The sequence below is a fragment of the Sphingomonas sp. 22176 genome, from assembly GCF_052045505.1.
Lineage (GTDB): Bacteria > Pseudomonadota > Alphaproteobacteria > Sphingomonadales > Sphingomonadaceae > Sphingomonas.
Window position 1 is genome coordinate 112628 of record NZ_JBQEPL010000007.1, and the last position, 55543, is coordinate 168170.

General features: G+C 66.3%; 53 protein-coding genes and 1 pseudogene (2 of these 54 cut by a window edge). 29 read left to right on the forward strand and 25 right to left on the reverse strand.

The genetic code is table 11. The features are described from left to right. The 3 genes in view from ACTJKY_RS18475 to rpiA are tightly spaced (at most 58 nt apart) and all read right to left on the reverse strand, a layout consistent with a single transcriptional unit that may run on beyond the window. On the reverse strand, positions 1-200 hold the beginning of the coding sequence (locus ACTJKY_RS18475; RefSeq protein WP_440847563.1) for a bifunctional transaldolase/phosoglucose isomerase. 2605 nt of this gene lie to the left of the window's left edge; only the first 200 of its 2805 coding nucleotides appear in the window; it begins with the start codon at positions 198-200; its stop codon lies off the left edge, out of view. Next, the gene (gene tkt / locus ACTJKY_RS18480) at positions 197-2272 is read right to left on the reverse strand and encodes a transketolase (protein ID WP_440847564.1); all 2076 of its coding nucleotides are present in this window, start codon (positions 2270-2272) and stop codon (positions 197-199) included. Before tkt ends, ACTJKY_RS18475 begins: the two co-directional genes overlap by 4 nt. A 58-nt stretch (positions 2273-2330) precedes the next feature. Continuing rightward, the gene (rpiA, locus tag ACTJKY_RS18485; RefSeq protein WP_440847614.1) at positions 2331-3029 is read right to left on the reverse strand and encodes a ribose-5-phosphate isomerase RpiA; all 699 of its coding nucleotides are present in this window, start codon (positions 3027-3029) and stop codon (positions 2331-2333) included. A 175-nt stretch (positions 3030-3204) separates the two neighbouring features. Between rpiA and ACTJKY_RS18490 the strand changes: the two genes are divergently transcribed. Both ACTJKY_RS18490 and ACTJKY_RS18495 read left to right on the forward strand, forming a co-directional pair. Further along, positions 3205-4848: a family 43 glycosylhydrolase gene (locus tag ACTJKY_RS18490; RefSeq protein WP_440847565.1), complete on the forward strand. Its 1644-nt coding sequence runs from the start codon at positions 3205-3207 to the stop codon at positions 4846-4848. Further along, complete coding sequence (locus tag ACTJKY_RS18495; RefSeq protein WP_440847566.1) at positions 4848-6392, forward strand: glycoside hydrolase family 43 protein; 1545 nt, start codon at positions 4848-4850, stop codon at positions 6390-6392. The genes ACTJKY_RS18490 and ACTJKY_RS18495 overlap by 1 nt, the downstream gene beginning before the upstream one ends. A 4-nt stretch (positions 6393-6396) precedes the next feature. On the opposite strand, the gene ACTJKY_RS18500 is transcribed toward ACTJKY_RS18495, so the two are convergent. Together ACTJKY_RS18500 and ACTJKY_RS18505 are read right to left on the reverse strand one after the other, a co-directional pair. Further along, the gene (locus ACTJKY_RS18500) at positions 6397-9135 is read right to left on the reverse strand and encodes a DUF5695 domain-containing protein (protein WP_440847567.1); all 2739 of its coding nucleotides are present in this window, start codon (positions 9133-9135) and stop codon (positions 6397-6399) included. An 8-nt stretch (positions 9136-9143) separates the two neighbouring features. After that, positions 9144-11450 (reverse strand): DPP IV N-terminal domain-containing protein, encoded by a 2307-nt coding sequence (locus ACTJKY_RS18505; protein WP_440847568.1) that lies wholly within the window; start codon positions 11448-11450, stop codon positions 9144-9146. A 231-nt stretch (positions 11451-11681) separates the two neighbouring features. Here ACTJKY_RS18505 and ACTJKY_RS18510 point away from each other — a divergent pair, with 231 nt between their 5' ends. Genes ACTJKY_RS18510 through ACTJKY_RS18520 form a run of 3 tightly spaced genes read left to right on the forward strand, consistent with a single transcriptional unit; the run spans position 11682 to position 16764 of the window. Next, positions 11682-14000 (forward strand): beta-L-arabinofuranosidase domain-containing protein, encoded by a 2319-nt coding sequence (locus tag ACTJKY_RS18510; protein ID WP_440847615.1) that lies wholly within the window; start codon positions 11682-11684, stop codon positions 13998-14000. After that, a complete protein-coding gene (locus ACTJKY_RS18515) occupies positions 13997-15022 on the forward strand; it encodes an Ldh family oxidoreductase (RefSeq protein WP_440847569.1) in 1026 nt (341 codons plus the stop codon). The genes ACTJKY_RS18510 and ACTJKY_RS18515 overlap by 4 nt, the downstream gene beginning before the upstream one ends. Further along, positions 15019-16764 (forward strand): DUF885 domain-containing protein, encoded by a 1746-nt coding sequence (locus ACTJKY_RS18520; RefSeq protein WP_440847570.1) that lies wholly within the window; start codon positions 15019-15021, stop codon positions 16762-16764. The genes ACTJKY_RS18515 and ACTJKY_RS18520 overlap by 4 nt, the downstream gene beginning before the upstream one ends. 16 nt (positions 16765-16780) lie before the next feature. Here ACTJKY_RS18520 and ACTJKY_RS18525 read toward each other — a convergent pair whose 3' ends face one another. The 3 genes from ACTJKY_RS18525 to ACTJKY_RS18535 form a co-directional block, all read right to left on the reverse strand. Beyond that, entirely contained in the window at positions 16781-18151 is a 1371-nt protein-coding gene (locus tag ACTJKY_RS18525; protein ID WP_440847571.1) for a DUF1501 domain-containing protein, read from the reverse strand. Between the two features lie 11 nt (positions 18152-18162). Next, entirely contained in the window at positions 18163-19806 is a 1644-nt protein-coding gene (locus ACTJKY_RS18530; protein ID WP_440847616.1) for a DUF1800 family protein, read from the reverse strand. Positions 19807-19945: 139 nt separating this feature from the next. After that, on the reverse strand, positions 19946-20329 hold the full coding sequence (locus ACTJKY_RS18535) for a TlpA family protein disulfide reductase (protein ID WP_440847572.1): 384 nt from the start codon (positions 20327-20329) through the stop codon (positions 19946-19948). Positions 20330-20431: 102 nt separating this feature from the next. Here ACTJKY_RS18535 and ACTJKY_RS18540 point away from each other — a divergent pair, with 102 nt between their 5' ends. Continuing rightward, the gene (locus ACTJKY_RS18540) at positions 20432-22402 is read left to right on the forward strand and encodes an energy transducer TonB (RefSeq protein WP_440847573.1); all 1971 of its coding nucleotides are present in this window, start codon (positions 20432-20434) and stop codon (positions 22400-22402) included. Between the two features lie 19 nt (positions 22403-22421). Here the strand turns inward: ACTJKY_RS18540 and ACTJKY_RS18545 are convergent, their stop codons facing one another. Further along, entirely contained in the window at positions 22422-23402 is a 981-nt protein-coding gene (locus tag ACTJKY_RS18545; RefSeq protein ID WP_440847574.1) for an SDR family oxidoreductase, read from the reverse strand. A gap of 89 nt (positions 23403-23491) precedes the next feature. Here ACTJKY_RS18545 and ACTJKY_RS18550 point away from each other — a divergent pair, with 89 nt between their 5' ends. Beyond that, positions 23492-24586 (forward strand): lactonase family protein, encoded by a 1095-nt coding sequence (locus ACTJKY_RS18550; protein WP_440847575.1) that lies wholly within the window; start codon positions 23492-23494, stop codon positions 24584-24586. Here the strand turns inward: ACTJKY_RS18550 and ACTJKY_RS18555 are convergent. Next, positions 24557-26053, reverse strand: coding sequence for a DUF4403 family protein (locus ACTJKY_RS18555; RefSeq protein ID WP_440847576.1), 1497 nt, complete (start codon positions 26051-26053; stop codon positions 24557-24559). The genes ACTJKY_RS18550 and ACTJKY_RS18555 overlap by 30 nt on opposite strands. A gap of 207 nt (positions 26054-26260) precedes the next feature. Between ACTJKY_RS18555 and ACTJKY_RS18560 the strand changes: the two genes are divergently transcribed. Then, positions 26261-27466: an alginate export family protein gene (locus tag ACTJKY_RS18560; protein ID WP_440847577.1), complete on the forward strand. Its 1206-nt coding sequence runs from the start codon at positions 26261-26263 to the stop codon at positions 27464-27466. A gap of 104 nt (positions 27467-27570) precedes the next feature. Continuing rightward, complete coding sequence (locus ACTJKY_RS18565; RefSeq protein ID WP_440847578.1) at positions 27571-28389, forward strand: hydroxypyruvate isomerase family protein; 819 nt, start codon at positions 27571-27573, stop codon at positions 28387-28389. Between the two features lie 13 nt (positions 28390-28402). On the opposite strand, the gene ACTJKY_RS18570 is transcribed toward ACTJKY_RS18565, so the two are convergent. The 4 genes from ACTJKY_RS18570 to ACTJKY_RS18585 form a co-directional block, all read right to left on the reverse strand. Beyond that, positions 28403-29500: an alpha/beta hydrolase gene (locus ACTJKY_RS18570; RefSeq protein ID WP_440847579.1), complete on the reverse strand. Its 1098-nt coding sequence runs from the start codon at positions 29498-29500 to the stop codon at positions 28403-28405. 676 nt (positions 29501-30176) lie between these two features. After that, positions 30177-30677, reverse strand: a complete 501-nt coding sequence (locus ACTJKY_RS18575; RefSeq protein ID WP_440847580.1) for a response regulator — start codon at positions 30675-30677, stop codon at positions 30177-30179. Between the two features lie 218 nt (positions 30678-30895). Then, the gene (locus ACTJKY_RS18580; protein ID WP_440847581.1) at positions 30896-31399 is read right to left on the reverse strand and encodes a DUF2141 domain-containing protein; all 504 of its coding nucleotides are present in this window, start codon (positions 31397-31399) and stop codon (positions 30896-30898) included. 30 nt (positions 31400-31429) lie between these two features. Further along, positions 31430-32104: an outer membrane protein gene (locus ACTJKY_RS18585; protein WP_440847582.1), complete on the reverse strand. Its 675-nt coding sequence runs from the start codon at positions 32102-32104 to the stop codon at positions 31430-31432. Between the two features lie 162 nt (positions 32105-32266). Between ACTJKY_RS18585 and ACTJKY_RS18590 the strand changes: the two genes are divergently transcribed. Both ACTJKY_RS18590 and ACTJKY_RS18595 read left to right on the forward strand, forming a co-directional pair. Continuing rightward, complete coding sequence (locus ACTJKY_RS18590) at positions 32267-32956, forward strand: response regulator (RefSeq protein WP_440847583.1); 690 nt, start codon at positions 32267-32269, stop codon at positions 32954-32956. Next, positions 32941-34092 (forward strand): sensor histidine kinase, encoded by a 1152-nt coding sequence (locus tag ACTJKY_RS18595; RefSeq protein ID WP_440847584.1) that lies wholly within the window; start codon positions 32941-32943, stop codon positions 34090-34092. Before ACTJKY_RS18590 ends, ACTJKY_RS18595 begins: the two co-directional genes overlap by 16 nt. Positions 34093-34388: 296 nt before the next feature. Here ACTJKY_RS18595 and ACTJKY_RS18600 read toward each other — a convergent pair whose 3' ends face one another. Then, positions 34389-34790: a nuclear transport factor 2 family protein gene (locus tag ACTJKY_RS18600; RefSeq protein WP_440847585.1), complete on the reverse strand. Its 402-nt coding sequence runs from the start codon at positions 34788-34790 to the stop codon at positions 34389-34391. A gap of 18 nt (positions 34791-34808) precedes the next feature. Here ACTJKY_RS18600 and ACTJKY_RS18605 point away from each other — a divergent pair. Then, positions 34809-34853 (forward strand): annotated as a pseudogene (locus ACTJKY_RS18605) (hypothetical protein); the annotation flags it as partial. A 96-nt stretch (positions 34854-34949) separates the two neighbouring features. On the opposite strand, the gene ACTJKY_RS18610 reads toward ACTJKY_RS18605, so the two are convergent. After that, positions 34950-35501, reverse strand: coding sequence for a TetR/AcrR family transcriptional regulator (locus ACTJKY_RS18610; protein WP_440847586.1), 552 nt, complete (start codon positions 35499-35501; stop codon positions 34950-34952). A gap of 68 nt (positions 35502-35569) precedes the next feature. Here ACTJKY_RS18610 and ACTJKY_RS18615 point away from each other — a divergent pair, with 68 nt between their 5' ends. Further along, positions 35570-36259, forward strand: a complete 690-nt coding sequence (locus ACTJKY_RS18615; protein WP_440847587.1) for a DUF1349 domain-containing protein — start codon at positions 35570-35572, stop codon at positions 36257-36259. Positions 36260-36264: 5 nt separating this feature from the next. Next, on the forward strand, positions 36265-36813 hold the full coding sequence (locus ACTJKY_RS18620; protein ID WP_440847588.1) for a sugar O-acetyltransferase: 549 nt from the start codon (positions 36265-36267) through the stop codon (positions 36811-36813). Between the two features lie 325 nt (positions 36814-37138). Here the strand turns inward: ACTJKY_RS18620 and ACTJKY_RS18625 are convergent, their stop codons facing one another. Continuing rightward, the gene (locus ACTJKY_RS18625; RefSeq protein ID WP_440847589.1) at positions 37139-37864 is read right to left on the reverse strand and encodes an SDR family NAD(P)-dependent oxidoreductase; all 726 of its coding nucleotides are present in this window, start codon (positions 37862-37864) and stop codon (positions 37139-37141) included. Positions 37865-37929: 65 nt separating this feature from the next. Continuing rightward, positions 37930-38133, reverse strand: coding sequence for an NAD(P)H-dependent oxidoreductase (locus tag ACTJKY_RS18630; RefSeq protein ID WP_440847617.1), 204 nt, complete (start codon positions 38131-38133; stop codon positions 37930-37932). Between ACTJKY_RS18630 and ACTJKY_RS18635 the strand changes: the two genes are divergently transcribed. Further along, positions 38074-38937: a replication initiator protein A gene (locus ACTJKY_RS18635; protein WP_440847590.1), complete on the forward strand. Its 864-nt coding sequence runs from the start codon at positions 38074-38076 to the stop codon at positions 38935-38937. The two genes, ACTJKY_RS18630 and ACTJKY_RS18635, sit on opposite strands and share 60 nt — an antisense overlap. Before the next feature lie 25 nt (positions 38938-38962). On the opposite strand, the gene ACTJKY_RS18640 is transcribed toward ACTJKY_RS18635, so the two are convergent. Further along, entirely contained in the window at positions 38963-39391 is a 429-nt protein-coding gene (locus ACTJKY_RS18640) for a lytic transglycosylase domain-containing protein (RefSeq protein ID WP_440847591.1), read from the reverse strand. Positions 39392-39402: 11 nt separating this feature from the next. On the opposite strand from ACTJKY_RS18640, the gene ACTJKY_RS18645 reads away from it, so the two are divergent. Then, entirely contained in the window at positions 39403-40095 is a 693-nt protein-coding gene (locus ACTJKY_RS18645) for a hypothetical protein (RefSeq protein WP_440847592.1), read from the forward strand. A gap of 100 nt (positions 40096-40195) precedes the next feature. Next, complete coding sequence (locus tag ACTJKY_RS18650; RefSeq protein ID WP_440847618.1) at positions 40196-41167, forward strand: histidine kinase dimerization/phosphoacceptor domain -containing protein; 972 nt, start codon at positions 40196-40198, stop codon at positions 41165-41167. Between the two features lie 5 nt (positions 41168-41172). Here ACTJKY_RS18650 and ACTJKY_RS18655 read toward each other — a convergent pair whose 3' ends face one another. The 3 genes from ACTJKY_RS18655 to ACTJKY_RS18665 all read right to left on the reverse strand — a co-directional run bounded on the left by ACTJKY_RS18655 (position 41173) and on the right by ACTJKY_RS18665 (position 44090). Continuing rightward, positions 41173-41565 carry a response regulator transcription factor gene (locus ACTJKY_RS18655; protein WP_440847593.1) on the reverse strand — a complete coding sequence of 131 codons (393 nt, stop codon included), beginning with the start codon at positions 41563-41565 and terminating at the stop codon, positions 41173-41175. Positions 41566-41859: 294 nt separating this feature from the next. Continuing rightward, positions 41860-42081 (reverse strand): hypothetical protein, encoded by a 222-nt coding sequence (locus tag ACTJKY_RS18660; protein ID WP_440847594.1) that lies wholly within the window; start codon positions 42079-42081, stop codon positions 41860-41862. Positions 42082-42227: 146 nt separating this feature from the next. Further along, on the reverse strand, positions 42228-44090 hold the full coding sequence (locus ACTJKY_RS18665) for a methyl-accepting chemotaxis protein (RefSeq protein ID WP_440847595.1): 1863 nt from the start codon (positions 44088-44090) through the stop codon (positions 42228-42230). A gap of 228 nt (positions 44091-44318) precedes the next feature. Between ACTJKY_RS18665 and ACTJKY_RS18670 the strand changes: the two genes are divergently transcribed. From ACTJKY_RS18670 to ACTJKY_RS18685, 4 genes are all read left to right on the forward strand, one after another. After that, complete coding sequence (locus ACTJKY_RS18670; protein ID WP_440847596.1) at positions 44319-46631, forward strand: ParB N-terminal domain-containing protein; 2313 nt, start codon at positions 44319-44321, stop codon at positions 46629-46631. Positions 46632-46709: 78 nt separating this feature from the next. Then, positions 46710-47600, forward strand: coding sequence for an ArdC family protein (locus ACTJKY_RS18675; protein ID WP_440847597.1), 891 nt, complete (start codon positions 46710-46712; stop codon positions 47598-47600). Between the two features lie 14 nt (positions 47601-47614). Further along, complete coding sequence (locus ACTJKY_RS18680; protein WP_440847598.1) at positions 47615-48262, forward strand: DUF6927 domain-containing protein; 648 nt, start codon at positions 47615-47617, stop codon at positions 48260-48262. Continuing rightward, positions 48253-48801, forward strand: coding sequence for a thermonuclease family protein (locus ACTJKY_RS18685; RefSeq protein ID WP_440847599.1), 549 nt, complete (start codon positions 48253-48255; stop codon positions 48799-48801). Before ACTJKY_RS18680 ends, ACTJKY_RS18685 begins: the two co-directional genes overlap by 10 nt. Here ACTJKY_RS18685 and ACTJKY_RS18690 read toward each other — a convergent pair. Then, positions 48798-49133 carry an ArsR/SmtB family transcription factor gene (locus ACTJKY_RS18690; protein ID WP_440847600.1) on the reverse strand — a complete coding sequence of 112 codons (336 nt, stop codon included), beginning with the start codon at positions 49131-49133 and terminating at the stop codon, positions 48798-48800. The two genes, ACTJKY_RS18685 and ACTJKY_RS18690, sit on opposite strands and share 4 nt — an antisense overlap. Positions 49134-49307: 174 nt before the next feature. On the opposite strand from ACTJKY_RS18690, the gene ACTJKY_RS18695 reads away from it, so the two are divergent. Continuing rightward, positions 49308-49955 (forward strand): hypothetical protein, encoded by a 648-nt coding sequence (locus tag ACTJKY_RS18695; protein ID WP_440847601.1) that lies wholly within the window; start codon positions 49308-49310, stop codon positions 49953-49955. 16 nt (positions 49956-49971) lie between these two features. On the opposite strand, the gene ACTJKY_RS18700 is transcribed toward ACTJKY_RS18695, so the two are convergent. Beyond that, entirely contained in the window at positions 49972-50346 is a 375-nt protein-coding gene (locus tag ACTJKY_RS18700; protein WP_440847602.1) for a response regulator, read from the reverse strand. Between the two features lie 382 nt (positions 50347-50728). Here ACTJKY_RS18700 and ACTJKY_RS18705 point away from each other — a divergent pair, with 382 nt between their 5' ends. The 6 genes from ACTJKY_RS18705 to ACTJKY_RS18730 all read left to right on the forward strand — a co-directional run bounded on the left by ACTJKY_RS18705 (position 50729) and on the right by ACTJKY_RS18730 (position 54845). After that, positions 50729-52030, forward strand: coding sequence for a hypothetical protein (locus ACTJKY_RS18705; RefSeq protein WP_440847603.1), 1302 nt, complete (start codon positions 50729-50731; stop codon positions 52028-52030). After that, a complete protein-coding gene (locus ACTJKY_RS18710) occupies positions 52027-52263 on the forward strand; it encodes a hypothetical protein (protein ID WP_440847604.1) in 237 nt (78 codons plus the stop codon). Before ACTJKY_RS18705 ends, ACTJKY_RS18710 begins: the two co-directional genes overlap by 4 nt. Before the next feature lie 103 nt (positions 52264-52366). Next, positions 52367-53278 carry a hypothetical protein gene (locus tag ACTJKY_RS18715; RefSeq protein WP_440847605.1) on the forward strand — a complete coding sequence of 304 codons (912 nt, stop codon included), beginning with the start codon at positions 52367-52369 and terminating at the stop codon, positions 53276-53278. Positions 53279-53323: 45 nt separating this feature from the next. Beyond that, on the forward strand, positions 53324-53785 hold the full coding sequence (locus ACTJKY_RS18720) for a hypothetical protein (RefSeq protein ID WP_440847606.1): 462 nt from the start codon (positions 53324-53326) through the stop codon (positions 53783-53785). Between the two features lie 179 nt (positions 53786-53964). Next, positions 53965-54489, forward strand: a complete 525-nt coding sequence (locus ACTJKY_RS18725; RefSeq protein ID WP_440847607.1) for a hypothetical protein — start codon at positions 53965-53967, stop codon at positions 54487-54489. Beyond that, the gene (locus ACTJKY_RS18730) at positions 54486-54845 is read left to right on the forward strand and encodes a DUF3768 domain-containing protein (RefSeq protein ID WP_440847608.1); all 360 of its coding nucleotides are present in this window, start codon (positions 54486-54488) and stop codon (positions 54843-54845) included. The genes ACTJKY_RS18725 and ACTJKY_RS18730 overlap by 4 nt, the downstream gene beginning before the upstream one ends. Here ACTJKY_RS18730 and ACTJKY_RS18735 read toward each other — a convergent pair. Continuing rightward, positions 54823-55098: a DUF6894 family protein gene (locus tag ACTJKY_RS18735; protein WP_440847609.1), complete on the reverse strand. Its 276-nt coding sequence runs from the start codon at positions 55096-55098 to the stop codon at positions 54823-54825. The genes ACTJKY_RS18730 and ACTJKY_RS18735 overlap by 23 nt on opposite strands. A gap of 329 nt (positions 55099-55427) precedes the next feature. On the opposite strand from ACTJKY_RS18735, the gene ACTJKY_RS18740 reads away from it, so the two are divergent. Continuing rightward, a protein-coding gene (locus ACTJKY_RS18740; protein WP_440847610.1) for a response regulator crosses the window boundary here: on the forward strand, positions 55428-55543 show its 5' end (the start). 286 nt of this gene lie beyond the right edge of the window; only the first 116 of its 402 coding nucleotides appear in the window; the start codon lies at positions 55428-55430; its stop codon lies off the right edge, out of view.

Here is a 55543-nt window from a genome sequence, read left to right on the forward strand (position 1 = left end):
CGATGGAAGCCTTCGTCATAGGCTTCGCCGTGCCCCATCGCTTTTTCGAAGATCGACGGGTTGGAGGTGACGCCGGTCAGGCCGTCCTGCTCGATCAGCTTGCGCAGGCCCCCCTCGCGCAGGAAGCTACGGTCGACGAAATCGAGCCACGCGGCCTGGCCGGCTGCATGGAGCTGCTTCAGCTTGCTGTCCGCGCTCATTTGGCCTGCTCCAGTACGTCGCGCGCGACCTTCACCACATTGTCGACGGTGAAGCCGTATTTCTCTTGCAGCTTGGCGAGCGGGGCAGAGGCGCCGAAGGTCGACATGGTGACGGTGGCACCATTGCTGGTGACGTAGCGGTCCCAGCCCATCGAACCGGCCTGCTCGACTGCCACGCGCGCCATCACGTCGGGTGGCAGCACGGACTCGCGATAGGCGCGGTCCTGCTTCTCGAAGAGATACCAGCTGGGCAGCGAAACGACGCGCGAGCGCACGCCCTCGGCGGTCAGCCGCTCATGCGCCTCGACCACCATCGGTAGCTCGGAGCCGGTGCCGATCAGGATCACCTCCGGCGCGCCGCCCTCGGCATCGGCAAGCACATAGCCGCCGCGCGCGACACCGTCGGCCGAGGCATATTTGCTGCGGTCGAGCGTCGGGATCGCTTGGCGCGAGAGGATCAGGGCGGTGGGTTCGTGGCTGTGTTCGAGCGCGACCTTCCAGGCGACGGCAACTTCGTTCGCATCGCCCGGGCGGATCGTGTCTAGGCCGGGAATCGCGCGCAGCGTGGCGAGATGCTCGATCGGCTGGTGGGTCGGTCCGTCCTCGCCGACGCCGATGGAATCGTGGGTGAACACGAAGACCACCGGCAGTTCCATGATCGCCGCGAGGCGGATCGGCGCGCGCATGTAATCGGCGAAGACCAGGAAGGTCGCGGTGTAGGGGCGCAGATAGCTCAGCGCCATGCCGTTGGCGATCGAGCCCATCGCATGTTCGCGCACGCCGAAATGCAGGTTCTTGCCGCCATAATTATTGGCTTCGAACGAGTCCGCGCCCTTGATATCGGTCTTGGTCGAGGGCGAGAGGTCGGCGGCGCCGCCGAGCAGGGCAGGGAGGTGCGGGGCGACCGCGTTGATTACCTTGCCGCTGCTGTCGCGCGAGGCGAGGCCTTTGGCATCGGCATCGAAGCTGGGGAGCGCATCTTGCCAGCCGGTGTGGAGCTTGCCGCGGCGAAGCTCGTCGATCTCGGCGGCTTCCTGGGGGTAGGCTTCGCGGTAGCGGGCGAACAGCTGCTCCCATGCCTCGCGCGCCGGCTTGCCACGATCCGCGACCGCCGCGCCGAAGCGCTCGGCCACGCCATCGGGCACCAGGAACTGTGCTTCCTCGGGCCAGCCATAGGCCTTCTTGGTCGCGCGGACATTGTCCTCGCCCAGCGCCTCGCCATGCGCCTTCTCGCTGCCGGCACGGGGCGAGCCCCAGCCGATCACCGAATGAACGATGATGAAGGTCGGCGCATCGCTGGTGGCGCGGAAGGTGGCGATCGCCTCGGCGATTGCTGCAGTGTCATTGGCGTCGTCGACATGCAGCACGTTCCAGCCATAGGCTTGGAAGCGCTGGCCCACATCCTCGTCGAAGGCGAGATCGGTGCTGCCCTCGATCGAGATATGGTTGCTGTCGTAGATCCAGCAGAGGTTGGAGAGCTTGAGGTGCCCGGCGATCGAGGCGGCCTCACCCGAGACACCCTCCATCATGTCGCCGTCGCCGCACAGGACATAGACGTCATGGTCGAACAGGTCGAAGCCGTCACGGTTGTAGCGGGCGGCAAGCGCCCGCTCGGCGATCGCCATGCCGACCGAATTGCCGCAGCCCTGGCCGAGCGGACCGGTGGTGGTCTCTACGCCGGTGGTCATCCGATATTCGGGATGGCCGGGCGTCTTGGAGGAAAGCTGGCGGAACTGCTTGATATCGTCGAGGCTCACCGCGGGTTTGCCGGTCGGCTGGCCATCGGCATCGATCTCGCGCACGCCGGCGAGGTGCAGCACCGAATAGAGCAGCATCGAGGCATGGCCGACCGACAGGACGAAACGGTCGCGGTTCGGCCAGTCGGGCGCGGCGGGATCGTAGCGGAGGAACTGGCTCCACAGCGTGTGTACCACCGGCGCCAGCGCCATCGGCGTGCCGGGGTGGCCGCTATTGGCCTTCTGCACCGCGTCCATGCTGAGCGTGCGGATGGTGTCGATCGCGAGGCGATCGGGCGAGCCGTCTTCGTGGGTGTTCTGGTCGAGGTCGGACATGGATCAGGCAACTCCGTTCGTTGCGGTGCAACGGGTGGGTTCGCAAATGGCTGCAATCTTATTCATCTATCGGCCGCTCCTGGCGGCTCACTCCGTCGCTCGCGGCGACGTAGAGCGCGTCGATCTCGGTGAGGAACAGGCCGTGGCCGAGCGCGCCGGGGATCACCGAGAGAGCGCGGGCAAGCACCGCTGGATCGGCGAGATCGGGGAAGCGCGCGTCGAGGATATGGTGGCCCCAGTCGGTCACCCACGGGCCTCCGTCGCGGAGGCGCAGCTCTGCCGTGCCGCCGAGGCGCACTATCTCCGCGGCGACGAGCCCCCGCGCGGCCGGGAGAATCTCGACCGGCACCGCGCGGCCGCCCAGCCGTTCGACCCGCTTCGAGTCATCGGCAATGGCGATGTTGCGACGGGCGAGCGTGGCGACGATCTTCTCGAGCAGCATCGCCCCGCCGCCGCCCTTGATCGCGCGGAGCCGGGGGTCGATTTCGTCGACGCCGTCGATGCAGAGGTCGATCGCCGTCAGCTCGTCCGGCGCCACCAGGCGGATGCCGGCGGCCCGGGCTGCGGCTTCGGTGACGCGCGAGGTCGCGACGGCGGTGATGTCGAGGCCGGCCGCCACGCGTGGGGCCAGCAGTTGCACGACATGCGCCGCGGTGCTGCCGGTGCCGAGGCCGACGACCATGCCGTCCTGCACTTCTTCTACCGCAGCGGCGGCAGCGGCGCGCTTCAGGCGCTCGGCATCGGCGGGGGAGACCATGACAGCCGAACGGTACAGCGCCGCGGGCGTTCCGGCTGCTATACACGCGTCTAGGCATATCACGTGGAGGGTGGTCATCCGCGTCCGCCGCGATATGGTAGCGCTACCGAAGGTCGGCGCCGGCTGCCCATCGGCCGGAAAGTCGATGCCGCCGAAGCGGATACGAGGGGATGCTATGAAGATTTCGACGATGGCCGCGGCCGCGGTGCTGCTAGGCGCGAGCGCTGCGCCCGCGCTCGCCCAGGCGCCCGCCCGGTTCAGCGACTTCCGCTATGCGGGGCATGCGATGGAATCGGCCAAGCCCGGCCCCGGCGAATATCGCAACCCGATCCTCTCGGGCTATTACCCGGACCCCTCGGTCACGCGCGTCGGCGAGGACTATTATCTCGTCCTCTCGTCCTTCGCCCATTATCCGGGGCTGCCGATCTTCCATTCGAAGGACCTGGTCCACTGGACCCAGATCGCCAACGCGATCGACCGGCCGGGCCAGCTCGATTTCACCGGCATGCGCACCTCGCAGGCGGTGTTCGCGCCGGACATTTCGTACCACGCCGGCACCTATTACATCGTCAACACCTGTGTGAGCTGCAAAGGCAATTTGGTGATCACCGCCAAGGACCCGCGCGGGCCGTGGTCCGATCCGATCTGGCTGCCGTTCGAGGGCATCGATCCCTCGATCACCTGGGAAGGCGACAAGGCCTATATCGTCAACAACCGCGCCCCCGACGAAACGCCCCGCTACGAGGGTCACCGCGCGATCTGGATACAGGAATATGACTGGCGCGCGGGCAAGATGGTCGGCCCCAGCACCCAGCTGATCAACGGCGGCGTCGACATCACCAAGAAGCCGGTGTGGATCGAGGGGCCGCACGTGTTCAAGAAGGACGGCTGGTATTATCTCACCGCTGCCGAGGGCGGGACCAGCGTCAACCATTCGCAGGTGGTGTTCCGCTCGAAGGAGCTGCTCGGGCCCTATGTGCCGTTCGCGGGCAATCCGATCCTTACCCAGCGCGACCTCGATCCCAACCGCCCGAACCCGGTCACCTCCACCGGCCACGCCACGCTGGTGCAGACCCAGAAAGGCGACTGGTGGGCGACCTTCCTCGGCGTGCGCCCCTATGCCGACGATTTCTACAATACCGGCCGCGAGACCTTTCTGCTGCCGGTCACCTGGACTGACGGCTGGCCGATGATCCTGGCACACGGCAAGCCGGTGCCGATGGTAGTGAAGGCACCCAATCTGCCCGCTCAGCCCGCGCCTGCGCTGCCGACCAGCGGCGACTTCAGCTATGTCGACCGCTTCGCCGGCAACACGCTGTCGATGCAGTGGGTGGGCATCCGCACCCCCAAGGCGCCCTTCCACAAGGTCGAGCGCGGCGAACTGGTGATCACCAAGCCCGCGCCGCTCGGCGATCTCGACCAGGTGCCAGGCTTCGTCGGCCGCCGCCAGCAGCATGCCAACGCCACCGTCAGCGTGACGGTGCGCTATGCCCCCGCCAAGCCCGACGCGCGCGCCGGGCTCGCGGCGGTGCAGAGCGACCTCCACTACGCATTCTACGGCCTCACCAATATCGGCGGCACGCGGACGCTGGCGCTCTACACCCGCGCCAAGGGCGATGAGCAGCTGGTCGCTTCGACCCCGCTGCCGGGCACCGCGCCGGTGACGCTGACGCTGCGGATCACCGGCGGCACCATGGCGTTCGACTATGTCAGTGGGACGAGGAAGGGCACGCTCAAGCGGGATCTCGACGCGCGCTTCCTCAGCACCCACGAGGCCAGCGGGTTCGTCGGCACGATCATCGGGCCGATGGCACAGTGATGCGGCGCCTCCTCCTCGCGACCGTCGCCGCGGCACTGCTGCCGGCGACCGTATCCGCCCAGGTGTGGCGCTCGGACCAGGGCGACGGGACCTATCGCAACCCGCCGCTCAACGCCGACTATCCCGATCCGGACATCATCCGGGTGGGCAAGGACTTCTATTTTGCCAGCACCACCTTCGCCAATGTGCCCGGCCTCACCATCCTCCACTCGCGCGACCTGGTGAACTGGGACATTCTCAGCCATGTCATCCCGCGGCTCAACGGCGCGGCCGAGTTCGATCTGAAGGACGGCGGGTCCTATCGCGCCGGCGTCTATGCGCCGAGCCTGCGCTACCATGCCGGGATCTACTATCTAGCGGTCACGCCGATCCGCCAGAACACCCGCATCTACCGCGCGCGGGATCCGCGCGGCCCCTGGACCTATGCCACGCTCGATCGCGCGGCCTTCGATCCGGCGCTGTTCTTCGATGACGACGGACAGGTCTATCTCGCCACCTCGACCGGCACCAACGGCACGATCACGCTCCACACGCTCGACAAGGCCGCGTCGAAGATCACCGCCAGCCGGGTGATCTACTACAACAAGGGCGCGGAAGGGTCGAAGCTGCTGAAGCGCAACGGCTGGTATTATCTGTTCAATTCGATCCCCAACAAGCTGGCGCTCACCGTCTCGCGGGCGCGGAAGCTCGACGGGCCGTGGGAAACCAGGCCGCAGATCGACGACACCACGGGCGGCCACCAGGGCGCGCTGGTCGATCTGGCGGACGGCCGGGACGTCGGCTTCGTCATGCGCGATTCCGGCCCGATCGGCCGGGTGACCAATATCAGCCCGGTCTTCTGGCAGGACGGCTGGCCGGTCTGGGGCACGCCCGAGCAGTCCGGGCGGGTGCCCGATCGCGCGCGCAAGCCGATCCCGGGTGGCCGTTTCCTGGAGCCGCCGACGTCGGACGAGTTCACCGCCGCGACGCTCGGCCGCCAATGGCAGTGGAACCACAATCCGCTCGACCCCTATTGGTCGCTCACCGCCCGGCGCGGCTGGCTGCGGCTGCGCGCGGTGCAGGCGGACCAGCTCTGGTGGGCGCGCAACACGCTGGTCCAGAAGGGGCAAGCGCCGCGCTCACGCGGGGAGGTCGTGGTCGACCCCGCCGGCATCCGGTCCGGCGACGTTTGCGGCTTCGGCACCTTCGGCAAGTATAGCGCGGCGATCGCCGTGGTCGGCCAGCCCGACGGCGGTCGCGCGCTGTCGATGCGGGTGACCGAGTCGACCACCGCCGGGCCCAAGACCGAGATCCGCGTCGCCGCGATCCCGACCAAGGCACCGCGGCTGTGGCTGCGCACCGAGATGGACTTCACCGCGGCAACCGCATTGCTGTCATACAGCGAGGACGGCCGACGCTTCACCCCGCTCGGCGGCACCGTGCCTTTGGTCTATGACTGGCGGACGGGCACCTTCCAGGGCGTGCAGTTCGCGCTGTCCTGCTTCAACCCGGGTGCGGCAGGCGGAGCGCTCGACGTGGATCGGTTCACGCTCTCGCGCTTCTGATCTGTCACCGCGGTACCAGCCGGACCTCGGTCGGCCCGGCGCCGAGCGGTAGTGCGGTGGCGCCCCGCTCCGGCGTGCCGCCTTCGACGCGGTAGCCGCGGCCGGCAATGGTCTTCTCCAGCCGGACCAGTGCATCGGGCGTCATCGCGCGGCGCGGGTCGAGGGTGAGCGTCACCACGCCGGTCGCGGGCACGTAGCGCGCCTGGGCGATCTTGCCCGCCTCCAGCGTGATCCACAGGCCGGCGGGGGCGACGAACAGCCGGCTGCGCGCGCCGTCCTTGGGCGCGATCGTCACCGCATCGGCGGCGACGCGGACATTGCCGCCATAGCCGAGCCAGCCGAACACCGGGTCCTTCACCAGATAGGTGGCCGCACCATAGGCATGGGCGAAATAGCCCGAGCCATAGTCGCCGGTGTACGGGTCCCAGGCCATCCGGTCCGGCCAGCTGTGGAACGCCGCCGAGCCGAAGCCGTCGCGATCGATATTGGTGATGCCGCCCATCAGCCCGCCGTAAGCGACGCGCAGCAGATGCAGGTCGGCAGGGTTGGCGCGGAACGCCTCGAACAGCGGCAGCGCGTTGTTGGTCGAGCCATAATGGTGGATCTGGCGCTCGATCCGCGGGTATTTGCCGCCGTAGAGGAAGTCCCAATAGCGCCGCGCATTGCCGTTATAGCCCCAGTGCGGGATCAGCGGATCATAGCCGAGGATCACCTCCACCGTCTCGTCCGCCTGTTTCGGGTGGCCGAAATAGCGCATCCACGAGTACACCTCGGGCTGGCCGGTCGAATCCCAGGCCATCTCGCTGCCGAACGGATAGGCGAGGCTCGCCCAGTGATCGGCGCGGCTCTTCATCAGCGCCTCGATCTGCGCAGCGCCGTCGGCGATCCCCTCGCGCTTGAGATCCTCCAGAATGTCGACGAAGACCTCACCTTCCATCTGGCCGAACTGGGTATAGTAGGGCGCATCGCGCATCATCGCGACGATCGTCATCCGGGCATGGTCGAGATACCAGCGCCAGTCGTGATGGGTGACCAGCCCGGGATGGTTACGCGCCAGCCGATAGAGCGTCCAATAGCCGAGCGCGACGTGCGGGTAGTTGAACGAGCGGCCGAGATCGTCCGCGTCCTTCTTCGACCAGCTGGTCCAGGTCTTCCAGTTGTCGGCCGGGTCGTAATAGCCGGGGAAGGCGGCGGGGTCGTAGTAGAACAGGCTCTTCTTGACCGCGCCGATATGCTCGCCGTGCGCGACCTGCAGCTTGCCGAAGATCGTCTTGTCGACCAGCGTCTCCAGCTTCTCGACCTCGGCCGCGTCGGGATTGTCGAGCTGTTTCATGATCGCCGCGATCCAGCCGCCGGCACCGCCCTCGTCGCTCATCCCCGCGATCCACACGCGCGGTTCCTGGGTGAGGATCTTGCCGGCCTCGCGGTCATAGCTGAGGATCGCGGGCGCGCGGCCGAACGAATCCTTGGCATCGTCATACCATTGCTGCGTCGTCGCGAAGCGGCCGAGATCGGCCATGGTCTGTTCGAGCGGCTTGGTGACGAAATACTGGACCGTCTGCACGCTGCCATCGGCATAGGTGATGGTGACGCGCGCCCGGCCCCAGCCGGTGCCCCGCACCGCATAGCGCCGCCAGCCGTTGACCACGCCCGCCGCGGTCACCGTCATCGCCCCGGCGGGGGAGACCTCCAGCTTGGCGACCGGCTGGCCATATTTCAGGAAGAGCGATGCCTCGAGATCGTTCGGAACGACATAGCCGGGCACGCCCAGCGCCACCGGCCGACCCTGAGCGACGAGGGCGGACTGGATGCCGCGGATCGACGGCGCCTGCACCAGCCGCACGCCCACGTCGCGCGCGGCGCCGGGCGCGAGGATGAAGCTGGTTGGCGGGTTCCACTGCTCGCCGGCCGTGCGCCATTCCTGCTCGACAAACCCCTTGGAGGCGACCGTCCAGTCGTAAAAGCCTTCGGAGACTTGGCTGCGCGGGCTCTTGTCGGTGAAGATCGCGCCGGGCTCGCTCGGGTTCTTGAGCGGGGCGTAATTCTCCAGCGGGGTGCGGCCGTCGGGCAGCACCAGCAGCGCGGGGCCCTTGCCGTTCAGCCTGGTGACCTGGAGATAGCCGGCGTCGCGGCCGATATAGGGATCGACGAAGCTCGCCTGGGCGTGCGCGGTCTCCAGCGTCCGGTCGCGGATGATGTTGTCGAACACCATCGGCACGCCGAGCCCGCCGATCTCGACCGGCGCGCTGGACGTGTTGACGATGCGGAAGCGCAGCACCGGTACGCCCGCGGCATCCACCCAGCGCCGCTCGATGCGGAGCGGGATGCCGTCCCCCATGCTCGCGGTGATGTCCGCCGCGGCGAACACGCCGGGGGCGAGGGGGAGGGGTCGGATCGGCTTGCGGACGCGCGACGAGGCGAAGTCCTGCCATGCCCCGCCCGCCGTGCGCAGGCGCAGGTTGAGGTCGCCGATATGGTTGAAGCCGTCGCCCTGGCGTTCTGCCTCGCGGCCGCCGGGCACGAAGTCGAACGCGGGCTCCGCAGCCGGCGACAGCCGGGCCAGGGTGCCGGTGTCGCTGCGCAGTTCGAGCAGGAACGCGCCCACCCGAACCGGCGTGGTGCGGATCGGCGGATAGACCGGCTTCGTCGCCGCCTTTTCCTGCGCAAGCAGCGGGGGGGCGAAGGGCAGGCTGCTCACCCCGGCGAGCGCGGCGGCGGCGAAGAACAGGCGGGGGGCACGCATCGGGGACCTCATTTCTCGGGACGCAGCAGCGGCAGCTGTTCGCGCCAGGCAGGCGTGTCGAAGCCGATATCGGCGGGCGGCGCCTCGCCGAGCAGGTTGCGGACAAAATAGTCGCGGAACTTGCGCCAGAAGAAGGGCTGGTAGACCGCATGGGTGGTGTTGGGCAGCACCACCATGTCGACGTCGCGGCCCGCCCAGATCAGCGCGGTGGCGAGCTGGAAGCTCTCGGTCACCGGCACATTGTCGTCGATATCACCGTGGATCAGCAGCAGGTGGCTGCCGAGATTGGGGGCGGCGACCATGTTCGAGTTGCGCGCCCAGTCATTGGGGCTGGCCGCGCCCATGGTGGTCTCGGGCCACCAGGCCTTGTCGAGCCGCAGGTCGTGGTTGCCCGAGGAGGCGACGCCGACCTTGAAGAAGCCGGGGCGGCGGATGACGAAGCGCGCAGCGTCATAGCCCCCGGCTGACCCACCGAACACGCCGACGCGCGACAGGTCGAATTCGGGATAGCGCTCGGCCATCTGGCGGATCAGCGCGATATGATCGTCGAGCCCAACCTCGCCCAGATTCTGATAGGCATGCATGCGGAAGGCGCGCCCGCGCCGGGAGGTGCCGCGCCCGTCGATCATCACCACGATCGCGCCGAGCTGCGCGACGCTCGAGCCCGCCGCGCCCACGGTCGCCGTCCAGCTGACCGGCACCTGGCTGGTCGTCGGGCCGGTATAGACATTGTCGATCACCGGATAGCGGCGGTTCGGGTCGAAGCGCAGGGGGCGGTAGATCATCCCGTAGATCGGCGTCTTGCCGTCCGCCGCGACCCCCTGGAACGGCTCGGGCATGCGATAGCCGCTGGCGAGCAGCGCCGCGGGATCGGCATGGCCGAGCTCGGCGAGGATGCGGCCATCGGTCGCGCTGCGCAACACGGTGCGGCTCGGCTGGGTGGGCGTCGACAGCACGTCGAGGAAAGTCTTGCCGTCGGGGGCGACCTGCACGTCGTGCTGCACCGGCTCGGGGGTGAGCAGCAGCGGCTGTTCGCCGTGGGTGCCGACCCGGTAGAGCGCGGTGTAATAGGGATTGCGGTCGTGCTCGCGGCCGACTCCTTTCACCAGGATGGCGCCCGTCGCGGCATCGACATGGTCGACGCCGATCACTTCCCAGTCGCCGCGGGTGAGCGGGATGCCGCCCTCGGGCGCGTCGGGACGCACCAGATAGAGCTGCGCCCAGCCGCTGCGTTCGGAGACGACCAGTTCGCCGCCCAGCTCGGGCGCCGGCTGGAGCGAACTCGACACCACCGAGACGCTGGGCGTCAGCGCCTCGCGCGCCACCACCGTCGCCGCGCCGGTCTCCGGAGCGGCCTTGTAGACGACGAGCTGCTTGTAGCCGCGCTCGGTCCATTGCGCGCGGACCTGGCCGTTCACCCAGGCCATGTCCGGATCATAGGGATAGAGCAGCGACTCGCTCGGGATGGCGAGGGGCACCAGCCGCGCCTTGCGATGCCGCACCGCCTGCTCGACGTCGATCACCAGCCGGGTCGCCTGGGGCAGTTTCTCGGCGCCGGCGAGCGGATAGATGTAGCGGAAGGTACGCGGGTAGATCGTCCCCGGTGGCGTCGCCTGGACGATCCCAAGCCGGATCACGTCGCGCGTGTCCAGCCGCCAGGTGAGGATGCGCTTGCTGTCCGGCGACCAGCGGACCGAGACCGGCATGGTCGGATCCTCGGTGCCCTGGGCGAGGATGTCGGCGAGCACCGGGATGCCGCGGCCATAGGGCTGGTCGCGCGTGCCGTCTTCGGTCAGCGCGACTTCGCGGCCGCTCGCCACTTCCACGGCATAGAGGTTGAAGTTGCGCGAGACGATGCGGAAGCGGCCGTCGGGCGAGAGCGCCTCCTCGCCGTCGGCCGCGCCCTTCGCCGCAGGGGTGAGCGTGCCGGCGCCGGCCCAGGTCCAGCGCTTGCCGAACGCACTGAATTGCAACGCGCCGCCCTCGATCTTCGCGTCCTCTATCGGCAGCGCGGCAGGCTTGATCGGCTTGTCGACTGCCTTGGCGAGCGCGCCCGCGATGGCCGCTTCCGGGGCGATAGGGCGCGACTGGCCGGTGGCGAGGTCGTAATAGGCGACGATCCGCTCGCCCTCGGGACCATGGCGATAGACGATCCCGGCGCTGTCGGTGGTGAAGTCCGCGCGCAGGCTGCGATCGACGATCAGCTTGGCGAGCCCGTCGCCCAGATAGCGATCCGCGGCGGCATAGCGGGCTTCGATCGGCGCGTCCGTCTGCGCCGCTGCCAGGGAAGGCGCGAGCAGCGCCCATGCCGCCAAAGCGCCGTTCCTTCCGAGCCGAGCTGGTAGAAGCATTCGGTATTCCCCCTTGCGCCTGGGTAGACCATGGAGAACGCAGCAGGTCAATAATGTTATACCGTATATGATGCCATGCGGCTAAGCGCTTGACCTGAGAATAGTCCCTCCGTAGATCGTATACGATTGATGAGGGGAAGAGCGATGCGGCGTACGCGACGGGAAATGCTGGGAAGCGCCGGAGGCGCCTTGCTCGTGGCAGGCGCGGGCGTCGCCCCCTCTTTCGCGCGGGCTGCGGACGCCGCGGCGTTCCCGCCGAAGCTGGCCCCACTGCCGCTCACCGCGCTCAAGCTCGCGCCGTCGGACTATGCCACGGCGGTGCAGGTCAACCAGCTTTATCTGCTCCGGCTCGATCCCGATCGCCTGCTCCATAATTTCCGTCTCTATGCCGGGCTGGAACCCAAGGGCGCGATCTATGGCGGGTGGGAAAGCGATACGATCGCCGGCCATACGCTCGGTCATTATCTCTCGGCGCTGGTGCTCAGCTGGCAGCAGACCGGCGACGGCGAGCTCCGCCGCCGCGCCGACTATATCGTGGCCGAACTGGCCGAGGCACAGGCCAAGCGCGGTACCGGCTATGTCGGCGCCCTCGGCCGCAAGCGCGACGGCAAGATCACCGACGGCGAGGTGATCTTCCAGGAGATCATGCGCGGCGAGATCAAGTCAGGCGGGTTCGATCTCAACGGCTCCTGGTCGCCGCTCTACACGGTGCACAAGCTGTTCGCCGGGCTGCTCGACGTGCATGCCGGCTGGAACAATGCCCAGGCGCTGCAGGTCACGCTCGGGCTGGCCGGCTATTTCGAGCGGGTGTTCGCCGCACTCAATGATGCGCAGATGCAGCAGATGCTCGGCTGCGAATATGGCGGGCTCAACGAGAGCTTCGCCGAACTCTATGCCCGCACCCGCGACGCGCGCTGGATGGTGGTGGCCAAGCGGCTCTACGACGACCGCGTGCTCGATCCGCTCAAGGCCGGCGAGGACAAGCTCGCCAATTTCCACGCCAACACCCAGGTGCCCAAACTGATCGGGCTGGCGCGCATCCACGAGCTTACCGGCGATGCCGGCGACGCCAAGGCCGCGCGCTTCTTCTGGGAGCGGGTGACCCAGCATCACAGCTACGTCATCGGCGGCAATGCAGACCGCGAATATTTCGCCGCACCCGACAGCATCGCCCAGCACATCACCGAGCAGACCTGCGAGCATTGCAACACCTACAACATGCTCAAGCTGACCAGCCATCTCTATAGCTGGCAGCCCGACGGCGCGCTGTTCGATTTCTACGAGCGGGCGCACCTCAACCATGTGATGGCGCAGCAGGACCCGAAGACCGGCGGCTTCACCTACATGACGCCGCTGATGAGCGGCACCAAGCGCGAGTTCGCCGGCCCCGAGGCGGAGGAATTCTGGTGCTGCGTCGGCTCGGGGATGGAGAGCCACGCCAAGCATGGCGAGGCGGCGTTCTGGGAGGGCGAGGGCGCCTTCCTCGTCAATCTCTACATCCCCGCGACGATCGACTGGAAGGCGAAGGGCGCGCAGTTCGTGCTCGACACCGCCTATCCGTTCGCGGGCACCGCGACGCTGAAACTTTCGCGGCTGGCGCGGGCAGGCCGTTTCACTGTGGCGCTGCGCGTGCCGGGCTGGGCCGCGGGCAAGGCGATCGTGACGGTGAACGGCGCGCCGGCCGGTGCCCGGTTCGAACGCGGCTATGCGCTGGTGTCGCGCAGCTGGAAGGCGGGCGATGCGCTGGCGATCACCCTGCCGATGGACCTCCGCCTCGAAGCGACGCCCGGCGACGACAGCGTCGTGGCGGTGCTGCGCGGGCCGATGGTGCTGGCGGGCGACCTGGGCGCGGCGGAAACGCCGTGGACGGGGGCCGATCCCGCGCTGGTCGGGCAGGACCTGCTCGCCAGCTTCGCGCCGACCGCCGAACCGGCGATCTTCGAGACGCGCGGCGTGGTGCGCCCCGGCGACCTGCGCTTCGTGCCCTTCTACCGCCAATATGAGCGCCGCAGCGCGGTCTATTTCAAGCGCTTCAGCGAGGCGCAGTGGAAAGACGAGGAGGCCGCCTTCCTCGCCGAGCAGGCACGGCTGAAGGATGTCGCCGCCCGCTCGGTCGACGTGATGCATCTGGGCGAGATGCAGCCCGAGCGCGACCATGACCTGCGCACCGAGGGCGCCTCCTATCCGGTCGCCTATCGTGGGCGGCAGGGGCGCGATGCGCGGACCGGCAGCTGGTTCGACTTCACGATGAAGGTGAAGGACGGCCCGCTGCTGCTCCAGGCGACCTATTGGGGCGGCGAGCGCGACCGCGACTTCGACATCCTCGTCGACGGCCAGAAGATCGCGACCCAGCATCTTTCCGAGACGGCGCCGGGCAAGTTCTTCGACGTGACCTACAAACTCCCCGAGGCGCTGACCAAGGGGAAGAAGAGCGTCCGCGTCCGCTTCGTGCCGCACGATCGCAACACTGCCGGCCCGGTGTTCGGCGTCGTGCTGCTCACCGCCAAGCCGTGAGCGGCGTCGCGCTGACGCTGGACGAGGTGCGCGCGCTCGCCCGCCGGGTGCTGCGCGCGGCGGGGCTTGCCGAGGATCATGCCGATGCGGTCGCCGAGACGATGGTCGCGGGCGAGCGCGATGGTTGTGCCTCGCACGGCATCTACCGGCTGCTCGTCGCGGCCAACACCATCGCCAAGGGCAAGGTGGTGCGCGATGCGGTGCCGCTGCTGTCCGAGCCGGCACGGGCGCTCGCGCGCGTCGACGGCAAGGGCGGGTTCGCGCAGCTCGCTTTCGAGGTCGGCAAGCCCGCGCTGGTCGCCAAGGCCCGCGCCTGCGGCATCGCCGCGCTGGCGCTCAACAACGTCGTCCATTTCGCCGCGCTCTGGCCGGAGGTGGAGGCGCTGGCCGAGGAGGGACTGGTCGCGCTGGCCTTCACCCCCAGCCATGCCTGGGTCGCGCCCGCCGGGGGCACGCGGCCGGTGTTCGGTACCAATCCGATCGCCTTTGGTTGGCCGCGCCCAGCGCCGGCGCCGCCCTTCGTGTTCGACTTCGCCACCAGCATGGTCGCGCGCGGCGAGATCGAGCTGCACCGCCGCGCCGGGAAGGCCGTGCCCGAGGACTGGGGCATCGACGCCGAAGGCCGCCCGACCACCGATCCCGCCGCGATCCTCGACGGGGCGATGCGCACCTTTGGCGGCCACAAGGGATCGGCGCTCGCGACGATGGTCGAGCTGGTCGCCGGGCCGCTGATCGGCGACCTGACCAGCGCGGAATCGATCGCGGCAGACGGTGGGGCAGGGGCCTCGCCGCTAGGCGGCGAGCTGATCGTCGCGATCGATCCGGCGGGCTTTCTCGGCGATGCGGTGCTTGAGCATCTCGCCCGCGCCGAGACGATGTTCGACAGCATCGAGGCGCAGGGCGCGCGGTTGCCCTCGTCGCGCCGCTATGCCGCCCGTACCCGCAGCCTTGCCGAGGGGGTGCGCATCCCCGACAAGCTCTATGCCGACATTCTAGCGCTGGAAGCGAGCCTTACGCCATGAAGCCCATTCTTCTCCTCACCGCCGCCCTGCTCGCCACCGCCGCGGTGCCCGCGCCCAAGCCGGTCAGCCCCGATGCACGGCTCAAGGCGCTGATCGACAGTGAATACAAGTGGCGGGTCGAGCAAGAGGGCCCCGGCGAGGACAACCCCGCGGCCAAGGGCGGCCTGCCCGATGTCGGCTCGGCCGCACAGGCGGCGCGGCTGGCGCGCTGGACCGCGACCGCGCAGGCGCTCGCCGCGATCGATCCGGCGAAGCTCAGCGCGAAGGGGCGGATCGACTATCTGGTCTACAAGGGCCAGATCGACGCACTGCTCGCCGCCCAGCGCTTCCGCGACTATGAGAAGCCGCTCAACTCGGACAGCAGCTTCTGGAGCGACATCGCCGGATCGGCGCGCGACGCCTTCGTCCGCGAGGACCAGTACCGCGCGTACATCAAGACGCTGCGCGATATGCCGCGCTATTTCGACCAGAATATCGCGAACATGCGCGCTGGGCTCGCGCGCGGCTTCACGCCGCCCAAGGTGACGCTGACCGGCCGCGACATCGGCGTGGCGCAGGTGGTCGAGGCGCCGCTCGAGGAGAATCTTTTCTACACGCCGTTCAAGAAGTTTCCGGGCGCGATCCCCGCGGCCGTGCAGGCCGAACTGCGCCGCGAGGGCCAAGCCGCGATCCGCGAGGCGGTGGTGCCCGCGCACCAGAAGCTGCTGACGTTCCTGCGCACCGAATACATCCCCGGCGCCCGCACCGAGCTGGCGGCGACCACGCTGCCCGACGGCCAGGCCTATTACCGCTCGAAGATCCGCGAATATGTGACCCGCGACATGACCGCCGAGCAGGTCCATGCCGTCGGCGTGCGCGAAGTGGCGAAGATCCGCGCCGAGATGATGACGGTGAAGGCCGAGGCCAAGTTCGAGGGCGACCTGCCGGCCTTCCTCAACTTCCTGCGCACCGATCCGCAATTCTACGCCAAGACGCCGCGCGAGCTGCTCTACCACGCCGCCTGGGCGGCCAAGCAGTTCGACGGCAAGGCAGGGCAGTATTTCGGCCATCTGCCGCGCCGCCGCTTCGCGATCATTCCGGTGCCGGACGACCTCGCGCCCTTCTACACCGGCGGGCGCGGCGGCCCGGGCGTCTATCTGGTCAACACCTATGACCTCAAGTCGCGGCCCTTCTACCAGCTCACCGCGCTGACCCTGCACGAAAGCGCGCCGGGCCACGCCTTCCAGATGCCGCTCGCCAACGAGAACAAGGCGCTCCCGCCCTTCCGCCGCGACACCTATCTCTCGGCGTACGGCGAGGGCTGGGCGCTCTATTCGGAGAAGCTCGGCGTCGAGATGGGGATGTACGAGACGCCCTACGACCAGTTCGGCATGCTGAGCTACCAGATGTGGCGGGCGGCGCGGCTGGTGGTCGACACCGGCATCCATGCGATGGGCTGGACGCGCGAACAGGCCCAGGCCTTCCTGCGCGACAACACCGCGCTCAGCAACCACGAGATCGAAACCGAGGTGGATCGCTACATCGCCTGGCCGGGCCAGGCGCTGAGCTATTATATGGGCGAGCTGGCGTTCCTCGATGCCCGCGCCCGCGCCGAAAAGGCGCTCGGCCCGAAGTTCAACATCCGCGCCTGGCATGATGCGATGCTGCAGCTCGGCTCGGTGCCGCTGACCGTGATCGACCAGCGCACCGACCAGTTCATCCAGGAAGGCGGCAAGGGCCCCTATCCCGACGAGGAGCGATGATCAGGCCCCCCGGGTCTCAGGGCCTGAACAACGCCAGCGGCCCGCGCCCGGCGCTGCTCCAGGTCGACCAGTTGGGGAAGACATAGGGCATGTCGGCATCGGCGACGCCGTGCCAGCGGGCGATCGCGCCGAGATATTCCTCCTGCGCGAGGCCGGGCACGAAGCGACCTTCCTTGGTGATGTCGTCGGCGCCGCCCAGCACCGGATCGGGATAGCTGCCCAGCACCGCGCCGGGGGCGACGTCGCCGCCCATCACCAGATGGTTGCTGCCCCAGGCATGGTCGGTACCGCCCTGGCCGTTGCCGAGATAGGTGCGGCCGAAGTCGCTCATCGTGAAGCTGGTGACGTTGCCCGCCAGCCCGAGCGAGCCCATCGCCTTGTGGAAGCCGGCCATCGCCATGGCGAGGTCGCCGAGCAGATTGGCATGCAGCCCCACCGCCGTATTGCCGGTCTGCACCTGCCCGGCATGGGTGTCGAACCCGCCCTGGCTGACGAGGAAATTCTGCCGGGCGTGGCCGAGCGTACCGCGCGCCGCGATCATCCGCGCGACCACCATCAGCTGCCGCGCGAGATCGCTGGTCAGCGCCGCCCCGGTCGTCGGGTTGACGAAGAAGGCGTCGGTCGGCGCGGTGCCGACGAGGATGCCGTTGGCCGTCGCGGCCTGGTCGTAGTTGCGGGTCAGCGTCTGCGCCACGCCGTCGAGGACCGCGCTGCCGTCGCTATTGCTGCCGAGTGCGGTGATCGCGCTGTTCTTGGCGCTGCTGCCGGCGACGAAGCCGCTGCGGCCGGGGAGGCCGCCGGTACTCGGCAGGATCAGCGGGGTGGTCTGGCGGCCGAGCACCGCGACGGTCGAGCCCGCCACTGACATCACCGGCGGCAGCGAGCCTCCCGGCATCTTGTCGGCGATGCGGCCGAGAAAGCCGTCGCGGCTGGTCTCGCGGGCGCGCAGGCCCTGCCAATGATCCTGCTCGTCGGCATGGCTCATCAGATTGGCCGGGCGCAGATCGGTGCGCGACTGGTAGGTCGCCTTGGTCAGCGGCGCGAACAAGGTGCCGGCGTTGAGCACCAGCCCCAGCGAGCCTTCGTCCCACACCGGCCGCAGCGCCGCCATGGCGGGGTGGAGCGCATAGGCGCTGTTGGTCAGCGGAGTCAGCGCCGAACGCGCGATGCCGACGCTGCCGCGCGACGCCAGATAGGTGCTGTGCCGGGCATCGGTGGGAATCACCATGTTCCAGCCGTCATTGCCGCCGAACAGGAAGATGCCGACCATGGCGCGGTAGCTGCCGGTGGGCGCGGCGATGGCGGCGGTGCGGCCGAACTGGCCAAGGGCTGCGAGCGCGCCGGTGCCGGCAGTGAGGCGAACGAAATCGCGACGGGAAAGCGTCATGGGCAAATTCCTCAGCGATCGACCAGGAACATCGGGCTGGTCGCCGCGACATAGAGCATCATCTGTGCCCGCTTGCGGGCCTGCAGCTTGGGATCGGCATTGGTGATCGCCGTGCCTGCCGCCTTGAGTGCGTCGCGCTGGGTCTTGCTCAGCCCCTTGGCGAAGAGCAGCAGGTCGATGCGGTCGACCATCGCGTCGACATTGTCGCCGATCGCTTCCCAATCAGCCCAGACCGGCGCGGTGCCCGAGGTGCCCGGCAGCGTCGCCACCGCGGCATATTCGCTGCGGCCGGCGTCGCCGCTCACCGTCCAGTCATAGACCAGATTGTGCAGCCGCAGCTGGTTGGCGCTGGTCAGCAGCTTGGACGCCGGGCTGCGCAGCGTCGCGCTGCCGGGGAGCGGGAAGTCGTCCGGGTAGAAGTTGAACACCGAGGGCGCGCGCATCACCGGCTGGCCGAAGGTGCTGTCGCGGACCTGGAAGACATAGCCGTCGGTGGTGAAGCCGATCGCGCGGGCGAGGCTCGTCATCGCCAGCACCGGCTCCTTGAGCTTGCCCGGCGTGGAGAGCTGCGGGCCGCGCGCCTCGGCGTCCGTCAGAATCGCGCGGACCACCGCCTTGAGATCGCCGCGCACGCCGCTGCCATTGTTGGCGAACACCGCTGCGACCCGGCCGATATAGGCGGCCGAGGGGTTGGGCGTGACGAGATGGGTGATCAGGTGCCGCGCGACGAAGGGCGGCGTGGAGGCGTTGTTGAACGCCGCGTCCACCACCGCCGCCACGCTCGCCTGCTGCGCAGCACCCGCGGACACGACCGTGCCGAGGAAGCGCTTCTCGGCGCTGTCGTAGCGGGCCGGCGCCGGGATCATCGGCTGGGCATAGGCGACCGCCTGCCCGTCGTTCGCCGCGGCGCTGCCGACGCGGGCATAGGTCCAGCCGGTCAGCGCACGGGCGATGTCGCGAATATCGTCGGCGGTATAGTTGGGGATCGGGCCACCGCTCGCGTCGCGCTGAACGGTGCCGTCCATGCCGAGCTGGTCCGGGCCCATGGTGAACAGCTGGAGGAACTCGCGGGCGTAGTTCTCGGAAGGCGTGCCCTTGCGACTGTCCGCCATGTCGAGATAGTCGCCCATATAGGCGTTGAGCGTCACGGCCAGCAGCAGGTCGCGGTAATTGCCGAAGGCGCCCGTGAGGAACAGCTGGTTGAACGCGGCGATGCCCGCGGTCGAGCGCACGGCCGCCTCCGACGCGACGATCATCTGCGAGAGCGCGAATGCGACGCGCTGGCGCAGCTGATCGGGCGCGGTGATCGCATCGGCGTAGAAGCGCATTGCCACCGGCGTGCGGGTGAAGCGCTGGGTCGAGCAGGCGGTGTCGCCCGAGGCGCAGGAATCGGCGCGGACGTCGACGGCGAGATCGCTGTAGGTGCTCCCGGTCGCGGCGAACTGCTCGTCGAGCCAGCCATTGACGCCGAGCGTGCGGATGCGATCGACCAGCGCCGTCGTGGGGCCGAAGCTCGCCTGCTGGGCGAGACGCACGGAATCGTCGAGCGCTGTCGCCGCTACCGGGGCCGGCGCGGGGCTCGGCGGGGCAGCGACCAGGCCACCCGAAGAACCGCCGCCACCGCCGCCGCCGTCACAGGCGGCCAGCATGGCCATCGCCACGGCGGCCCCTGCCGCCAAGGCTCGTTTCGTTACGCTTGACACGCCCCCCGCTCCTTCGATCGCGCACTGGGAATGTCTTGGTTATTAAGAGGATAAGGTTAATTACCGGCTCGCGCTTATGGTTAAGCAGGGCTTACCGGCGGCAGGCGGCAACCATCGCCGCGGCACTGGTGGCGTCGAGCGCTTCGGGGTGACCGGCGCAGATTTGTGCCTCGCTATTCAGGGCGAGGCTGAAGGGCAGCCCAGCGCTTCGACGGGCGACTTCGGCCGCAAGGCGGCGCTGGATCGCGCGATCGGGCTGCCAGCGCTGCGCCAGCGGCACCCGCTCCAGCATTGCCCGCGTCGCGCGGCTGTCGTCGAAAGCTACCACCAGGATGCGATAGGGTTGCGCGCCACGGCCGATCGCCTCGAGTCGCGCCAGCTCGCCATGACAAGGCGCGCACCAGGAAGCGACGAACAGCAAAATGCTTTCGGGCGGTCCCATCGGTGCCGGCGCAGCACCGAACAAAAGGGACACGCACGCGATCCTGCCAAGTTGCTGGATCAATATACGCATCTTGCTCGACAATCCCGCCGCGTCATGATTTGAAGGCACTTCCTTTGGGGGAGGGGTAGCATAATGGCTTCGCTGATTCTCGCGCTTTTGCTCGCCGGTGGACAACAGGCCGCACCACCACCGTCGAGTACCGCGCCGACGCTGCAGCAACTGTTCGACGAGGCGACCAAGGCCGGCGCCGAAGGCCATTGCGCGGACGCGGTGAAGACGTTCGAGGCGATCGAGAAGAACGCCAAAGCAATGGCCAACCCCACCGTCCGCGCGGCGGTCGACGTCCGCAAGGGTTATTGCCTGGCGCAGCTCGAGCGTGCCGAGGAAGGCGAGGCGGCGATCCGTCGCGGCCTGCCGGTACTCGCCACGAAGGGCGCGGGCTTTGCCGAGGAAGTGCGCCAGGCGCATCTGGCATTGGGCCAGGTGGCCATGCTGCGCTTCGACTATAGCGGCGCGGCGGCCGAATATCGGCTGGCGCTGGACTCCGCCACCGGGACGGACCGGATCCGGCCGCTGATGCAGCTGAGCCAAGTCACGATGTTCGACCAGGACGGTGCGGCGATCGGCTACGCCGCCGAGGCGCGGAGCCTCGCGCTTGCCGATGCGAGCTTCGACAAAAGGGCGCGGGCAGCGGTGCAGACCCAATATGCCCGCGCGCTGCTCAACGCCGGACGGGCGCCCGAGGCCTATGCCGAGCTCAAGGACAGCCTGCGCAAGCAGGGCGGCCTGACGATGCGGGTCGACATGTCCGACGTCACCACACGCTCGGATCTGGCGATCGCCGCATGGCTGAACCACGATGCGGATTCGGCGCGCAACTATCTCGCCTATTCCGGCGCCGGGCGCTTCGACAAGTCGCCGTTCGAGCGCGCGCGCGACATGACGCTCCCCGCCTGCGGGGAGGAAACCGGCCTCAAGCCGGACGACATGGCGATCATCCAGTTCTCGCTCGCCGAGGACGGGCATGTCGCCGGGGTGCTGCCGATCTACGCGCCGGCAGGGCGGACGGCGGCCGTCGCATTCGCGCGCGAGGTCAGCGGCTGGTCCTGGGCGCCGGAAGACGCCCGCGCCATTCCGCCGCTATTCCGTCTCACCACGCGCATCGAGATGCGCTGCACCAACGCCGGCGAGCGCCCCGACCTTACCCAGCCGCTTGCCGCCGATGCCGCGGAGTGGCTGGAGAGCAAGGGCGTTGCCGACGCCGGCTGGAAGACGCTGCCCGACGCCAAGGCCGCGCCGCTCGAGCGCGCGGCACTGGCAGCTGCGCGGGCGAAGGGCGATCGGCCCGGCATGACCGCCGCTGCGCTCGCCCTGGTGAACAACAGCGTGGTGCGCGACGAAGAGCGGCGCCCGCTGGCGATCGAGGCGACCGCACTGGGCGAAGCGCTCGGCGCGCCGCCTGCGGTACGCGCCTATCTGGAACTGCAGAAGAGCGATCTCGCCTCCGGCCACCGCGAGCGCACGGCGGCGCGGCGCGCCCTGCTGGCACGGCCCGACTTCCAGAACGATCCCTTGGCGGCGGCGACGCTGCGATTGCTGATCGCAATGCCCGGCTTCCGCACGTCCGCGCCCTCCGACGCGGATGCGTTGCTTGCGGACGTGGTCACCGCGCCCGGCTTGCCCGATCGCCACCCGCTCAAGGTCGCGGCACTGCTCCAGCGGGCAAATCTGGCGGCGAAGAACGGCGACCTGGCCGCCGCCCAGCGCGCGTTCGGGCAGACCGGCCTCACCAGCCGCCAATGCGCGCTGCTCGGGCTCAAGCCCGCCGTCCGGAGCACGGGCGATCTCAGCAACGCCTTTCCCGATACGGCCCAGCGCCTCGGCTTCGAGGGCTGGGTGCGCACCGAGTTCGACGTCGCCACCGACGGCAAGACGATCGCGCCGCGCGTGGTGAGTTCCTACCCCGCCTTCGTGTTCGACGAAGCCGCCAGCGGCATGGCGAAGGGGCTGCGCTACACCAGCAGCTACCGGCCCGAAGACGGCGTCGCCTGCTCCGCACAGGATGCGCCGATCATCTTCCGCTTGAACCACATGCCGAAATGACGCCAGCGGCGCCGGCGGCTCACACCGCGCCGGTGCCGCCGTTCGCGCCGAACACGCTGCCGTCGGTATAGCTGAATTCGTTCGAGGCGAGCGCGACGTAGAGCGGCGCCAGCTCGGCGGGCTGACCGGCGCGGCCGAGCGGGGTGTCCTGGCCGAACTTGCCCATCTCGCCCGGCAGCTGACCGCCCGCGACCTGCAGCGGCGTCCAGATCGGCCCGGGTGCGACCGCGTTCACGCGGATGCCCTTCTTGGCCATCTGCTTGGCCAGCGCCTTGGTGAAGATCGCGATGCCGCCCTTGGTGGTGGCATAATCGAGCAGCTCCTTCTCGGGCGCGAAGCTGTTGACCGAGGCGGTGTTGATGATCGCCGAGCCCGGCTTCATCAGCGGCAGCGCGGTTTTGGTGATCCAGAACATCGCGTAGAGATTGGTCTTCATCGTGCGGTCGAACTGCTCGAAGCTGATCTCGTCGATCGACGCCTTCGACTGCTGATAGGCGGCGTTGTTGACCAGGATGTCGAGCCCGCCGAGCTGGCGGTTGGCGCGGCCGACCAGATCGACGCAGAAGCCTTGGTCGGTGAGGTCGCCGGGCAGCAGCACCACCTTGCGGCCTTCGCCGCGGAGCAGCTTGGCGACGTCTTGCGCGTCCGGCTCCTCGCTCGGGAAATAGTTGATCGCCACGTCGGCGCCCTCGCGCGCAAAGGCGATGGCGGCGGCTCGGCCGATACCGGAATCCCCGCCGGTCACCAGCGCCTTGCGACCAGTGAGTTTGCCCGAGCCGCGGTAGCTGCGCTCGCCGCAATCGGGCACCGGGTGCATCTCGCGCTGGAGCGCCGGCCATTTCTGGCGCTGCTCGGGGAAGGGCTTGTCGGTATATTTGGTCTGCGGATCGGGCGCCGGACCGCCGCTTGCGGCTTGCGCGAAGGCGGGTCCGGCGGCAGTAGCGGCACCGGCGGCGGCGGCACCTTTCAGAAGATCGCGGCGGCTTGGGTCTTCGGTCATGGCGCTGCTCCCTGTTGCATCGGGTTCAGCGCGCGAGATCGGCGAAGGTTCAGCGTTGACGGCAAGAAACCGAAAGGCTTCAATAGGATATGACTATCTCTGCATTCCCGCTGACGCGCCGCGCGCTGGTCGGCGCCAGCGTGGCGCTCGGCGCCTGCCCGACCGCGTCTTTCGCCCGCATCGCTAAGGGGCTCATCGCCGGCACCTATGCGAGTGAGGGCGGACCTGGCCTCGTGCTGCTCGTACCGGAGCCGGAGGGTTGGGTCGCGGCAGCCCCGATCCCGGAAATCCGCAATGCTTCGTTCGGCGTGCAGTCGGCGACAACGGAGATGCGCTACCTTCTAGACGAGCAGACGCGTGGGATGGTCGGGGTCTACACCGCTAGCCTCCACAAGCTCGCGGAGGTGTCGACGCTCGGGGCCGATCCTTGTCACGCCGCGCTTTCCGCAGATGGCCGCCACCTCGCGGTCGCCAATTACTCAAGCGGTTCGGTCGCGCTGTTCGATCTCGATCGCACCGGTCGTCTGGTCGGCGAGGCGCGCCGTATCCAGCATGAGGGCAGCGGCCCCAATCGCGAGCGCCAGACCGGCCCGCACGCCCATTGGGTCGGCTTTTCCGGCACCAACCAGCTGCACTCGGTCGATCTCGGCGCCGACGCGGTGTTCCTCCACCGCCTGGCGGCAGGCGGTGCGGTCGACACCAGCATCGCCTATCGCACCGAAGCGGGCGCCGGGCCGCGTCACATCGCGCGCCACCCGAAGCTGCCGATCGCCTATCTCGTCACCGAGCTCGCCAATACGGTAACCGTACTGCGCGCGCTGCCCGACGGCCGCTTCACCGGGCTGGCGACGCTCTCGACGCTGCCCAAGGGCTTCTCCGGCAACTCCGCCGCGGCGCACATCGCGGTAAACGCAGCAGGTACGCGGCTCTACATTTCCAACCGCGGGCATGACAGCGTCGCGGTGTTCGCGATCCAGCGCGACGGCGGGCTGACGCCGATCCAGCATGCCGGCAGCGGCGGGCATTGGCCGCGGCTGTTCCTGCTGCGCGAGGGCGATGGCGAGATGCTGGTCGCCAACGAGCGCTCGGGCAACATCGCCCGGCTGGCGATCGGCCCGGACGGGAAACTCGGCACCGCCGCCAAGGGCGTCGCGCTACCGGGCGTGGTGTTTCTCTCCGCCTGAGGTCGGGCTGGCGAGGCGCACGGTTGCCGTGCCTTCGGCCCGGACCGGCAGGTAGAGCCCCTGTCCCGAAGCCTGGAGCGTGCCCGTTCGGGTACGTTCCAGCTTGGCGTCGATGCGCAGCACGCCTTCGCGCCGGCTGGCGATCGCGCGGCTGACCTTGCCGAGCAGCTCGCCATAATCGCGCTCGAAATTCTGGGTGAGCGCGGCGGCGATGAAGCTGCTCATCCCCGGCGCGTTCATCAGCTGGAGGATCAGGTCGCCGCCGGTCATGTCCGTCGTGCCGCTGACGCCGAGATTCTGGAAGTCGACCTTGCGCGAATTGGGCAGGTTGACCGGCGTCGCGGTCAGCCACACCGTGCCCCGCGTCCGGCCGATCTTCCCCGCCACGTCCTCGGCCGAGAACAACAGCCCGACCGCCATCTGCCGGCCCTTGGTGCCGTAGATCGTCGCCTTTTCGAACTGCGCCCGTACCGGGCCCACGCCCGGCACGTCGAACGGCCGCGCCTGACGCTTGACCAGCGCCTTCATCAGCACCGGCTCCAGCTCGCGATAATCGGCGATCACGGGCAGGAACAGCGAGACCTTGCCGATCGAACCCTGCAACGGCTGCATCGGCGGCAGCGGGGTGGGGGCGGGATCGGCAGGCTTCTGGCCGATAAAGGTCTCAGTGGTCGCCTCCATGCCCAGCCGCAGCTCGAGCCGTTTGCCGGTGATGGCATAGCCGCCATAGCGTAGTTGCTTGGGCGTCACCCGCATCCATACCGGCGGATTCTCGCGGTTGAGCGACAGGGTGGTGAAGGCCGAGCGCCACGCCTCGTCGATCTTCTGGCGAACGCCGAGCTTCCGCAGCTCGCCCGGCAGCTCGCGCTCCAGCTTGGCGATCACCGGCGCCAGCTTCTGGTCGGCCTTGTCGGTGAACTCGATACGCTGGCCGAGAATCTCGACATGGGGGACGTTGGCCCAATCATAGTCGATGTCGATCTTGCCGCGCGGGTTCCAGTCCGGCCCGAGCGACAGCGTGATCACCGCATGTGCCATTGCGTCGGCGGTCGCGGTCTCGCGCTTCAGCACGCCGCCGATATCCTCGGCGCGGACCACCGCGTGGAGCGGCATCGCCAGCCGGATCACCTGGCCCTGCCCGCCGATCGTCATCCGCCCGCGCGTGACTTCGCCGACGATGCGGCACTTGATCGTCGGGGTCTTAAGCTTGGCGATACCGAGGTCGAGCTTCCTGGGCGGAACACAGGGCTGGTCGGGCTTGTCGATCGCCCAGAGCTGATGGGGGACGGCGCGCTCCAGCGTCGCGGCGAGATCGTCGAGATTGGCTTCCAGCGGCAAAGTGAGGGTGGAGAGCTCGGGCTTTACCTCTATCCTGTCCTTGGCGTGGGGCGGGGCGCCGCTGCCACGATTGCCCGAACAGGCCGCGAGCGCCAGCAGCAGCACCGCCGAAGTCCACCGCCCGCGCATGCATTTCCCCTTGTTGCCGATCCGGAACAAGGCAGCAGAACCGCCGGGACCGGTAATCCGTTCCGGGTGCGGCCGGCATCGTTGATCGGACCGAGAAACGTGGCTTCTGCACGACCTTGACCTGCACCGCGGGGATCGGACAAACTTTGTAACTGGGAGCGGGGCGAAGGGGCCGCTAGCGCCGCTGTCTCTTGCAAGGGGGGATGCATGCGTTTCTGGATCACCACCGCGACGACGCTTGCGGCCGCAGCGCCAGCATGCGCGCAAGAGATCGCCATCAAGCCAATGATCGAGGCGCGTGCCCGCTACGAGCATCTCGACCAGGCCGATTTCGCCACTGCCGCCGATGCGGTGACGATCCGTGTCCGCGCCGGCGCGGAGGTGACCCGCGGCCGCTGGGTCGCGCTGGGCGAGGCGCAGGGGAATCTTGCGGTGGTCGGCACCTATTATGACGGGCTGCACGGCCCGGCCAACCGCCCGACGATCGGCGATCCGGAAAATGTCGCGATCTACCGTGCCCAGCTGCAATATCGCTCTGCCCCGCTGACCGTCACCGCCGGGCGCCAGCGGATCGCCCTGGACGACGAGCGCTTCGTCGGCGGCGCGCAGATCCGCAACAACGCCCAGACCTTCGATGCCGTCCGCACCGAGATCGTGCCGGTGAAGGGCCTCAAGCTCGACGTCACCTATGCCTGGGACGTACGCACCATCTGGGGCAGCGATGGGCGCGGCCCCCGCCAGCGCGGGGTGGGCGGCCATAATGTCTTCGCCAATGCCGGTGCCGCGACGCCGCTCGGCACGCTGACCGGCTTCGCCTATCTGGTCGATCAGGACGAGGCCGAAGTGCAGGGCTTCCGCCTCTCCAGCCAGAGCTATGGCGTGCGCCTGGCCGGTACCCGCGCGATCGGGCCCCAGGCGAGGCTGCGCTACCAGCTGAGCTGGGCCCGCCAGTCCGACTATCATCACAATCCCACCCGCTACCAGGCAGATTACTGGCTGGCCGACGCGGCGCTGGATGTGCGCGGCTGGACGCTCAACACCGGCTATGAAGTGCTGGGGGCCGATGGCGGGCGAGCGCTCACCAGCTTCCAGACGCCGCTCGGCAGCGTGTTCAAGTTCCAGGGCTGGGCCGACAAGCTGACGGTCACCCCGCCGAACGGCGTGCGCGATTTCTATGCGGGCGGCGGTTATGGCTGGAAGAAGCTGGGGCGGATCGACGCACTGTCGCTGCAGGCGGTGTGGCACCGCTACCAGAGCGACCGGCTGAACCAGCATTATGGCGACGAGTGGAACCTGCTCGCCACCGCCAAGCTGCGCAAGACGCAGCTCTCAGCCCGCTATGCGCGCTACGAGGCGGACCGTTTCGCCGCGGATACCAGCCGTTTCTGGCTACAGCTCGACTGGACCTATTGAGCCGATTGCGGCGAGCCCCGGGGCGGGGGTGACAAATCGCACGCAGCGCCTATCGTCGGGCACAAACGAGGAGAGGGATGGCAATGATCACACGGCGCGGACTGATGGCTTCGTCCCTCGCGACCTGGGCGGCGTCGGCCATGCCCGCACTTGCAGCACCGGCCGGTCGGCTCAAACAGTCGGTGAGCCGCTGGTGCTACCAGGACATCCCGCTCGACCAGCTCTGCGCCGCCGCCGCCAAGATGGGCCTGCAGGGCATCGATCTGCTCGAACCCGCCGATTATGAGATCCCGCGCCGCTACGGCCTGCGCTGCACCATGGGCTATGCCGCTCCGGGCATGACCATCGCGCACGGACTCAACCGTCGCGAGCACCACGACGCCTTCGAACAGGCGTTCCGCATCGGCATCCCGCAAGCGGCCAAGGCGGGCGTGCCGAACGTGATCTCCTTTTCCGGCAACCGCCAGGGCATGTCCGACGCGGAAGGGGCGGAGAACACCATCGCCGGGCTCAAGCGGCTCAAGCCGATCGCCGAGGATCACGGCGTGACGATCTGCGTCGAACTGCTCAACAGCAAGCGCGATCACCATGATTACATGGCGGACCATACTGCCTGGGGCGTGCAGGTCGCCAAGGAAGTCGGCTCGCCCCGGGTGAAGCTGCTCTACGACATCTACCACATGCAGATCATGGAGGGCGACCTGATCGCCACGATCCGCGAGAGCCTGCCCTGGATCGGCCATTTCCATACCGGCGGGGTGCCCGGCCGCCACAATCTCGACGACAGCCAGGAGGTCAATTGGCACGCCGTGGCGAAGAGCATCGCCGATCTCGGCTTCCAGGGCTATTTCGCGCACGAGTTCATGCCGACCGGCGATCCACTGACCGCGCTCGCGCAGGCAATACGCACCTGCACGGTCTGAGCGCTCCCGCCGTCTAGCGGGACGCCGTCGACCGCTGCGGCGCCCCGATCGTCCGATCGAGCCAGTCTCCCACCAGCGCCACCAGCCGGGGCGACCCGGCATTGGGGCCGAGCTCGGCGACCTCCTCTTCGTTCCCTGTCACTGCACCTTCCTGGAACCAGTGGCTGAGGCCCTCGAGCACCACCACCGTGGCGCGCGGATTCCCGGCAAGCGCCTTCCGCGCGGCGGCCGCCTCGACCGACGCGACGACCAGCGGATCCTTCGCGCCGAAAACGGCCAGTACGGGAACATGGAGCGCCTTCAGGTCGGACGCCGAGCGCATTTTGTGCGCCTCCCAGGCCTCTTCGCGGTCGATCATCGCCAGCGCGCCTTCCGCCGCCGGGCGCGGAAAGCCCGCCGCCTCGAACCGCTCGACCAGCGCGGTGCGGAGCCGTGCGATCGTCGCCGGGTCCCGGCGGTCGGCCCGCGCCTGCAACAGCGTCATGGCCGCGTCGGCGGCCGGGATTGCGGTGGCGTCCGCCCGGCCGGCGGCGCGCATCTGGTTGAGGATCGCCTGCCGAAGATAAGGCAGCCCGTCCCCAACCGAGCCGGCAAGGGTGACGACCGCCGCGATGCCCGGATCGGCCGCCGCGACCGCAGGCGCGATCACCCCGCCCTGGCTGTGGCCGATCAGCGCGATGCGGCGCCCGTCGATCGCCGGGTTGCGGCGCATCGCCGCCACCGCCGCTGCCGCATCGGCGGTCAGCCGCTCGATATCCTCCTTGTATGTGCCGGTCGACTGGCCGACGCCGCGCTTGTCATATTCCAGCGCCGCGATGCCGTGCTCGGTCAGGCGCCGAAGGATCGCGTCGAACCCGCGGCGGCCATTGGGCCCGTGCCCCTGGAGCACGATTGCCAGTGGATAGGGCGCATGGCCATGACCGGCGGGCAGGTGCAGTGTGCCTGCCAAGGTCACGCCGGGTTCGGAGGTGATGCGGATCTCGGTGGCAGTTTCCCATGGGCGCTCGCTGGCGACGGATTGGGCAGCAGCATGCCCCGCCATCAGCAGGGCAAGAACGGCAGCCGTCGGCCGCAGGAAGCTCGCCAGTATCGTCATCGCCGTGCTTGCCATTCGGGCCTCCCGAGGAACCGAGGATGAGGCTGGAAGCGAGGTGGTACGGTGTCGATCAGGGGAGTCTGCGCGCTCCACCGTCGCGCGTTCGATCGCGGGGACGGCTGCGGGCAGCGAGGTTGCCGTCCGGTTCAGTGCGAAACCGGCACTGCCCAGCGGCACGTCAGCACCTGCGGGGAAAGGGCGAGGGCGCAGCATATCCCATATACTACATATGTAGATTCAATCGTCAATGCGCTCGCGGTCCATGGCACCGCGGCGGCGAAATCATCAAGCGGCTGAACACCGCATCCACTTGTTGACGCCAGTTAGAATAGGCACATTCCGCAGCAAGATAGAAATGGCACAAGGCCGTTGGCAGCGGGGACTGCGTGGAGGCCTCTACATAGCGCAGTGATGTCCCAACCACCCATCTCCTGACGACGAACCCGCTGCGCGAGCAGCGGGTCCGGTCACACCGCCTCGACCGCCGGTGCTCGCGCTATCGGGTACGGTGAAGACGCAAGCCTCGGCCGAAAAGGCGGACAGGCGGCTCGTCCCCAGTGACGTCATTTCATGGCAGCGGTTTGCCGAGACAATGCCGGCTCGCACAAGGCTCAAATGATGGTATTCAACTCTTGATCTATAGCGGGTTAAGCATGCATTCTGCACCTCGATAATGTGCCGAACGGCGACGTCAGAGGGCCGTGCTAGCCTCGTTGATCAGGGTGGAGATCGCAGCCAGGAGTTGTGCCGGAGCAAACGGCTTTTGAACCAAAATGCTTTTGGGAACTCCTTGAGCCGACCATTCTTCCGCGCTCTCGGCCGTCATATAGACGACAGGCATCGTAGGTTTAAGCTCTCGTGCGCGACGCGCAACGTCCCACCCTGTTGAACCGGAACCAAGGCGTACGTCAGTCACCAACCCCGCGATGGCATCTGCATCAGTTTCGAGCGCTCTGATAGCATCCTGGGCGTTACTTGCGTCAAGGACCTCAAATCCTCCGTCCTGCAGCGTATCTTGAGCGTTCATGAGAAGCATCGGTTCATCCTCCACCAGCAGTACAAGAATTACATTAGTCATTATATGTGCTTCTTTCATGATATCTGCAGGTGTTAACGCGATGACCGCGCGTTCATTCTGGTCGCGCTCCTGAAGTAGCTGAAGTGCTGCAGCCGCAGCAGTTAGGGATACCACTCTTGATCTACATCACATGCGGTGTGAGCACAGGTCAACGGGCGCACGCGCAACGATCGCTATCGGGTGGGACGTCGACGGCGGCCTTGGCCGAAAAAACGAACAGGCCGATCTCGTGCCGAGCGGGAACGGCCGTTGCGGGCGGAGCGCGCAATCCGCGTTGCGACAAAAGGGGCGTCGTGCCGCTGCGCGCGCCACCCCTTTCATCGTTCCAGACCTTAACGATCGGGGCCGAAGCCGGCCAGGCCGCGCAGATACTGCATGGTCAGCCTGACCTCGGCGCCGGCCGGACCGACGCGGACGCGGGTTTCCTCGATGCGCGGGCGGCGGCGACCCAGCTTCGCGTTGCCCGGTAAGCCAAGCCCGTCCTTGCTGACGGCGAACTTCGCCGTCGCATCGCGGTCATGCGTCACCAGCAGCGAATAGTCGCCTGCCGCCGGCGCAGCGATGCAGCCCTCGGCGCTGCCGTCGAGCGAGGGCGTGACCCAGCGCCGGGCGATCGCGCTGGGATGCTGCTGGTCCCGGGTATCGCCCGAGAGGAAGGTCTGGTCGCCGGCGGCGAACAGTTCGATCAGCACCAGCCCGCCGCCGCTCTTCAGGCCGCTCGCCTGGACATGCACCGGGAAGCGGGTGCCCGGGGCGCAGGCACCGTCTTGCGTTGCGGACGGGGCCTGGATCGGGGTGCTCAGGGCGCCGAGCAGCGCCATGATGGTCGTGAACATCTTGCTGTGTCTCCGAGGGAGGGTGATGGATCAGAAGCGGTAGCGCAGGCCGACATTGCCCGAGATGCCGTTGAGCTGCGGTTCGAAGCGCCTCGCGGCACCCGCATTTTGGCCGTTGAACGCGAGGCTGCTGATCCGCGAATAACGTGCGCCCACCTCCAGCGTGGCCTTCGGCGTCACGCGGATGCCGAGGCCGGCATCGGCATGCCAGAGCATGCCCCAGTCCTTGCCGGCATAGCTGCTTCCGATGCCGGTCGCAGCGTTGATCCGCGACATGCGCGCATCCACCCGCGCCACGCCGATGCCGCCGCCGACATAGGGCTGGAACAGCGTGCCGAGCGGAATGTCGACATAGCCGTTGATCGTGGCGCTCAGCATCTTCGCGCGGCCATCCGCCAGGAAGCCGCCGGTCTCGGCGCGATCGCGGTTGAGCTTGAGGTCGGTATAGCCGATCGTCTGCTCCAGGCGGAACATGCCGAACGCATAGCCGCCGCCGATCTCGCCGGTGATGCCGGTGCGGTACTTGGTGTTGTCGTTGATGGTCGCGGTCGGCAGACCGTTGCGGTCGAGCTTCTGGTCGGGCTGGATCACGCCGCCGGCGCGCACCACCGCATAGATGCCCTTGCTGCTGTCCTGCGCGTGGACCGGCAGCACCCAGAAGGTGGCCAGGCCCTCAAGCAGGGCGATCGATAGGTGACGCAACATGACCGAACTTCCTCTTGCATCGCCGGCAGGGGCGCCGGCTCCGCAGCAGCAGCTAGGCCCGCGCCGTCCAGAGCCGATCCGCGAACGATGGAGAAACGATCGAGCCGCTCTCGATGCTTTCTCAACACTGCCGTGCGAGAGCGTTGGCAGAGAGGCTGACCGATGACCGACCGAATCCTGATCGTGGAAGACGAGCGCGAGATCGCCGAGATCCTGACGCTCTATGTGGAAAATGCCGGGTTCGAGGTGGCGCGCGCCACCAGCTTTCAGGAGGCGGTGCGCCAGCATGCCCAGTTTCAGCCGGACCTGATGCTGCTCGACATCGGCCTGCCCGGCGGCGACGGGCTCGACGTGCTCGGCTCGGTGCGGCGGCGCGTCGACACGCCGGTGATCATGGTCACTGCGGTCGACGACGAAGTGACCAAGCTTTCGTCGCTGCGGATCGGCGCCGACGATTACGTGGTGAAGCCGTTCAACCCTTCCGAAGTGGTCGAGCGGATCCGCGCGGTGCTGCGGCGGACCCGCGGCGCGCGGGTCCGCCGCCTGCTAAGCGTCGGGCATATCGAGATCGATCTGGACGCACGCACCGCGACCTGCGGGCCGCCGGGCAAGCGGACGCGCCTGCCGCTCACCCCCAGCGAGTTCGGCATCCTCGCCCATCTCGCCACCAGCCCGCGCCGCGCCTTTTCGCGCGCCGAGCTGCTCGAGGCGGTGGCGCCGGACAGCGACGCCTATGACCGGGTGGTCGACAGCCATGTCTCCAACCTGCGCCAGAAGCTCGCGGCGGTGGGCTGCGCCGACGTGATCGAGCCCGTGCGCGGCATCGGCTACCGGCTATGGGCCGAGCCTTGAACAGCATCGTCGCGCGGATGCTGGCGCTGGCCGGCATCATGACCACGATCACCATGGCGGTGGGCCTCGCCGCCTATTTCGGCGCGGCCTATTTCCAGCTGCAGGTGATGCTGCGCCACATGCCGCCGCCGGCGCGCGCCGAAATGACGGCGCTGATCGCGCACGGCGAGAAGGCCAGCCCGCGCTATTTCGAGCTGTTCGAACGCTATGGCGCCCAGACGATCGACCTGAGCGACGCCGGCTTCATGCTGTGCATCGCGGTCATCTCGGTGCTGGCGGGCGGCATCGTCGCGGTGCTGCTCGCACGCCGGATCAGCCGGCCGATCATCGCGGTCGCGGAGGCAGCTGCGGCGGTGGCGGCGGGCGATCGCGCGGTGCGGGTGGCGCAGCAAGGCGGCTCCAGCGAAGTCGGGGTGCTGATCGCGAGCTTCAATCGCATGGCCGCCGACATCGAGGCCTACGAACGCGAGCGCACCGTGTTCACCGCCGGGGTCACGCATGAACTGCGCACGCCGCTGACGATCCTGAAAGGGCGGCTGCACGGCATCGCCGACGGGATGGTGCCTGCGACCCCGGCCGAGGCCGAACGGCTGCTGCGCCAGACCGAACATCTCGGCCGCATCGTCGAGGACCTGAAGACGCTGGCCCATGCCGACGCGGGCGAGCTGGCGCTGGACCGCCGCTCCATCGCCGTCGACGATGTGCTGCGCGTCTGCGTGGCTGATCTGCGGGCGAGCGCCGCGGTGGGGCAGGTGGGCTTCGTCGAGGCCTATGCCGGGGGCAGGGTGCTGGGCGATTCGGTGCGGCTCAGCCAGATTTTCCTCAACCTGCTGACCAACGCGATCAAGCATGCGCCTGCCGGCAGCGATATCGAGATCCGCAGCTTCACCCATGGCGGGCTGTGCAGCGTCGCCGTCGTCGATGCGGGCAGCGGCTTTCTGAAGGGAGATGCGGAGCGGATGTTCATGCCGTTCTGGCGCGCCGCCAAAGACAAGCTGGACGGGCATCCGGGCAGCGGGCTGGGGCTCGCCTTGGCCTTCAGGCTGGCCGAGGCGCACGGCGGCACGATCGTGGCGGAAAACCGCAGCGATCGTTCGGGCGCGGTCTTTCGTGTCGATCTGCCGCTCGGCCGGTAGGCGGAGGGCCGGCCGCTATCCCTTGGGTACGCCCCCGTATTCCGGCGCCTTTGCCGGTCAGCGCACGGGTGAAGACGCCGGTACCCGGTCCCAGCTCGAGGATCGGCCCGGTCGCGGCCGAAACCTCGCGGGTCATCGCCGCCGCCAGCCGCAGGGGCGCTGCGAGCCACGCCTTGAAAAAGGCGAAGCATTCGGATGGATGGCGAGGGGCGCCGCCGAGAGCGGGTGCCGACCCCGCCACCGCCGCGCCTGCTTCGGTGGCGGACACGGGCGTGGCAGGGGCTGCCGACATGGCCTTATGCCGCCCCGGCTTCAGACGCGGCGGCCATGCGGCGCGCGGCCTCGGCACCGGGCTTCGCGACGACGTCCGCCGGGCGGAGCATGACGACGAGGTCGACCATCTTCCCCGACGCGTCGAAGCGCACCAGATTGATGCCGAACAGCCTATCCTCCCCCACGCGCGCGGTGAACTCGAGCGCGGTGCCCTCCGGCCCGTCGAATCGGCGGAGATACTGGAAATCCTCGAAGATGCTGAACACCAGCCGGAGCACGCCGACCAGTGCCTCCTTGCCCCGGTAGGGCTCCAGCTGAGCCGGATTGTAGTAGGTGACGTCCCCGGTGACCAGCGCGGGGAGGGCATCCCAGTCGCGTCCGTCCAGCTCACCCTGGACGCCGTGCGCGCGGCGCTGGCGGACCATTATCTGCGAAAGACCGCGATGGCGAATGCGGAGATCGCGCTGCTGCTCGGCTTCGAGGATGCCAATTCGTTCGTGCGCGCCTTCCGGATATGGACGGGGACGACGCCGCAGGCCGTGCGGCGCGAGGCCATGGCCTGCAGCGCCGGGTGCGGCGCGCGTTCATCCGCCGGCGATACGCTCGACGATCTCGCGGATCGCGACGCGGTCCAGCGGTGCCTGGTCGATCGAGTTGTGAATGCCGATCCCTTCCACCAGCGCATCGAGCGCGCGCGCGGTCAGCGGATCGAAGAACCGGCCAAGCGCGGCCCGGCTGCTGTCCATCCATTGCTGCATCACCGCGCTGACCGGCGGGTGCCGCGCGGCGAAGGCGTAGAGCTCGTAGCTGAGCAGCAGGGTACGGGGCTCGGCCCAGATCGATTCCGCGATGATGTCGATCACCGCTTCGCGCGCGCTGGCCTGGTCCGGCGCCCGTTCCAGCCGCGCGCGGAACGCGGCGGAGGAGTGCGCGGCGAGTTGCAGGAATGCCTCGGTCAGCAAGGCTTCGAGCGACGTGAAATAATAGGTGACCGATCCCAGCGGGACGCCCGCCGCCGTCGCGATCCGGCGGTGGGTGGTCGCCGCGACGCCGACATCGGCGATCACCGCCTGCGCGGCATCGACGATCCGTTGCCGCCGCGAAGGATCGTTCCGCTTGCCCGTGCCGTCCGTCATCGATTCCCTCTGGCGCTCGATTGTGTACATTTGTACATATCAGCCAAGCGATTTGAAAGGCAGACTGCATGACCGACAATTCGATGACCCGCCGCACCATCCTCGGCGGTGCGGCCGCGCTGGCAGTGACCGCGTCCGGCAGCGGCGCGCTGGCGCAGGCGGCGGGGAAGCCGGTCCTCGGCCGCCGCGACGGCCGGTGGCTGAACGAGCCCAAAAGCTGGTCGGTCGATTCCGCCGGCGACCTCTCGCTTGTCACCGACAAGGGTTCGGACTTCTGGCGAGAGACGCATTACGGGTTCACGCGCGACAGCGGTCATTTCCTCGGCTTTCCGACGGGGGATGCGTTCACTGCCCAACTGCGCATCCGCGGCCAATATGAAAAGCTCTATGATCAGGCCGGCATCATGGTCCGCGTCGACGAGCGTCGCTGGGTCAAGGCGGGGATCGAGCTGTCCGACGGGCGCGCGATGCTGAGCAGCGTGCTCACCGACGGCAAGTCCGATTGGTCGACCGGTCCCTATGAGAGCGATCCCCGGGATTTCTGGATGCGCGCCACGGTCGCCAAGGGCGTGTTGCGGCTCCAGGTTTCAGCGGATGGCAAGAGCTGGCCGCTGGTTCGGCTCGCGCCGTTCCCGGTGGCGACGGGCTATCAGGTAGGACCGATGTCCTGCACGCCGGAGCGCAGCGGGCTGGCGATCCGCTTCTCCGATCTGCAGATCACCGCGCCGCTGGGCAAGGACCTGCACGATCTGAGCTGATGGTCATGACCCAGAAGCAACGCATGCTCGCCGGCAAGCTCTACCGCGCGGACGATCCCGAACTGGTGGCGGACGCCGCGCGGGCGACAGCGTGGATGGCGCGCTACAACGGCGCCACCACCGCCGATGCCGCCGCCCGGTATGCCCTTCTGAAGGAAGGGCTTGGGGCGGCCGGCGCGGGGGCGGTCGTGCGGTCGCCGTTCCACTGCGACTATGGATACAACATCCATCTCGAGGACGGCGTGTTCCTCAACTTCGGCTGCATTATTCTGGACGTGGTCGCCGTGCGGATCGGCGCTGGGGCCTTGATTGGCCCCGGGGTGCAGATCCTAACCGCGGACCATCCGCGCGACCCGGCTACGCGCGGCCAGATGCTCGAATGCGGACGCCCGGTCACGATCGGACGGAATGTGTGGATCGGCGGTGGCGCACTGGTCCTGCCCGGCGTGGCGATCGGGGACGACGCGATCGTCGGCGCCGGCAGCGTCGTCACCCGCGACGTGCCGGCGGGAATTACCGTCGCCGGCAATCCCGCTCGAAGTTTACGGCCGTAGCTGTCCTGCTGGTCCGCCACCATGCCGCTCGTCGAGATCCATATGTCGATAGTGGCCCATGCTGCGAAACCCTCAAGCGGCTGAACACCGGAGATTACCTAGGTTTTTGCACTTCAATTTGGGATGCGCCCCCGCACGGACATGTTGCCGCCAGTTAGAAAAGGCACATTCTGCTGCGAGATAGAAATGGCACAAACGCGGTTGGCAGCGGGGGCTGCGTGGAGCCCTCCTCATAGCGCAGCGCTGGCCCCGCTGATGCCCCAAACTCCCGGCTCCTGACCCCGGATCCGCTGCGCAGGCAGCGGGCCCGGTCACACCGGCTCGGCTATCCAGCTCGTGCTATCGGGTAGCTCACCTCGAGCGCGCCCTCGGCGGCGGCGTCCCACAGCATCTGCGCCAGAACGTTGGGGTCGGCCTCAGGGATGGTCACGCCCGGCGGGGTGTCGAGCTTGACCGCGCCGGATTGGATTGCCTGGTGGGATTCGCTGTTCTGGATGATCGCGGTGATCGTCACGATGCCGACGCGGATGCCCTCGCCGGCGACCTCGACGTGCAGCGACTGAAGGTAGTTGCGCGTCGCCGCCATTGCAGGTCCAGGCCCGCTCATGAACGGGAAGCCATGCGCTGCCGAGCCGCCGAAGCCGACGAGGATCGCGCCCGCGCCGCGTTCTCGCATCTCGGGAAGCACCTGGTTCACGACGGCGAGGAACGAGAAGTACCACAGCTCCATTCGAGGGCGCGCGATCTCGGGGGTCAGCGCCATCGCGGGGGTGAAGCTGCCGCCGCCTTCGGGCGCGAAATAGATCGCGTCGATCGAACCGGTGGTCGTGCGGATCGTGTCGATCAGCGCCGGGATCTCGCTTGTCTTCGTAAGATCAGCAGGGAAGGCGTCGGCGCTGATCCCGGCGTCGCGGAGCTGCGCGGCAAAACTTTCGAGCCGTTCAGCTCGGCGCGCGATCAGCGCGACACGGTAGCCCTCACGCCCGAAGCGACGTGCGACCGAGATGCCAAGGCCGCTGCCGGCCCCGAAGATAACGATGGTCTTGCTCATGATGTTGGTGGTTCCTGACTTGCGGGAAGTTAGAATAAGGGGGATAAATCGACGCTCGCCTGGGGTCAGGCGGCGAGCGCGGCAGCTTGCTGCTCGGCCTGTGCGATTGACGCCTCGCGGGTGTCGGGGATGCCCAGACCGTCGGCGACGACGAACTCCAGGTCGTTTATACCGAGGAATGCGAAGGCTCCGCGCAGATATGTTTCGGCGTGCTCCAGGCCTGCGGCCGGCGTGTCCGGTCCGTCCGCGGCGAGCGTAGCGTCATGGATTTCCCACTCTTCGCGCTCTCAAAAAAGCCCCAAATGGAAGAGATCCGTTACGAATTCGGCGACGTGAAAATTCAGATAAAACCGAGTTCGATGGGTATTGCTACCATGTGGGACAAGGAGATCCTGATCTACGTGTCCTCTGTAATTGCCAACAGGATGCAGGATCTGGGCGAGTCGAGTCGCGAAGTGAAGTTTAATACACACGACTTCTTCCGCGTTACTGGTGTAAGCCGGCCTTCCAAGCGCGATTATGAGCGCTTTTCCGACGCTCTCGCACGACTCCAAGGCACTCAAATTCAGACGAATATCGAGACCGGAAACCGCGGGACGAGAGGCTATTTCTCCTGGTTTTCGGAGGCACATTCAGAGACTCGCCGCCTACCTGACGGAACGGTTCAGCTCGAGTCTGTGCGGGTGATGATCTGTGACTGGCTGGCTCGAGCCATTACTTACGATAACCGTATGTACAATTATCATCCGGATTACTTTAAGTTGGGCTCGATCGAGAGGCGGATCTACGAGCTTGCACACTGCTATAGCGACAGTGGGGATTACGAAGTACCGCTGGAATATCTTGCCTCAAAGATCGGATCTCAGGCCGGCACGGCGAAGTTCCGTCAGCAGCTGAAGAAGGTCGAAAGCGAGGATCGCCTTCCGGAATATGAGATTGCGATCCACGACGTCGTGTCGAATGACAAAGTCGAGGATGCGCGCGGGCGCAAAATCCGGAAGCAGCAGACGATGGTCGTGCTTCGGCGGCGGCAACAAAAGCGGGTGGTAAGCGAACGGCTCGCGGCGGCCTGATCCTACGGTTCCATCTCCGATCCCCTCAAAAGCTTTGGACACCCGCCTCGGGCCGCGAAGGCCGCGAATATGCGGGTCGAGGAGCGGAAAGGGGAGCCGTGCCGAACAGAGCCGACCAGTTATCGATGATCGAACGCACATATTTTTCGGTCTCGGTTATCCGCGGGACCTTCGTTTTCACACGTCCCGGCCCCGCATTGTACGCCGCAAGAGCGAGGTGCACCTGGCCGTAGCGATCTAGCTGCTGGCGAAGGTACCGGGCGCCGTCCCGGAGATTTTGCACAACGTCGTATCGATTCACACCCAGACTTGCGGCCGTACCGGGCATAAGCTGGGCGAGGCCGTAGGCACTGGCTGTTGAGACCGCGAACGGATTATAGCGACTCTCTTGCATTATGACGGCGTCGAAGAGGCCGACCGGGATACCGTGCTCGCACGCGATAGCGCTCATCATGCCGTAATAGGTTGCTCGAGCGGGCCGAGGCCTTCAGAGACGCTACTTTCGTCCGCAACGCGCGCTCCGGCATGGTGGCGCTGCGCACGCGCGCGGACTCCTGGATGGGGGACAATGGCGAACCGATCCTGCGGGTCGAGCTCCAGCGGCCGAGCCGGCGCGAGTTCATGCGCGAGGCCGATCTGTTCGAGAGCGCGTGGGAGCCGATCGACCGCGACACCTTTGTCGCTCGGTGGCAGGCAGAGGTGGAGGAGGCGGCCGAGAAGCTGGATGTTGAGACCATTCGGCTCGCCACCGGCCTCCTGCTGCCCATCTGGTCCGCTCTTCCGCGCGACCACCTCGCCGTTCACCGCGTCGTCGACAAGGGTGGCAACAGCTGGCTCGGCCGCCTCGTGTTCGACCAGCACGTCGTCGACCTCTTCACCAAGCTCGGCATCTCCAAGACGGAGGATATGCCCGCACGTTCGATCATCGATGCTGCGCTCTCAGGGCGACCGATCGAGATCAAGCAGCCTTTCCCGATGACGATCAGGCGCGCCAGCGTGAACGGGAACGAGCGGATCGAGATCGAAGGCGCGCCGGCGGGCCAGCTCCCCTGGTTCAAGTCGCTCGGGTGCTGGACCGAGCTGATCAGCTATAAGACGCGCTTGTTCATCCCGGCGACTGAGCAGGCGTCGAGCATACTTGCACGAATCTTGGAGTAGGCTTGATCAAGAGCGAGGATGCTGACAGATTTGTCTGATACGAAGCTCCTCGGTAAATCCAATCGCGAAAGAGTCGATGCACACAACCATTCTATGGTTAATGCCGAGCCGGCGCTTAAATGGTTCGGTACAGATGGGCATCGGTGCCTGTTTCGCAGCGTGCGGCTTCATTACTCAACATGTCCTCAGCGGCGCGTTGGGTGGATTTCCGCTACTGATGTTCGTTCCCGCCGTTTTCCTATCGGCGATCATGGCTGGCAAAGCTGCAGGCGCTACAACGACCCTAATCGGCGCGACGCTCGCTGCATATTTCATTGTTCCGCCAAGGCACTCCTTCGCCCTGACCGCAGGATCGGCGCTGGCGCTCATGATCTTTCTGCTTGTGGGCATCGGCATGTCGCTCGTGATTGAGACGCTTCGTCGGTCGATAGAGAAGCTGAACGAGAGCGAGGGTGCGAAGGCGCTCCTGCTCGAGGAGCTGGCCCACAGAACCAAGAACGATCTCGCAATCGTTAGCTCGGCAATTACGCTTCAGCGGAATGCAAGCACGGATCCGGCTGTGCGTGACGCGCTCGCTGCTGCCAACGCCCGCGTTCTCGTCGTCGCCCGTGCCCAAGAGCGGCTACGCGGGGGCAAGGCGGACGGGCGCGTGGATCTCGAGGCATATGTGTCTGAACTCTGCCACGATCTAGGCGACCTCCTCCGCGACGTTCGTCCCATAGCGGTTCGCGTCAGATGCCCGCGATTGCCGGTGCAAACGGATCTGGCAGTCAACGTTGGCCTGATTGTGAACGAGCTGGTAACCAACAGCCTGAAGTACGCGTTCCCGTCGGATCGCGGCGGCACCGTAGATGTTACGATTCAAGCAGAGCCTGGCCGCCTTACCATTGAGGTGCGAGATGACGGGATCGGCTGCGACGACCTCGGCAGGGCAGGGCTTGGATCGAAGCTGGTCAGGTTGCTCGCCAAACAGCTCGCCGGCACGGTTGAGCGGGAGGATGGTCGGCCAGGTTACGTCGTCCGAGTGACCTTGTCGTCCGATGCCATCGGGACAGCCGTTCCTCAAGTTTGACGGGTCTAGCTCGCTATGTTCGCTCCAGCGTCGTTGATGAGGGTTGAAATGGCCGTGAGCAGTTGAGCCGGCGCGTAAGGCTTTTGAACCAAGAGGCTTTTCGGAACGCCGTGCGCCGCCCAATCCTCGGCACTTTCGGCAGTCAGATACACGACCGGGATCCTAGCCTTCAGCTCTCGGGCGCGGCGAGCTACCTCCCAGCCATCGGCCCCTTTGCCTAAGCGCACATCCGTCACGAGGCCGACGATCTGATCCGCCTGCTCGGAAAAGAGTCGAAGCGCTTCCTCGCCGCTGGACGCATCGATCACGGTGTAGCCACCGTCTTCCAGCGCTTCTTGAGCGTGGATCAGCATAAGCGGCTCATCCTCGACGAGGAGGATCAGTACAGGGTTACCCAAAGGCATATCGCTTCATTTGGAGGAGTGAACTGCAACGAAAAAATGGTTCGCGTTGAGTTGCGTTCGTGACCCTATCTGGGCTTGTGGCACGTCGACCGACCACTCCGTTCGCTCCCTCTCCGGCGTTCTACGTATCACAGGCTTATGCTAACCTTTAGCATTAGGGCCGTAACGATTTTCGATCAGAGATAATAGCTTCAAAGTCTATGGAGCTTAAAGCAAACAGCGAAGTCTGTGCCAAATCGGCACAGCAAATAGTCTGACAAGTCTGTGTCGCAGGAGCTCGGCGGTGCGCTATTTACGCGCCAGATCGGTCGGCCGATCGGGACTGATGCTCTTTGCGGACCACTCCAGCCACCAGGGCGAAGTTTCGTCAAAGGCGCTGGGAAACTCGCTCACCAGAGCGAGAATGGCGCGCATCAGCGAAATGACGCGGTAGATACCCTCGAGAACCGGTTGCGCCGGCATCTCCAGAGCAATCGCTTCGAGCTCTTCTATTCTCGTTGCGATCCTCACTAGTACGTCGGTCCTACGTCCAGTCATCGCGGCCCCCCCCGTGCGCTCGCTTTGCTTGAGACGCGTCAAAAGCAACGGCCTTTTTACAACAGCTTGCGGCCTGCTGCCTCGGCAATCACCCAAGGCCGCAGGTCGCCTGACCTGGCTTAGAAGCTCGCCCAGTCCTCGGCATCAAGAGCAACTGCCCGCACATCGGCCACTGCTCGCTGCTTTGGCTTGAATGTTACCGAGAGGGCGTCCTGCCGCACGTGCTTGGCTGCAGTCTGCGCACGGCCCGAGCCGGTGTTGAAACGCATTGCCTGCGCCTTGAGAGCCGTCACCTCCGTGTTCAGGTTCCGAGCTGCCGCCGAGGTCTGCTCGACCATCGCTGCATTCTGCTGCGTCATCTGGTCGATGCTGTTCACCGCAGTCGATACTTGCGTCACGGTGGTTGCCTGAGCCTGGTTGTCGGTAGCCATCGTCTCCAGGAGACCATGCACCTCGTTCACGTCGCCGACGATCGCGCCGAGGGCAGCGTCAACGCGCTTGACCATCTCCGCCGCTGCGGTCACGTCCGCCTGCGTGGCGGTTAGCTGGTCGCGAGCCCGGCCAGCTTCCTCCTCGGCACGCATCGCGAGCGCGGAGACGAGATCGGCAACAACGGCAAAGCCACGCCCAGCCTCACCTGCGCGGCCTGCCTCAACGGCCGCGTTCATGGCCAGGACCCGAGTCTGGAAAGCGATCTTGTCCAAGCCCTCGATGACGGTATCGATGCCCTTGGCGCTTTCGGAAACCCGCGACATCGCCTGCATCGCCTCATCGGCCACGCTGCGGCCCGAGTCCACCACGCCGATCGCGCCAGTGGCGCGGTCCACCGTCTGTGTCGCAGCAGTCGCGGTGTTTTTGATGCGCTGGTTCATTTCCGTCACCGCTGCCGAGGTCTCCTCGAGGCTTGCTGCGGCGCCTTCGGTGCGGCGAGCGAGGTCTTCGCTGGCCTGCGCGATTTCGGCAGAACCCGTCGAGATCGTCTCCGCGCTCTCCATGACGGAAGCGATCAGATCGCGCAGCGCCGCTACCGCAGCGTTGAAGTTGGACTTCACACCTTCATACTCGGCAGCAAAAGGCTCGTTGATCGTGGCGGTGAGGTCCCCGTCTGCAAGCTTGCTCAGGCGTTCCTGCAGCGTGTCGACGACATGCTTCTGCGAAGCGTCGCTGAGTTCCTTCGCTCGTGCGGCTGCGGCCTGCTGAACGGCCGCCTCTTTGAAGACGAGTACCGACTTGGCCATCGCGCCAACTTCGTCACGACGATCGACGCCGGGCACCTCGGCAGCATTGTTGCCACCAGCGAGCGCACGCATTGCGTCCTGGAGACGCTCGAGCGGCTTCACGATCTGGGCCTTAGCTAGGACTGCGGCGACACCCATCGTCGTCAGGAGGGCAATTAGCGAGACCACCAGCAGCGTGATGCGGTTCGACCCGGCGGCCGCACTCAGGTCTTCGGAGGTCTTGGTGGCTTGCTTGATCCGACCGTCGTTGATGGTCGCCAGCGCCTTAGTCAGTTTCGATGCGGTTTGGTCAGCACTGACGAGCGCCTGCCGAGCGCCTTGGTCATCATTGCGAAGGCCGAAAGCGATCGCCGTCTGCACCTGCTCGTGGAGCGTAGAGGCCAGATCTCGGAGCGGGCTGATCGTGGCGGCCTGATCCGGTTCGGCTTTGATCACCTCGTCGAAATACTTCGATACCTTCTCGAAGGATGTCTTTTCTGCGTCTGCGGCGTCACGCGCTGTCGAGGAAGCACCGTCATAGGCCATGACCTTGTAGCCGGCGTAGATCATCTCGATCGTCACGCGATTGGCGCGAACCAGCTTCACAGTGTCCGGCAACGTCTCCGTGACGATCTCGCTGTAGTTTCCGTCCGTCTGCTTGAGAGCGGTACCACCGTACCAGGCTACACCCAGCGTAACGAGGCCGAGCACCGCAAGCAGAAGGATGATCTTCAGCTGGATCTTCAAATTGGCGAATACAGTCATTTTGCGTCCTCTCCACGCCAGCTCGGCCCAACGTACTGGTACGAAAATATTCCTGTCATCATTGTAGATTGGTGAAGAGCGATATGACCAAGTAGTTATACCTAGACCACTCATGATCTTCATTGATCGTCCCGCGGCTCCGCGGCTCCGCGGCTCCGCGGCGCAAGAGAGGAGGGAGGAAGGGAGGGGTGTTCGGAAAATGCCGGACATCCAGAAGGAGATCCGACCATGACGAAGCCCGCAATCCAGTCCGTGAAGCTGGCCAAGCTGCAGCTGTCCGCGATCAACGTCCGCACCCCCAGGAACGACCTGATCGAGCAGCTGGCGGCCGACGTCGACGCACGCGGCATCATCCAGAACCTGATCGTAGCGCCGGTGAAGAAGCCCCGCGGCAGCTTCGCGGTGATCGCGGGAAGCCGGCGCTACCGCGCGCTGATGCTCCTCTCGGAGCGCGGTCAGATCGATCCAGCGCAGTACGACGTGCCGGTGATGGTCATCGAGGCCGATGACGCGGCGCTCTCGGAAACCTCGCTCGCCGAGAACTTCCACCACCTGGCGATGTCGCCGGCGGACGAATGTCGCGCCTTCCAGCACTTCATCGGCGAGAACGGCGATCTCGATGCGGTCGCAAAGCGGTTCGGCGTGACCCGCAAGTTCGTGGAAGGCCGTCTGCGCCTTGCCGACCTGGCCGAGCCGATCTTCAACGCCCTCGCTGAAGGCAAGATCACGCTCGACATGGCGAAAGCCTATGCGACCACCCCCAGCCACGATCGCCAGCTGACGGTCTGGAACAGCTACAAGAACTACAACTACAACTCGGACGCCATCCGCCGCGTCATCCTGAATGAGACGATGAAGTCGACCGAGCCGGTGGCGATCCTCGTCGGCGCCGACCGCTACGTCGCCGCCGGCGGCGTGATCGAGAGCGATCTGTTCACCGACACCGGCGATAGCTGGGTTAACCGCGAGATCGCCGAGGGGATCGCCGCCAAGATCATGGAAGAAGAAGCGGCTCGCCTCGGCGCAGAGCTGGGCCTGGGCTGGGTGCGGCCGATTGCATCGAGCAGCACCTGGGAGGTTGCCCGCGAACTTCACCGCGTGACTCTGCCGAGCGAGCCGATGACCGAGGCGCAGCGCGCCCGCATCGACGAGATCGATGCGCGTCTCGAGGCGATCGAGACCGAGATGGAGGACGAGGAGCTCAGCGAGGAGGCGTTCCGCGTCCTCGAGATCGAGGCCGAAGCGCTCCAAGAGGAGCGCAACGACCTTCACAATCGCCCCAAGATCCTCCCCGACGAGCTGAAGCCGCGTGTCGGACGCATCCTTTCGCTGAAACAAACCGGCGAGATGCTGCTCGAGGCCGAATATTACAGCGAGACGCCGCTGCGGGTGACGCCGATCGTGGAAGCGCCGGAGCGCGGCCAGGGCTATGATGGTGAAGGCGTCGATGACGGTGGCTCCAGCGAGGCCGAAGACCGCGATGAGGGCGAAGGCCGGATCACCGGTTGGCAGATCGAAGAAGGCCAGAGCGGGCGCACCGGAAGCGGCGGTCCGACGGCGCCGGTGAAGCCAATCGCAGCGGCGCCCGACGGCAAGGCGCTGAGCCAGGTGCTCTTCGACCAGCTGGCAGTGCAGCGGCGCGATGTTCTGGGCGCTGCGCTTCTCGGCAATCCGGCGCTTGCGCTCGACTTCATGCTTTTCGCCATGGTCGACGAACGCGGCTCCTACAGCATGGGTCAGAGTGGCACCACCATCAAGGCGAGCCGCCCCGATGATCCAGTGCGGGGCGATGCCGTGCCGCCGTCGAAGGCGCGCGCCTATATCGACGAGTTCGCCGAGGCCATGGAAGACGGGTGGCGCGACGGCGAGACGAAGGTCGATCGGTTCGAGGCCTTCCGGCTGCTCAGTGACGAGGCCAAGGCGCAGTGGATGGCTTGGGTGGTCGCAACCTCGCTGACCGCGAAGGACTGCTACGGTCTGGCGGACTCCAATCCGCTGCAGAACCGGCTTGCGACCATCCTCGAAGTGGATGTCGCCTCCTGGTGGCGGCCGACGTCGCTCAACTACTTCGATCGCATCTCTAAGGGCGCCATTCTGTCGCTCCTCGATGAGGTCGGGGGCCCTGCGCTGTCGGGTCGCCACGCGACGCAGAAGAAGTCGGAAATCTCCGAATCCTGCCAGAAGCTGTTCGCCGGCGAAGCCATCATCGAGGCCGAGGTGCGCGAGGTGGTCACGCGCTGGGTGCCGGAGGCGATGCGGTTCACCGAGGCCGCGCCGTCGACGCCCAGCGAGGCCGATGACGACGACGATCTCAGCCTGACGGACGAGAGCGGCGCGGGCGAGGACGAGCTGAGCATCGACGATGAGGAACAGCTCAGCCTCGGGGACGACGACGATCTGGAGCTGGGCGAGAACGAGGACGACCCCGAAGAAGACGGCGTGGGTCTGCCGATCGGCGACGAGGACGATCTGACCAGCGACCGCGAGGCCGAAGACGACTTCGGGGTGAACGACAGCCTCCACGCGATCGCGGCCGAATAGCTTCCAGCCTCCTTCTGGAACCCCTGGCACCGCCGGCGGCAACCCCGTCGGCGGTGCTCTTTTTGGAGGACACCGACCATGAACAGCATCGCCGAAGAGGTGACGAAGCTTCTGCTGCAGAAGCTCGAGCAAGGGATTGTCCCCTGGAAGCGGCCTTGGTCGCTCACCGGCGAAGGCGGGCGCCCGCTGCGGCATGAGGGCACGCCGTACACCGGCATCAACTGCCCATGGCTTTGGAGCATTGCCGATAGCCGCGGCTACAAGAGCCGCTATTGGATGACGAAGCGTCAGGCCGAGGAGCTGGGCGGCCGCGTCCGTAAGGGCGCCGAGGCAACGATATCGATCTACGCATCGAGCTTCCGCAAGCAGGGCAAGTCACTGCTGACGGGCGAGACCACCGCGCAGCTGATCCGCTTCCTGCGCAGCTACCTCGTCTACAACGCGGATGAAATCGACGGCTTGCCGGCTTGGTACTACCCGAGGCCCGTGGCGCCGACACCGACGCTGCTGTCGCTACGTCAGGAGGCGATCGACGCCTTCTTCGAGCAGATCCCCTCTGTGGTCCGTTATGGCGGCAGCCAGGCATATTTCTCACCGCTGAGCGATCACATCCAGATGCCGCGGCTCGCTCATTTCACCTCGGTCGACCTGTTCGCGTCGACCCTTGCGCACGAACATGTTCACTGGACAGGGGCGCGAAGTCGGCTCGATCGCACCTTCGGCAAACGGTTCGGCGACAAGGCATATGCTTTCGAGGAGCTGGTTGCCTGCCTTGGGCAATCCTTTATCTGTGCCGAACTCGGGCTGCCGACCGAGCTTCACGACAACCATGCGAGCTATCTCGGCTCCTGGATCCGTGTCTTGAAGGACGACAAGGCCGCGGTCTTCCTCGCCTCCACCAAGGCTGAGCAGGCGGTCAGATACCTACAAGCATTCGCCTCGGTGACGCCCGTCGCCAAGGCCGCCTGACGGAGGAGCATTCCATGGGTTGGCTGGAAATGAGCCGCACGTCGATGGGGGGGCACGACACGCCCAAGGCCTATCTGGACGCGCAATTCACCTACGAGAGGGCTGTCGACGGCGGCACCCGCGGTCACAAGGTGCTTGCCTCTTCGTGCGTGAACAACAGGGTGTGGTACGGCGCCGTGCAACAGGTGGAAAATGGCGTCGCCGGCGAGGTCTTTGCGGTCGTTTGCCTGGTCAAATGGAACCCGCGCTCCAGGAGCGGATATCATTTCGCGTACAAGGACATGGACGAGTCCATGGGTCCGCATGAGGCGGAATGCCCCGAGCGGATCCTCGACCTTCTCACCGAGACGGACCGGCCACACGCCCTCGATTGGCGGGCGCGGTGCCGTGCCGCGATCGCGAGCCGGCGCCGCGATGTGCCCGATGGCGCCCTGGTGCGGTTCGAGAACCCGCTCACCTGCGGCGACGGCCAGGAGGCCACTGACTTCCGCGTGCGAAAAAACGGCACCAAGCTGCGCTTCTTCCGCGCAGACGGTGCCGGTCCCTATCGGGTGCGCAACTTCTACAAGCTTAGCTGGTCGATCGTGCCCGAGACGAAGGTGCACCGCACCGTCTTCGCGCGCGCCGGCGATCCGAAAAAGGAGATGCTGAAATGCGCCTGATCGCGACTCTACTCCTGTTCGGAACAAGCAGCTGCGGCGTTCTTCCCAACGCGAGCGCAGGGCAGCGGGACCACGACGGCTTCGAGGCGCAGGCGCGCGCGATCGACGGCGACACGATCGCGGTCGACTTTCGCCTGTTCGGCGCCGATGCCGTCGAGCGGAAAGCGCTTTGCGCGAAGGGGCCTTCCTGTTGGCCGTGCGGCAAGGCCGCGCAGGACTTTGCCTCCAAGCTCATGAAGCGTGAGCCGGTGTCGATCCGGCTGACGGGCCAGCAGAGCTATGGGCGGCCAATTGCGGTGGTCGACGTAGGCGGCCAGGATTTGGGGGAGACGATGATCGCCGCCGGCTACGCGTTGCCGACGCCCAACTTCCTCAAGACCGATCCGATGCGAGCACGTCGCTATGAGGCAGCCTTCGCCCAGGCCGAGGCCAAGCACCTAGGCGTCCACGGCGGCGAGTTCATCGAGCCAAGCCGGTGGCGCAAGGGGGCGCGCCTTTCGTGCGAGCGCCGCGGACGTTTCGGGGGAGATGAACGCTAGGCGGCTCGCTCGTGGGCCTGCTGGATCTCGGCCGCGCCGGCGTTTTGCAAAAGCAGCTCGCGAAGCGCGGTCACGAAATGTCGCGCCTCGGCGCTGGTGAGAGAATAGAACCGCTTCTGGCCGCTTCGCCGCGTCGAGACGATGCCTTCGCCTCTCAGGATCGCGAGCTGCTGTGAGACTGCAGTGGTGCTGGAACCGACAGCCTCGGCGAGGTCGCTCACCGACCTCTCACCGTCGAGAAGCTCCCAGATCAGCATGCTTCTGGTTCGCCCAGCGAGAACCTTGAGGAACGCTGATGCGCGCGAAGTGAAGTCGGACAGATCCCCTCTCATGCAACGACGACTATGGAGCCCGTAAAGCCCATGCAAGGCTCTGCATCTTCCAGATTATCGCAGGTTAGCAACTATCTCGCTCCGCGATGACCGGGAGCGCCCAAGGCGATCAGGAGAGGAGGGGGGAGAGAGGAAGGGAGCGTGCTTTCGCGCTCAGCTTCCCGGAGACCGTCCATGACCTTTGATGTCGCTTTCCGTCACCAGCAGGCCCTCGATCCCAGCGCACTGACCACAATCAGCAGCACGCTTCATGCGATCAGCATGGCCATGGAAGACTGTCGCAACGCTGGCGTGAGCGCCGAGGAAGATCCTGCGGTCATCCTGCTCGCTCGGCACTTCTCGGCGGTCTGCGATCAGCGTCCCGCTGCGAACGAGCTGCAGGGCCGCTGCATGCGGGCGATCAAGGATCTGCGCGGTGCGCCCGTCCTGCTAACGCTCGCGCACCGCGGCGTGTACCATGAGGCGGCCGCGAAGAACGCGTTCCACTCAGAAGGTCAAAAGGCGATGCGCGCGCTGGCCAAGGCCCTGCAGCTGGACAGCAGCGAATATGAAGTGCGCTCCTGCCGTGGTGGACCTGCTGTCTCTGGTGAGATCATCCTGCACACCGACAAAAGCTACGTGCAGCTCAGCCTCGGTCTCTGTGGTCTCGATAACGAAGTGCTCTATCGGACCTGCCGCGGCCGTCAGGACTATACCGGCGGCCGCAACCATTTCGCCGGGGTTCGCGACCTGGTGGACCCGGACCGTTTCGCAAGGCGAATCGTCCACGAGCTGCAGCTTGGGTACGCCCTGCCCGATCAGGCGGAGACGCTGTTCGGCTAAGCTGCGATCGGAGCGCTTAATCCGCGTCTCCGGTCTGTTCCTCGATCAATTGCGTCAGCTGCGCAGCTCGGTACGGTTTGGGGAGAAAGACGCTGTGGTCGGGGAGGTCCTCAGGGCCGAGCCATTGCTTCCCGGATGTGACGATCACCTTCACCTGGGGACAGGTCTCCGTGACGATCCTTGCCAGCTCGAGACCATCGATCGGTCCAGGCATGTTGATGTCTGTGAAAACGACGGCAATCTGATGCTGCTTTAAAAGTTCGAGAGCGACAGATGCGTCGGGCGCTTCGAGTACGCGAAATCCGCTCTCTTCAAGCATATCGGCGGCGATCATCCTGACGAAGCTCTCGTCTTCGACAACGAGGACCGTGGAATCGTCGGCGTTATTCATAAATGCCTCCAACCAAACAACTGAACGACGCCGGTCCTGTTCCTCATGAATAGGAATTTGCTCGGAATATATTTTCACGAGGCGTTCACGGATACGGAAAGGGAAGGGTGAACCATGGCCTTGTTCGATGCTCGCTTAACTGACCTACACCCGAGATTGTGGGCGCCGTACTCGATCGTCGCATATCCCTACGGCTTCCACGCGTGGCCCGAAGAGTGGGCCGATCCAGCCTGGGAGCCCCACGCGCGGGTGATGACGGACGCCGGCTCGAGCTCACAGAAGCTCGGTGAGTGCAGCACGCTCGATGACGCCCTCGCGGCGTGCTGGGAGCATCTCGTAAGCCTTGGCCAGGCCTAGCCATTCAACAGATGGGATCAGGTCGATGGAACAGTTCGATCCTACCTCTGCATCAGCTTGGACCGCGCGCGGCCGCAGCGCTGGTGACGCCGAAGCCTTGGCTTCGATCTGGCGCGACTACCCGGATTTGCCACCGACGGCGCCGAGCGAAGAGCGCTTGATGCGCTGCCGCGCCCGCATTGCAGCGATGCGGCCAATGCATGAGGCAGCCCAGGCAGAGCAGGAACGCGCGCGCCGCGCGCGAAACTTCGCGTTCGTCGAGGGGAAAGCTGCAGACGGCACGATCGACGATCGTGATCTCGCAATCCTGCGCGCCCGCGACGCGCACGGTTTCGATTGGAATGAGGCAGTCCGATACGCCGAGGGATGGTATGCCGCACGCGCGGGATGGTCGTACCGCGAGCGCATGCCCCATCTCCGCGAGGAGCCCACCGAGCGAGCCGCATACGACGTCGGCTTTCGAGACGGGGGTGGCGACCGCACCGACCTCTTCGACGCGGCGCGCCGCGCTTTCATTGCTGCCGCACCGTCCAATATCGTGGACAGCAAGGCGCCTGCAACGAGACCAGGGCGCTTGCCGAGCACCTGGCCGAAGCCCAGCGACGCGCCCAGGCCAGTGCGGTGGTCACGGCGCTTGGCTATCCTTGCGCCTGAGGATCTGATCGCCCGCGAGCAGGGAGGCTCCGGGTTGGGCATCGACGTCCTGAAGCACGAAGATCAGGGCCTGACCGTGATCGTCTTTCGACAAGGACAATGGGAAACACCCTCCGGGGTGCAACTCGCTGCTGAAGATCTGCAGGCGCTGCTCCGAGCTAAGGAACTGGAGGACATCCTCACTACGATACAGGGCGACGAGCTTGAACGCCTCGACGCGGCCACGATGCTCCTCCCGATCGTCGGAACATGCGAGCGAGCGCAGAACTCCTTGCTTCAGCGACGAGCGCATGTGCGCACCTGGCTCTCCCGAGGGGTAGCGAATGGGCAGAACGCCGGCGCGGGCCACATCCGATGGGGCAAGGCCGCGAAAGGCCTCAGAGCCTCTCTCGGAGAGTTCACGGCCATCGACCGTGGCAGCATCAGTCGGGGATCCCACGCGGTGGCTGTGCTCCTTGAGGATGGATCTCCCGCAAACGGGTTCGTCGATGCACTTGGCGCGCCGCTTGATCCTATCATCTGCTTTTCCAACAGAGCACAGCTGAGGTGCGAAATGGAAAAAGCGTTGCGCGCGTTCGGCGGTGGAACTCGGCTGAGCATAGGAATGATGAAACCTGCGGTTGCCACCTATTCCGGAAACGGTAAGGTGACAAGGATAGGAGGATCGACATGAATATTCTGCACATGCTGCATATGGTCCTTATGGTGATAACGATACCAGTTATGTTCTCCTTGCTGATGGCGACGAAGCGATTTTGGCCGCCTCTTCTGTTCGGCATGGGTGCAGTATTGGTCGTGGCGGCAGCCGAAGGGCAGCTGCGAGCCGCGAGCTTAACTGTAGCCGCGACCCTAATCGTGATGGCTATTGCGCTGGGTTGGCATCGGCGAGCCCTCAGAGCCGCTTGATAGACGGCTTGAGCGCTCTGATTGGGCGCGGCAATCCTCGCGGTTGAGAGAGGAGGGGGAGAAGTTGGAGCAGGCATGTTGCCATGCAAGCTGGAGCTTCCCCATGATCTCAAACTGTCGCCCTACCGTGCTGGCCTATGGCGTCGGCGTGGACAGCACCGCAATGCTGGTCGAGCTCGTCTCGCGCGGCGAAAAGCCCGACTTGGTGCTGACCGCCGACACGCGCGTAGAGAAGCCGCTGACCTACGCCTATCTCGACATGATCAGGCCCTGGATGGCCGCCCATGGCATCCACTTCGAGCTGGTCACCTATCAGACCAAGCGGTTCAAGCATTGGCCACCCTATCAAGGCCTGGCTGAAATGGCGCTGACGAACGGCACGCTGCCGAGCAAGAGCCTCGGAGGCTCCAGCTGCAGCTTGAAGTACAAGAAGGCGCCACAGGACACCTATCTGCGCACATGGCAGCCGGCGATCGCCGCGTGGGCGAGGGGCGAGAAGGTCGTGCGCCTGATCGGTCTCGATGCCGGAAAGCAGGACAGCCGCCGCCACGCACACGCGGCAACGATCGAGGATCCGCTGTACGAGTACCAGTATCCCCTCCGCCTGTGGGGCTGGGACCGGAACCGCTGCATCGAGCGCATCCGCGAGGCGGGCTTGCCCGTCCCGCCAAAGTCGTCCTGCTTTTTCTGCATCGGCATGACCCCGGAGGAGGTGCGCGAGCTGCCACGCTGGTGCCTGCGGACGATCGTCCTGGTGGAAGCACGCGCCGCCCCGCGTCTCCATACGGCAGAAGGGCTCTGGCGCCGCGGCACCAAGATGCGTCCCGGGTCGATGACGGCCTTCATCCGGCATGAGCTGCTGCTGCCGGAGGCTGAGATCAATGCCATCGTCCGAGATGCTCCGACCGAGCTGGTCAAGTTCCAGGACGGTGCTGCGCGACTTCCACTGGAGCAGCGGCCCACCCTCACCGATTGGCTCTCCCGCTTCAATGCCGGCGCGAGGCGCGCCGCATGAAACCGCCAGCTCTATTCCTCAATCTCTCAACCTGCAGGTGTTTCAATGAGCCGCTATAAGCTGACTGCGCGGGAGGACCGCACCGACATCGATCACGCAGTGGTCGGTTGGGATCGGCCCCTTGAAACCTTTTTCGCGCAGGTCTTCACCAAGGCTTCGCCCGAGGAAGACGCAATCGTTTGGGTTGGGACCGACTATCGGGAGATCCGTAGTGCTGAGGCAGCGATCGCGGCTGTCGAGCAATATGCCGTCGTCCCGGATGACATCCGCTCAAGGTTGATGAGCGACTTCGCCGACAAACCCGCACGTCACCCGGATGCCCGCCTCACGCATATCAGGGTTCGCGTGCAAAAGAGCGAAGATGTTGATCCAGATTTAGTGGGCCGGCAGGGTAATCTTGTTCGTGAGCACCTGAGTGGCTACATCGTAAAACTGGATCCTAGCAGCACCGAGACAGCATCACGTAGCGAGTACTTCGCTGCGAGGTCCTTGGTCCGACTCCGCTGAAGGCATGTAGATTAGCAGGCAGACCCTCACGTGGCCCCCCGCGTGAGCAGCGGTCGCCTGCTAAAGGACCCCGCTCCGCCAACCCCCCTTTCGGTGGAGCGGGGTCCGCCTTTCGAGCCGGTGCGATGAGAGAGGAGGGGGAGGTGGAGATCGGATCTTGGTGATCCGGGAGAACTCCGATGCCTCACATCATCGATATCGGCGGTACGCCGGCAAACGAGAACTGCGCCCAGCTGGGGCAGACCGATGACTTCGAGCGGCTCAACCGCCTCGAGGTCGCCGCTTACAAGGCGGCACTGATCGGGCGCTATGGCCCGCCTCCAGCGGGTTGTGAGCTAGTCGAACTGCGCAACCCCCACGATTTCGGCCGCTACTTCACTCTCGGCATCCGTATCGCCGACGAGGACGCCGCGATCTCAGCCGCAGCAGACTATATCGAGCAGGTCGAGAACGGGCTCGGGAGCTGGCTCGAGGCCGGCTTTCGAGCGCCCGTCAGCTACGATGACGCCGGCAAGCCGACCGAAGTCCGCGACCTGGCGGACGTCATCGTATCGGCTCTTCTGATCACGCGGCCCGCACCCGATGGGGTGTTCGCTCTCCCCGAGAACGCCGCCATCCATCAGCACCTGGTCGACGCCTATCCGTCCGCGGCGGCGATAGCCGCGGCGCGGCTGACGGCCGTCTGCGCGGGAGCGGCGGAATGAGCGCGGAGACGGTATCCCGGACGGAGCGCATTGCGCAGCTGAATGATCTCTGCCGCCGTGGCGTGTACCCTAACGGGCGCCACCAAATGACGCGGACCCTTCGCGCTACGCTCGAAGAGCCTGGTGCGGTGCCTGGACTGCTCGCGACCTCTCGCCTCATGAAGGCGATCCGCGAATACGAGTTCACCGGCGACGATGGTCCGGAGCGCGACTTTGGAGCCTTCGATTTTGACGGACACCGGGTCTGCTTCAAGATCGATTATTACGAGCCCTCAATGGTGTATGGCTCGGAGGATCCGAGCGACCCATCGGTCACGGTGCGCGTCATGACAATCATGCTGACGAGCGACTATTAACGCGCTGCCAGCCCTCGGTGATGAGGATGACGCATTCGGCGAAGGCTATGGTCTCAATCACCACGCCATCGACGCCGAGGACATCGATCTTCCCGTTCATGTCGACGCAGCCTCGTACAAGGTCCTCCGCGAGGATCGAGCGAACCGAGTGGATCGCCGCGCGGCGAGCTGCCTCGCGATCGGAGCACATCGTGCCCTCTGGATCGAGAAGCGGCCCGTTTTGGTCGTGCACGTTGAAGAAGTAGCGCTGCATCGAAGCGGTCCGGTCGCCCCGCCTAAGCACCAGAAGAGCCCGCCAACGCTCGGGGGAGGGGCGGGCTCTTCCTTGTGTCGCTCGGGGGGAGAGGATGCCCCGGCGCCATCGCGACCCGGCATGTCTTGTGGACTGGTCCCGGTGAACAAGTTCTGCCTCAATCAGGGTAGCCTCGCAATTAGGTACATAGACTGTATCTTGGATAGATCAGCCACCACGTGCGTTCGTACGCCTAACATCCCGGCCAGTTGTGGTTAACGTGTGTCAAGCAACGCAGGTTGGGCAAAGAGCGTATTTTCGACGCACTTGCACGCGCCTAGGGAGAGGTAATGGGACAGCGATTTTCTTCGACGGTGCTGATTGTCGACGACGAGGAGTATATTCGTACCCTTGCATGCGCTGTGCTGAAGGACGAGGGCTTCGAGGTTCTGGAGGCTTCCGGGAC

Excerpts from the sequence above, each read along its gene's own strand:
- ACTJKY_RS18500 (WP_440847567.1), bottom strand. The coding sequence starts at position 9,135 with ATGCGTGCCCCCCGCCTGTTCTTCGCCGCCGCCGCGCTCGCCGGGGTG.
- ACTJKY_RS18540 (WP_440847573.1), top strand. The coding sequence starts at position 20,432 with ATGGCTTCGCTGATTCTCGCGCTTTTGCTCGCCGGTGGACAACAGGCC.
- ACTJKY_RS18595 (WP_440847584.1), top strand. The coding sequence starts at position 32,941 with ATGGGCCGAGCCTTGAACAGCATCGTCGCGCGGATGCTGGCGCTGGCC.
- ACTJKY_RS18675 (WP_440847597.1), top strand. The coding sequence starts at position 46,710 with ATGAACAGCATCGCCGAAGAGGTGACGAAGCTTCTGCTGCAGAAGCTC.
- ACTJKY_RS18695 (WP_440847601.1), top strand. The coding sequence starts at position 49,308 with ATGACCTTTGATGTCGCTTTCCGTCACCAGCAGGCCCTCGATCCCAGC.
- ACTJKY_RS18715 (WP_440847605.1), top strand. The coding sequence starts at position 52,367 with ATGATCTCAAACTGTCGCCCTACCGTGCTGGCCTATGGCGTCGGCGTG.
- ACTJKY_RS18495 (WP_440847566.1), top strand. The coding sequence starts at position 4,848 with ATGCGGCGCCTCCTCCTCGCGACCGTCGCCGCGGCACTGCTGCCGGCG.
- ACTJKY_RS18735 (WP_440847609.1), bottom strand. The coding sequence starts at position 55,098 with ATGCAGCGCTACTTCTTCAACGTGCACGACCAAAACGGGCCGCTTCTC.
- tkt (WP_440847564.1), bottom strand. The coding sequence starts at position 2,272 with ATGTCCGACCTCGACCAGAACACCCACGAAGACGGCTCGCCCGATCGC.
- ACTJKY_RS18520 (WP_440847570.1), top strand. The coding sequence starts at position 15,019 with ATGAAGCCCATTCTTCTCCTCACCGCCGCCCTGCTCGCCACCGCCGCG.
- ACTJKY_RS18640 (WP_440847591.1), bottom strand. The coding sequence starts at position 39,391 with ATGATGAGCGCTATCGCGTGCGAGCACGGTATCCCGGTCGGCCTCTTC.
- ACTJKY_RS18590 (WP_440847583.1), top strand. The coding sequence starts at position 32,267 with ATGACCGACCGAATCCTGATCGTGGAAGACGAGCGCGAGATCGCCGAG.
- ACTJKY_RS18585 (WP_440847582.1), bottom strand. The coding sequence starts at position 32,104 with ATGTTGCGTCACCTATCGATCGCCCTGCTTGAGGGCCTGGCCACCTTC.
- ACTJKY_RS18610 (WP_440847586.1), bottom strand. The coding sequence starts at position 35,501 with ATGACGGACGGCACGGGCAAGCGGAACGATCCTTCGCGGCGGCAACGG.
- ACTJKY_RS18600 (WP_440847585.1), bottom strand. The coding sequence starts at position 34,790 with ATGGTCCGCCAGCGCCGCGCGCACGGCGTCCAGGGTGAGCTGGACGGA.
- ACTJKY_RS18730 (WP_440847608.1), top strand. The coding sequence starts at position 54,486 with ATGAGCGCGGAGACGGTATCCCGGACGGAGCGCATTGCGCAGCTGAAT.
- ACTJKY_RS18705 (WP_440847603.1), top strand. The coding sequence starts at position 50,729 with ATGGAACAGTTCGATCCTACCTCTGCATCAGCTTGGACCGCGCGCGGC.
- ACTJKY_RS18615 (WP_440847587.1), top strand. The coding sequence starts at position 35,570 with ATGACCGACAATTCGATGACCCGCCGCACCATCCTCGGCGGTGCGGCC.
- ACTJKY_RS18545 (WP_440847574.1), bottom strand. The coding sequence starts at position 23,402 with ATGACCGAAGACCCAAGCCGCCGCGATCTTCTGAAAGGTGCCGCCGCC.
- ACTJKY_RS18565 (WP_440847578.1), top strand. The coding sequence starts at position 27,571 with ATGGCTTCGTCCCTCGCGACCTGGGCGGCGTCGGCCATGCCCGCACTT.
- ACTJKY_RS18670 (WP_440847596.1), top strand. The coding sequence starts at position 44,319 with ATGACGAAGCCCGCAATCCAGTCCGTGAAGCTGGCCAAGCTGCAGCTG.
- ACTJKY_RS18710 (WP_440847604.1), top strand. The coding sequence starts at position 52,027 with ATGAATATTCTGCACATGCTGCATATGGTCCTTATGGTGATAACGATA.
- ACTJKY_RS18720 (WP_440847606.1), top strand. The coding sequence starts at position 53,324 with ATGAGCCGCTATAAGCTGACTGCGCGGGAGGACCGCACCGACATCGAT.
- ACTJKY_RS18580 (WP_440847581.1), bottom strand. The coding sequence starts at position 31,399 with ATGTTCACGACCATCATGGCGCTGCTCGGCGCCCTGAGCACCCCGATC.
- ACTJKY_RS18700 (WP_440847602.1), bottom strand. The coding sequence starts at position 50,346 with ATGAATAACGCCGACGATTCCACGGTCCTCGTTGTCGAAGACGAGAGC.
- ACTJKY_RS18625 (WP_440847589.1), bottom strand. The coding sequence starts at position 37,864 with ATGAGCAAGACCATCGTTATCTTCGGGGCCGGCAGCGGCCTTGGCATC.
- ACTJKY_RS18550 (WP_440847575.1), top strand. The coding sequence starts at position 23,492 with ATGACTATCTCTGCATTCCCGCTGACGCGCCGCGCGCTGGTCGGCGCC.
- ACTJKY_RS18650 (WP_440847618.1), top strand. The coding sequence starts at position 40,196 with ATGCCGAGCCGGCGCTTAAATGGTTCGGTACAGATGGGCATCGGTGCC.
- ACTJKY_RS18690 (WP_440847600.1), bottom strand. The coding sequence starts at position 49,133 with ATGAGAGGGGATCTGTCCGACTTCACTTCGCGCGCATCAGCGTTCCTC.
- ACTJKY_RS18530 (WP_440847616.1), bottom strand. The coding sequence starts at position 19,806 with ATGGCCATGCTGGCCGCCTGTGACGGCGGCGGCGGTGGCGGCGGTTCT.
- ACTJKY_RS18665 (WP_440847595.1), bottom strand. The coding sequence starts at position 44,090 with ATGACTGTATTCGCCAATTTGAAGATCCAGCTGAAGATCATCCTTCTG.
- ACTJKY_RS18525 (WP_440847571.1), bottom strand. The coding sequence starts at position 18,151 with ATGACGCTTTCCCGTCGCGATTTCGTTCGCCTCACTGCCGGCACCGGC.
- rpiA (WP_440847614.1), bottom strand. The coding sequence starts at position 3,029 with ATGGTCTCCCCCGCCGATGCCGAGCGCCTGAAGCGCGCCGCTGCCGCC.
- ACTJKY_RS18570 (WP_440847579.1), bottom strand. The coding sequence starts at position 29,500 with ATGGCAAGCACGGCGATGACGATACTGGCGAGCTTCCTGCGGCCGACG.
- ACTJKY_RS18490 (WP_440847565.1), top strand. The coding sequence starts at position 3,205 with ATGAAGATTTCGACGATGGCCGCGGCCGCGGTGCTGCTAGGCGCGAGC.
- ACTJKY_RS18560 (WP_440847577.1), top strand. The coding sequence starts at position 26,261 with ATGCGTTTCTGGATCACCACCGCGACGACGCTTGCGGCCGCAGCGCCA.
- ACTJKY_RS18685 (WP_440847599.1), top strand. The coding sequence starts at position 48,253 with ATGCGCCTGATCGCGACTCTACTCCTGTTCGGAACAAGCAGCTGCGGC.
- ACTJKY_RS18555 (WP_440847576.1), bottom strand. The coding sequence starts at position 26,053 with ATGCGCGGGCGGTGGACTTCGGCGGTGCTGCTGCTGGCGCTCGCGGCC.
- ACTJKY_RS18680 (WP_440847598.1), top strand. The coding sequence starts at position 47,615 with ATGGGTTGGCTGGAAATGAGCCGCACGTCGATGGGGGGGCACGACACG.
- ACTJKY_RS18620 (WP_440847588.1), top strand. The coding sequence starts at position 36,265 with ATGACCCAGAAGCAACGCATGCTCGCCGGCAAGCTCTACCGCGCGGAC.
- ACTJKY_RS18725 (WP_440847607.1), top strand. The coding sequence starts at position 53,965 with ATGCCTCACATCATCGATATCGGCGGTACGCCGGCAAACGAGAACTGC.